The organism is Treponema sp. Marseille-Q4130 (genome assembly GCF_014334325.1).
Lineage (GTDB): Bacteria > Spirochaetota > Spirochaetia > Treponematales > Treponemataceae > Treponema_D.
In genome coordinates, this window is sequence record NZ_JACSET010000006.1 from 1 (window position 1) to 54,247 (window position 54,247).

The following is a 54,247-nucleotide window of genomic DNA, read 5'->3' on the forward strand; positions in this document are numbered from 1 at the left end:
CTATACCAGTTAACCATAGTAATTCATCTTGGGAAAAATCCTTTATTTTTGATAAATCATCTGGAACAGAAAAATAATAGCTAACTATAGTTTTTTCACCTAAAATATTTTTTTCTTTTATATATGTCTTATCATTATCCCCATTAATTATAGAATTTAAAAACAAAGATTTTATTACAATATTTTTTGGGGAATACCATTCTGTACCCGTATATCCTGTTTCTGCAAATATGACGAAATTAAAAATTAATAAAGCAACAACAAAAATCTTTTTCATAACAAAGCTCCTTTATCTTGTTCCCGGCATTAATTGTATCCTGCGGTTTCCTTCCGTTATTGCCTGCAATAAACCGTCTCTTGCTCCGTTAAACGCTTGTTGCTTTATCGTCTGCGGCATCCAGTCTGTCGGTGATGTAATATTGATGGTTTGATTTATCGTAATATACTGCGAGGCATTCGCGTATGATACTGCGTTCGGCAAAAATGCACGCCCCAAATCCTGAATATCGCGGACTGCAAAAACCCAATCATCCGGCGCTACCTGTGTAACTTGTCCGTTGGGACGAATAACGCCGTCTTTGATTGCCCACTTCGGTTTTATATAAGACCCGAATTTACCTGGACCGCCGGCAGCATTTACCATTTCTTGTGTTTCGGGTAAAAATTCAGAAAACTCCTTTCGTATTATCGTTGTAAATCCTAAACCACTGATCCAGTAAGGCGCCTTCGTATTTTTTGTTTCTGCTTGTAACATCTTTATTGCTTCTACGCTTGCATCAATTATTCTATTTCCTTCTTCGATTGTTTTTGCGCCGACAGCATGTGCGGCGACAGCCTCACCGCTGATACGTGTCTTTTCTACAACACCTTGACCTCGTGTTATTTCACCTGATTGCACTCTTTTATCTACTTCAGCAAATTTTCCTTTTGTCTCATTCTTGAGACCTTTGCCGAAAATCATTTCGGATAAGCCATCCCCCACATTGCCGAAAAACTTCTTGAGATTTTCACCGACTTTTTCCCAATCCCCTTCCGAAATGGATGCAAGTGTCTCAGCGAGATCGCCGAACAGGGCAATAGCCGTTTTTATCGCAGTACCGGCAATGGGCTCGAGTGCAGTTGTTATTTTGGTAATAGAGTTCGCAATCCCCGTTATCTTTTGAGCGATCTCCGGCCCGTGATCACTTAAATATTTATTCATCCGCTCGAGTATCGGGGTAAGTCCGCCGCCGAGCTCGCTGCCGAAAAGCGATAAATTTGATTTTATTTGTTCACCAAACTCTGACAGATGTGTTGAAAAGCCGAATGCCTTTCGCATACTTTCATCGTCAACAAGACTTATTGTTCCCGCTCGTTCCCAAAGGCTCTCAATACTTTTGCCCGCTTCGTTGGCACGATTTAAAAAATCCGATCCTGTATTTCCGAGTAAACCGTTTACATACGTAGCTGCGGTCAACGGGTTCTTTACCGCTTGCCCCATACGTAAAATCATCAGGGCGCGATCGGCTGGATCCATTGTCAAGAAATCTTGAAATGATATTTTTTCAAACTCTATATTAGTTTGCTTCGCTTCCTCGCGGAGTTTTGCGAATTGATCGCTTACAACAGTAAGATTTTCACCGTTATCTTTTAATAATTGAATTTTCGTCGCAAGTGCGCCGACTGCACTGACAAACGCTTTTCCGTCAGATCCGACAATCTGCGCACTTATTCGCAACTTGTCAACGTTTTTTGCAGTAGTACCGATAGCTTTTGCAGTCAGTAGCTGCTGCGATTCAAACTTCCCCGACGCAACTGTAAGCGTACCGATCCCCGCGCCGACGATCGCCGAAGCGTTTCGAACAGTGCCGATAAAACGAGATAAACTGTTCGTCAGTGCTTCGACCGAGTGCTTTCCCTTACTAAAGGAATCGCGGTCGGCTTTTAATCCGAGATCGACATAAAACCCGCCTATGCTGTTAGCGCTCAATGCTCATCTCCTGTATTTCATCCCGTGCACGTTTACACGCGATACCTATGAGCATCTCGTCAAAACTCATAGGTATGCGTGCGTACTCTTTGCAAAAATCGTAGTAGAGCCATAAAAAAACATTATCACAATGTTTTTTCATAATCCGCTGCGCTCGTGCCTCTTTCAGTTCGTCGCGGCTTGCTCCGTTGGCTGGGAGAGCCGCAAATATTTTTTTAATATGTACCCGTACACGCAATCGGAAATCGCGATGAGCGCGAGCGGGTCTTCGCGGAAAAGAGGAAAGCCGTCGAGTAAATCATCGGGGCCTGAAAGACAAAAACTTTCCTCCTCTCCGTTCGGACACGTTACGTTTACGATTTTACCCGCAATGCACAATCTCATCAAGCGCACTTTCGCTTCAAACGACGCATCCTGCAATGCGCGACAAATTTCGAAACTGTTCGCGGTGTTCAGTCCGTCGGGAAACGATACGATAAACCCGTCCAGATAAGACGTATCATCTCCGAACGCTTCCTGTACGTGTGCGAGCCCGTCGTAATAATCCTTTCGCTTGAGCGTGATAGTTTCTTTCATCGTTTACCTCGTTAATTGTCGTCGGTCTCGCCGTAGTTCCAAACGACCTGATAATCCGGCGCGTCGTTTCCCTGTACGGTGATCGGCGGGCAGCTTTTGACGGTACAAGCGTAAAATGTCGTACCTTCCGTTACACCGTTTATATCCTGTGTAATGCGGATTGTTCCGCCGACACTGTCTCCAGCTTTTTGGAGAGAACGTGCAATTTTCACCATATCGCCGTCGGTACTGGTTTTAACGACGTTGAACGTCAGCGTACCCGCACCGTTATTGTTGGTAATCGTGATCGTGTTCCCGTTTGCAAGCGCAATGACTTTTGACGAATCCATCGCCTGCTGTGCCTGTACCATCTGCCCTTCGAGTTTAAATCCGTCGATCGTCGTCGGAGCACCTCCGTTGATAAGAGGATGTGTAATCGTTGCGGTAAACTGTCCGGCTGCAATTATTGTATGTTTTCCCATTGTCTATCTCCTTATCGTGTCGGCTTTGTGATGTAGAGTGTACCGTATACCGTTACGATACGTACGCCGTCAAGGTAATCGGCCTGCCAAGCGTTCGGCACGGTAATCGTGTCGCCGCCCTTCGGCAAGTCTTTAAACACGGGCGCAGTGATAACAAAGTTATCAAGCCGCTCCATATCGATAAACCCTTTGACGATATTTTGTAAAATAAGCAAAATCGCCTGATACGTCGAGTTGTTTCGGAAACTGTTCATCCGGCTGATAAGGTTTGCCGTCTGGACTTTGCACATATACGTGATGTATGCTTTAATCCATTCCGCCCCGACGCTCAATCCGTCGGAGTACAATGAACCTTCAGTAACGACGTTTTCCGTACCGTCTCCGACGTAGGTGTTATATCCGATTTTTTGTTTGTCGAGTGCGGCTTTTTCCGTCGGCGTGAGATTTTCCGCGTTACCCTCGCCATCGTCTTTGCCGGACGCTTTAATCGTCGAAAACGCTACCATATCGATACTGTTGCCGACAGGTGTACCAGTTTTGTTCGCCGTACTCAACGTGCGCCCGAGTTGTGCAAGCGCGGCATTGATTTTTTTATCGGGATTGTAAATCATCCGATACGTGCCGGCCGTATTTTTGAGTGCCGTAACGAGCGCCGCTTGTTCGGTGAGTACTGCACTATCACTTATGCCGATCCAGAGACGCGAATATAACACATCCGCTGCACACAAATCACAAAGCGATTTTTGCAGCGCCGAATATGCGTCCGCCTCCGCAATACCGAATTTAAAATACGCGAAAAACTTAAACCGCTCGTACAATATAGCGAGCGTGTTTTCCGATGCGCCGGAGCTGTCGTCGTAGATCGCCACACCGACAACCGCCGCTTGTGCCGATGTAAAAAACGGAACGAGCCACGTTTTAAGCAGCGCGCCGGTTACCGTCCCGTAATTCGCCGAGTTTACCTGTATAAGGCTTCCTGCCTGTGCCGAGCTTATACCGGGTAAATATTCTGTCGCCTTTGATACGGGCGCAAAAATAATAACGCGACTGTAATTTTCTCCTGCGATCGGCTCAATGACGGTTTCAATCGGAAACTGTACATTCGTCTGCGCAACGGAGTTTTTAAAAGTATCCATGAGTTATATCCTCCTACCCTTATAGTCCTTTATTGATTTTACCGTCCATCAATACGGCTTCCATTTTTCCCTGCGTCGTATCAATAACGTGATACCAAAGCACCCGAAACGTAACATTCCACGCGAGAACAGTATTATTTCCGTCCTGATAAAAGTTCGAACTTACGGCTTCCATACTGTCGTTCATAACGGCTCCGCGTACTTCCGCAAACGCATCTTGTACGTCGCTTCGAAGCGGCCAGAGTGCGACGCTCTGCGCAAGCTCTTCCGACTGTGTACCGACAAACTGTAAATCGATCGTTGCGATTTTTTCGATTACCGCACAATTCGTTTTTTCGTCGCTGCCTGATGTATAAAACGGGACCGTTCGCGGTACGTTGCTCCGTATCACATACGCGCACCACGTCGCGGGTTTATTTGCGTTTTCCTGCGGATTCCACCAATTACCCTGTTTCGGAATTATTAATTTTTCGTCAACCGAAAGAACCTTTGCCAAGATTCCACGTAGCGTCTTCTGTGTCAGTGCCATCATTGCCGACTACCTTATCAAGTGCATAACGGACAAATCCTCCCTCGTGCGTCCAATCCTCCGCAAACGTAATTCTGTAAACATCGTCGTCGATATTTACAAAATATCCCGCAAGACCTTTTTCGTGCGTCCAAAGCTCGAAGCCGGAGCTCTTCACAAGATTTCCGTTGCTGTCTTTGAGCGTACGTCCCTTCGTGTGCTGGAACAAACAACGGATGCGTTTGTCGCTTCCTGCGATTTTTGTAAATCCGCCGTTCACCTGCGCGTCCATCCGATACACGGTAATATGCCGAAACTGTTCGGGAAACGCGATAAGGATGTCGCCGTATACTCCGTTCATTTTTTCTCCACGATAAACGATAAATCGCCCATCAAATCCCCTCCGTCGATGAGCGGCGTATCGGAGCCTTTGCGCACGATTGTTTCGTCGCTGTTCGGTACGTGTTTTTTATAAAAATCGCTTCGCACAAACTCTTGTATTTTCCCGACAGTAAACGATGCGATTTTTTTCCAGTTCGTCTTTCCGCCCTTAACCGTTTTTTCCATTTCGGTTTTCATTACCTTAACAATTTCTTTTTTATTTTTGGTAATACCATCGAACAAAAACGGTCGAGCGGGTATGTGCGCTGTCCCGAAATGCAAATCGCTTGCCAGCACTGCAGTTTCGCGCTCGGATTGTATTGAGGCTGTGTATCTTTTGCCTTTTTTCTTTGTGTGTTTCGTCGCGACGTGCATTCTTCCCGATGGAAAACCGACCAAAACTTTTACTTCTGCTTCCCGTAATAGTTTTTGGATTTTTGAGTAGTCCACCGTATTGGTACATCGTGCCGTCAACTCCGATTTAGGCATAGATACCGAACCTCTCCGGCGCACTCTGCAAAAGCATCAATGCTTTTTGCCCGAATATATTGCTGTTGAGTTGCTTTAATCCCTCTTGTGCGTCCATGCTTTGGAACGAGAGCGAAGTACCTCCGATAGACTTTGAGTCTACGGCCATTCCGCCGTTCCCGATTACGCCGGATGCACGTGCGGGATAAAAATCGAGCAAATACCAAGCAGTCAACATATTTAGACAAAGCGTCCGTTTTGCTTTTTGCGTTTCTGCGTCAAGCACACCCCAGAGCGAATTTACACCCGAATACATGACGGAGACGGTTTCGTATGCGGCGTTTATTTCGTCGTCGCTCATATCGGGGAAATTCGCTGCATACAAAAAATCCGATCTCCGCATAATTTATTTATTTTCCCCCTTGTCGATTTTATTCAAATCGGGATCTTCTCCGCTATCGGTTGCAGACGGATCGGGATCGGGGATCTGTTCGTCGGACTTCGGATCGGGATCGACTTTCTTACCTTTACCTGCCGCTTTGAGTGCCGCAAGTTCCTGTTTCGCTTTTTCCGCTTCTTCGCGCGCTTCGTTCAAAAGCTGCGACGACGGTTTATAGCTGTCGGGGAGCTTTTTCAATACGCGGTATTTCTTTTCCGACACCAATGCATTGAACATCGGTTCCGAGCGCTCAAGCGTTTCGAGCTCCTCATCTTCAATCTCCGCAATATTTCGCAGCTCGCCGTCTGCGTCTTTTGCGGGAATCGCCTTTCCGATGCTTGAAAACAGTACCGGATATTGATAAAAACTTTGTACGTATTTCATGCGTGTTACTCCTTAATAATTAATAATTCCGTACACCGCTGCGATTTACGGAGTACGGATACATTATGCGTTGATGCCGAAGCCCGAATACACTTTTACCGCCTGCGGCACGGGAGCGAATACACCGGCATAGCGACGCAACACCGCGTGCTGCTGGTCGTAACTGTTCGGGTACACCGGATAGGTAAAGTTTTCAAGCGGAATACCCGCCAAGAGGATATCCTGCTTTTCGTCGTTCGTACCTGCACCGACTTCCGGCGCGGTGATAACAAGGCGATCGAGCGCCGTGTTGTTGAACGGCGTCTTTGCCGCAAGTAACGGATCGGAGTAAAATTCGATCTTCGGTTTGCTGCCGCTTTTCGTCACTCCCGCTTCGAAGTTTTCGGCGAAAATTGCCAAAACGCCGCGCGGGTTGTACGCATCGGAGTACGCCGTCGAAGTCAGCAAGTTGTACGCGGCCGGAGCCATCGCAACACGGATGATGTCAAACTTGTTGTAGCTCGCGTCCATAAACTCGCGGATAACCTGCGCAAGCGCTTTATACATCGTGCTGCCTTTGGTTGCGTTGCCTGAATCGTTGACGATCTGCGCAAGCGTATTTCCACTCCACGTCGTCAGCCCATTGATGTCAAACAATCCCTGCGTATTCGTATCGGCATTGCCGAAATACGTCAGATAGTCCGTTATCATGTCGAGCACATACTGCGCATAGCGCTGTTTTTCGGCCATGAGGCTGCCTGCAAACGGCGCACCGTTGTCACCTTCAGCACGCTGCATTTCTTCAACGGTAAAGTTGAAAAAGATTTTGATATTGATGATCTGCTGGACCATCAAACCCGACTGCACGTTGACGTTCTTTTTGAGGTTCGCGCCGACAGTGCCCGCACTGCCGAGCTGCGCCCAGCCGGAATATCCGGCAAGCGGGAGCGCCTGTACTTCGCCCCACGGATTCGATCCTGCCTTGCGCTTTACAAGCTCGCGCGCATGGCTGTACAACAGCGGCTGCCGGTACAGTTCGGGGAAGAACGACGCATTCCACGGCGAAATCGTCTGCATACCGATGAGATCGGCGCCGTCGCCCGTAAAGCCCGCACTCCGTGAAAATATGATGTCGTATTTTTGCGTTGCGGGATTGTACACTGGTCGAATGTCAACATTGCGCGCGTCTTTTTTATAGAGCGCTTCGAGTTCGGGTGTATTACCGCGGCTCGCTCCGATCATTGCGGCATCTCCGACGAAAAGCGGATTTGATACCGCCGATGCCGGTACTCCGTACGCAGGATCGTTCGCCGGTCCTATCGACAAGGTCGCATCACTCAAGAGTGAGGCAGCCTTTGAATTTCCGTTTACAAGCATATTCGCCGCTTTCGCAAGTCCTTTCATGCTTGCTGCGCATTTAATAATCATTCTGTTTTCCTCCCGTTGTTAATCCAGATAAATAAGCGCGCCGTTGTCGGGATCGAGTGCTCTCACGCTTGCCCCTGCGAGCTGCGTCCAGCCGGACGGTACCGCCGTCGCCGCCGGTACAAACTCGATCGTGCCGTCAGCGTTTTTGAAAATCACCTTTGATCCGATCGCGGGATCAGCTGCTCCCGTGGCGGTCTTTTTCCATCCCGTAAGCCACACAAACCCGTGGTTGAGCGCTGCGCACGGCATAGACGTAAGATACCGGTCGGGATGAGCGGGTGAGTTTTGCGCGATTGCATCGTCAAATACGCAGATGCCGCGTACGACATCCCCGCTTGTCAATCCCGCCTTAAACGAGTTTTCGTCCGTAGGCGTTGCCGAGACGACAACGCCGAATTTCAAGCCCTTGTCTGCACTCACATCGACGATACCGCCGATTTTGAGGTAGCCTTCCTGTAACGGTACGGCCTGCGCGGTAAGTTCAAGATCGCCCCGAAATCCGATTTGCAATTTCATATTTTGGTTCATTTTGCTTTTCTCCCTTTTGCCATATCAAAAAGCGCACCTAAGCTGCCTTCATTCGGCTTCGTTTCGCCCCCGATTGTTACGGGTATTTTCGGCGCGTTATCCGTCGTTGCCGTTTTCTTTTCGCCTCCCGATACCCCGCCTCCTTCACCGCCGTCCTTTTTCCCCGTGTCTTCAGCCATACGCTTTTTGACGTACTCGTAGATTTCCTCAAGCGACGGCACCTTTACAGGCTCCTCGTCTTTGGTCTCTTTTCCGTTATCCGGCGCTTTGGTTTCTTCCGCCGCTTTTTTTGCAGGATCGTCAGTTCCGCCGGATGCAGGCGGCGGATCGTCTTTTTTCGGCTCCTGTGCAGGCGGAGTGTCGCCGGTTTTCGGCGTCACTTCGGGCGCGTCCTGTAACGCTTCCGTGTACAGTTTTTCAAACTGTTCGGCGACTGCGCTCGCGGCTTCCGCAGCGACATTCGCATCTTGGCTTTTGACTTCCCGAAAATCTTCGAGATAGCGCAACAGCTGTGATTTCCCATCGCTTTCGGGTAAATCGTCGGTGAGCTTTTTCAGCGCATCGATACGGGATCCGATTTCTTCCGGCGACAAGGTATCTTTTTTCGCGATTATCTCGTCGAGCGCAGTTTTAAAGGATTCCGCCCCGTTGTCGGTTGTCATAAGCCGTCTTTTTGCGGCCATAAACAAACCCGTTAATAATTTCATAATTACCTCCGCGTATATAGTCATTTTTACGGCGCGTATAAGTCAAATATCGTGCCTTGTACTCGTTCAAAAATTGTCTTGCGTTTTTTTACGGATTGTGATATATTATCTGTAGGGCTTCCTGTGGTAAGAGCTTGATAAGCTTGGAAGACATAACCGTCTTTCGTACCCTGCCACCGTAGGGAAGCCTTATTTATTTCATCAATTACCTTGCTTTTTTGCCCGTATTGTGCTATAATATCTATAGCAGGTTGTGACGAGGTCTCCGTCACGTTATTACCAGCAGAGCGTGAAACCGTGCGGTTTCCTGCTAATTCTTTTTCAAACCCAGTTACAATCCATTTTTTCGGATTTCCATTCCATGAGTTTCGTATTACAGCTTTATAATTTTCTTTCTCGATATATATTCTGCCACGTTTATCCGTCATTGTAAGTTCGCCCGTTTCAATGACATCACCTAATTTTTTAACAGCACTATCTCCGTGTTTATCAATAATATGTGCCAGTCCATATCCTGTATGTTCTGTTTTGTTGGTAACCTCTCCCCATACTACGTCTATATCTCCTACATCTTTCCTGCTGAATGCCCCCTTGACTTGTCCGCCTTTATTCTTTACTAAAAAATCAATAGCCTTTTGACCGGTACCTTTATATTCAGGATAGTTTTTTTCTGGATAGCCGCTATCATCATCTTCTTCTGTTTCGCTGTTATTCTTTCCTTGATCGGCACCGCCTCCTCCCTTGCTTACAAACCGCCCGTTGCTCGCCGAATGCTCGTTGCCGTTCACATCCTGCTCGTCCCTTGTCATGCGCACGATGTCGAATATCGTTTGCCGCTCCGGTTCTTTATCGAGTACGACGGCATCCTCGCCGCCGCGCCCTGCAGGGAGCAACGCAAGGTGATTTACGTCGATGATCTCTTTCATCACGATGTCGTACGGCTCGCCGTGCGGACTTACTCCGCGCTGCCATTCGAACGTCGCGATATATCCGGGGCTTAACTGTTTTTCCCCTCGCTCGTATGCGCCTTGTGCTTCGTCGTCGTACAAAAGTACATTGCTTCGGATGCCGACTTCGTCCTTATCGTCAAGGTAATCGACAAACGGATTTTCCCCCGTGTAGCCGATTGTGAGATCGCGAAAATTACGACTGTCGACTAAAACGGACGGATGATGATGTGTCAGCGGCAATAACTTAAACTTGCCGCACGCGGCCGCTAACACACTTGCGGGGCGATATACCTTGTATATGTCTTTTTTCTCCGCCCACTCCGGCGCGCCGTCCTGATGAGGAAACGGAAGCCTGAGTGTCGGAAGTTCGGAGTATGCGTAATCATAAATGCCGCTTACGGCAATACGGATATTTTTCAGTTCTGCCATATATGCTTATAGTCATTTTTTATCGGCGCTGTCCTGCACTATTTTCTCAACGGTATCGCCCCATAGTTCCCATTGCTGTACGAGGGTATCGTAGTACAGAATAAGCGCTGCATAGTCTTTAACGCTTTTCGGTACGTCCAGCTTTTCTCTGTTCGGCTTCGGCGGCAGTACCGGAGGCGTTACCGGTACTGTCCTGCACGCGCTCGTTATTGCGAGTAATAATATCACCGATAATATCGTCCAAATCTTCATCACTTTGCGCATTGTGTATTCTCCTCAAAAGCTCTCCGTTCTCTTTTTGTATTTCACCCAACCCCCGCGTATGCTCAAGTAAGACGCGGATATTCATCGATTGCTTTGCAACTCTCCAGCGCAGCGCCTCATTTTCTTTGCTGATTTTCTTTATTATTTTTGCGAGTATGACAATAAAAATTGCCAATATCACAATCATTGCAAGTAAGATTAAAATCGCATTCATTGTGTCGTACCTCCGAAACGGATTTCTTTTATTTTGTCCATGACAATGGATAAATACACAGGGCTAAAACAGGCGGCAATGCCAAGCCCCGAAAAAATAACATCGTTTATCTTGATACTGTAGCTATCGCTTGCAAACTTAAATGCCGACCATCCGGCAATCCAGATCGCAGCGATTATCTGGCTTTTCAGCGATATCGGTTTCGCTTTTAACCCTTGTTTTACATCTTTTCTGCTTTCAGCAGATTCGTCATTATGCAGCCCTATCATCTTCGCCTCCGTCGTACCGATAACAAATCGTATAAAAAATCCCGAGCGCTTTTATCGGCGGATCGTGCGGCTCAAATAGCGCATCACCGTTTTTATCGACACATAAAAAATGTGTCCCGCTCGGACCGCCTTGTCGTATCTTTTGTATAAACGCATCCGCACGACGCTCTTTTACGCTCGCATACCATGTGAATACGCCGTTTCTAAAAACCGCTACTTCGACAAACTTGCCGGAGCATCCGAGTGTTTGTAATGCGAGGTTCGCAATCGCAGCGGAATTTGCCACGCAGTTTTTTTCTCCGTGCAGCGTCGTAATATATTCAAGTTTTTTCGATTTTTCCCATAACGCATTGATTTCTTGCGCGGTAAGCGCACGACCTGCTTTTAATTCCGCAAGATGTAACGCGCTCCTAAAAAAACATCCGATCCGCTGTATCACTTGATAAAGCGCAGGATCATTTTGAAAAAGATAATTCATTCGTGCCTCTCCTTTTTGAGCGCATCTTTGATATCCTTTGTGTCCTCTTTTATGCCGTCGATTTTTTCGACCAATACGGCAAGCAATGATTCATGCGATGACGAACGAGAATACAAATCCGAAAACTTTTCACGCGCCTTTGCCCGTTCTTCTCTATCTCTCTCTTCGTTTGTATTTACTCTTTGCAAAATCCGCCCCAACTGGATCGATATATCCGCAATTTTAATAATGACGCCGCCTACAAAGCCCGCGATTGTTATTCCTATAGTTATGGCACCGCCGAAATTCATTTTTTTACATACCTCCCTATACATCTATAGTCATTCAGCGTATTCAACCGGCACGAGCGCGCACCTACAGTTATAGTCATCCACTTCGTCCGGCAGTGCGTTTATATCGAATATTTGCCCGTCAAGCGCCGCATGTGTTGAGCGGACACGGACATCGTGAGCCGTCACCCACTTTACCTTAGTTACTCCGGCATTTACAAACGTCGCGATTGCCGTAGCTTTATTGAGCCGTGAAAGTTGATCACGCGCAAAAAATCGCGCCATACGAGCGGACGATCCGAGCATTTGTTTTGTAAGCGCTCGTATATCGAGTACATCCGATTTTCCGACGACGTAATTGTCTATTTTTTGCAATAACTTTCGTTTTAATAAATCCTTCTCACCTGCTATCCGCCTCATCGAATTATCGATATACAACCGTCGAATTTCTGCCATATTGTCGTTATAGAGCTTTTGTTTATCGATTGAAAAACTTTTGATAATGCGCTGCATGGTATCGCCCGCATCACCGCTGAATTTTTTCGAAAAACTGCTCTGACTTTCAAAAAATATTTTTTCGAGGATTTCCAAAAGGTCTATATTCGGTATTTCGTCGGTTTGATCGTTTTTCAGATTTTCTCTTACCGACGCGAGTGATGCTTTGAGATTCGCTTTTTCAACATTTTCTTTTGCCTCTTGCTCTATCTGCTCTAAAAACGACATCGTTTCTTGAAAATCGTCGTTTCCTGCGCTGTCGGTTATAAGTCTTTTTTCGCTTATACCGGCAATTTCCGCCTGCTGTCTAAATGTATGCAAGAGTTCTCGAACAATTTTTTCATATTCTTTTTTTAATAATTTTTTTATTTTGATTTCAGCTGCCAAATTCGGGTGCGGGAAGCCCTGACGTTGAAATCGTAAAAACGCCGACTTTGATCCGTTCGGAATAAAATCACTTGCCATTTTTCAGATACTCGTATGTAGTTTCCAACACGGGCGCGAGTTTTCGCATTTCGTCATCTGACGGTGTACTCGTCGGAACACCTGTCATCCACGACGATACGGGTATGCCCGCCCGTTTTGCAATCTCGTTCCACGTCAAGCCGAGCGATTCTTTTAGTTTCAATATCCGTTTAAATTCCTGTGTCATTTTTCACCCCCTGCATATCGTTTCTTCCGGCGTCGAGCATGTGCCAAAGGTCGCCGTCGATTTTGTCATCTTCACCGCCGCTTAATTCCTGCATCGTCTTTTCATCAAGTTCAACACTCGGAACACATGTATGCGCAATGTCTATCGCCGTCGTAATCGGTATACCGATCGCCGACAGTTGCCCCGCAATCTGTGTAAACTGCACACCGAGCGCGGCTTTGTCTTTGTCGGAGAGGATAACGCCGGTATCGGGCTTTATCGTCACTTCCGTTGCGTGTTTCGCCTGTTCGGAGTTTTTCCCGAAACACGAATAGACGAGCAGCTCGATACAGTTTTTAAAACTCGGCGCGACATTATTAAATAAAATACGGATCGCCTCGCTCTGCTTGAGCGTTACGTCGTCTTCATTGTCGCTTGCAAGCCCCGTACTTTTCTGCGCAAATAAAATACTCTCGGGTATGCTCGAACTCGCACACAAGGCAAGACGCGATTCCGAAATAAGCTGCTGAAATCCCGTATACGTACGTTCGAGTATTTTTATTTCACCGATTGCGTTTATCGCTTTCGGATGCAGCATACTCCATTCGCGCATCTGCCGTTCGTTTTCCTTGAAAAATAATTTTGCATAATCCGGTCCGTTTTCGGTTATGAGCCCGTCAGCGGGCAAACTGTGATACATCAATGACATCTGCTGTGCCATAATCGGGAGGGACATTTTCATAATTTCGTAGCCTTCGTAGTCTTTGATCCAGCCCTCAAAATCCGACGTAGACCATCCCATTTGCTTTATTGCACCCCAAAACGGGAGTTTTACGGGGCGTATCATCGCCATACGCTGTGTACTCACTCGACACCCGCCGAGCGGTATAAATAGGCTGCGGGCATAAAGATAATCCTGCGCGGTGATATTTGTCTCCGGCGTAAACACGCAGTTCCAGCGATCGGCGGTAACCCAATATTTGATAAAATTTTTCTCTCCGACCTTTTTCAAAAGCTCCTGTATACCAGCCTGTGTACGAACAGGATTATCGCCGTCGAGAACAGGATATACTACCGCACCGCCGAACGTGAGTGCCTGTGTTATCCCTTGTGCGTATGCGTCGGTAAATCCGCACTTGTCCGCATACTCCTCAAGCGTTTGTATGTCATCGGGTGTAAACGCGGCGCATTGAAAACGCACCCCGTCGAGAGAAAGACAGCCTGCTTTTTTGTTGATGATTTTCGCCGGTAACCCGCCGCTTGCGTAGTAGCTCGTTGCTTCCGTCGGCGTAATTGATACGGGAATAAAACTCTGCGTACTCATACCCGGATCGATAAACGTACCGATCCCGCTTGTCGGGTTATAGTAGCCGTCCTGCGTGATACCCTTTTGCGCCTGCATCGCTTTTTGCGCATATCGCTCGCGGATAAACACGTCAATATTTTCCCGCGTTTTCAGCCTCAACGCTTCACGCATTTCCTGTACGCTCTGCACCGCACCGTCGGTTGCAATATTTGTGCGTACCTCGTCATAGAGCGTATCGCGGATCGCTGAAAGTTCGGATGCGTCGAGCGTTATTTCTCCATATCCGTCGTTTGTCGTTTCCGCGCATTCCGCTTCGTGACGAGCTATAATGTCAAATATACGTTTGTGATTTTTGTTTTTTTCAGTTTTTGCCAACGATTTGAAGGTAGCCATTTTCTTTTACATTCTCCCGTGATAAATCTTTTAAGTTTAAAAAATCCGCGTCGCTTCGAACGATGCGATAAATTACATATTCAATCGCATCACAAATGTGATCAGGTGCATCCTCACCTTTGCCTTTTTCAGGCATTCCGTTTTCCGCATACTGCCTTGTTTTAAGTGCCTCCGACACGATGTCCGTCTCGCGCGTATCAAAGATGTGCAACAGCCCCATGCGAAACAGTTTATTGACGTAAAACACGCGATCGATAATGCGCGGATTTACGCTCCCAATACGGCACTCGATACCCTGCTCGATGATCTCATCGCGGTAGCCCCGCAATATCTCTTTGCCCGAACAATCGGGGTACCAGAGTATGCGATGATGCGGATAAGTAGCACGCATTTTCACCGGAGCCGTTCCGATATCCTCGAAGCTCCATCCCCTCACTATATATAGTCTTTTATCCTTTTTGATTATTGCGGCAGCTTTGGAAAAACCGGAGTTAAGGTCCTGCCCGACCATAATCACGTACTCCGCTCCAATATCGAACGGTCTACATTTACATTTGCAATCGTCATAATCGGGATATACCCGCCCCGTACGTAAGTTTACAAATCGTCCCTCGAGATATGCCATGCGCTCGTTATCGTCATAAATCGCATAGAGGCTATCGACGTAGCTCCGCGCAAGTGTCGTATTCGCCCTCGTCTCGCCCCGTACAAGCATGTATCGCTGCTTTGCCCGTTTAAGCTCTTGTACAACATTGTACAACCCGCGATAGCCCTGCACCGTCGTAAAATACGCAATATACGGTATACGTCCATCGGGTAACACGATACGAGTACGCTCGCGAATTGCCTTATTTGCGGCAAGCACCTTTTGCTGTGAAAGCTCATCGATTTCGTCGCATAAAAAAATGCTGACGTTATAGGCATAAACATCTTCAGGTTGTTCGATTGCAATTAAAAAAAACGTTATTGTACCGATAACAAGCGTATTATCCTGTCGATTAAAACTATAAATACTGTGCGTGCGCTTGAGTATGGCAAATAAATCCTTGAGTACGGTTTTTTTAATGAGCGTTATCGTTGTACTGCCAATACCGACTGCGACATCGTGTCCGTTATAGGTTTTTACAATGTCAAGGATTGCAAGCACAATACAAAAACTTTTCCCACACCCGTAGCCGCCTGCAAGGATAAACCAGTCAAAATCCGGCAAAATATGCGGTCCTGCAACCATTTGCCGTTGATGAATAAACGGAGTAATATTGTTTTCATTCGGTACGATGCGCTTATTCGCCATCGCCTTTCCCGAGTTCTACATTGCTTGCCTTGACAAGTTCGTCTTTGTTTATGCTATTTTCGCCAGAAAAATTGATATTTAATGGATCGGTCGAATCAAGGCGTATCGTCGGTGTGTCCTCATACCCGCGCTGGCGGCCTTTTTTCGAAAGCACCCATTTAGCCGTAGAGATATCACCCTCTTTTACTGCCTTAAATACCTGTCCTTCTGCGAGATCAAGTATCTTTTCCGTTTCGGCACTGAACGCTTTTTTTGTTTCTGCCCATCGGTTTATTAAACTTCGCGCTGTATCCCACGAGCAATTAAGACGATGAGCAACAGTTAATACAATTCCGACGCTCCCGTCTATAGCTTCAAGTACCGTTTCTTTTTTTATCCCTCGATAGCTTGCCATATTTCACCCATTCTCAATTTTTACAATTTACTCTCTCGGACGTATCGGAGTTTTTTCTGTTTCTATCTTCTTTCCACGACACTCCCTGCGCGTGCCGTTCTGTCATCGTAACCCGTTCGCCCTTATACATCCCCGCGCCCAGTTCGTCTATTTTAGAAAACGGTATAATCGGCACCGTAAGGCGATCCCGTGCCCTGCGGTCTATAAAATATATATATCGCAGTTGATAACCAGTTAAAACCTTTCCCCTTGTCACCTCTACGTATTTCTTGAAATCAAACTTTCCGCCGGTAATATCATAATAAGAATTTCCGCCAAGCTCCTTTCTAGGCGCCTTAGGATTAGATTCAAGGGTCATCTTGTGTACCTTATCTCCGTTCGGGAGTTGCACAAGGTTTTCATTTTCTTTGATACCCGTTAGCACAAAATTACTCGCCCGATAAATCGTACCGTCTCCGCACGAACAGCCGTCAGCAAACGATACAATCCATTTTATTTGCGGCGCATTCTTTCTTATTAGTTTTATGCTTTGTGATATGCAATGTGACTCGGAAAAACGCGGCAAATAATCGTCAAAAGCCATGCGGTTAAGCTCTAAAAACTCGTTCCACCCAGTCCCACTAACAAGGGCGACCATTTTTGATTTATCCAGTGACGGGCCGTAAGACAGAACCCCGTGTAAACGACCATCGAGAAAAGCACCAAAATGCAAACAGGAGTTGTTTACAATTTTACCGCTGTAATGATGTGTTTTAATAAACGGATTTGCAATTTTAGACGGGATAACCCTTATCATTACCTCTTTTGCTCTGCCCACTGCCTTACCACCTCATATAACGCATTACCGTTTTTATTTGTATTGCCAAACGTCTCCTCAATATGATCCGCAACCTGATCTAACGCATACTCGATTAACGCCTTTTGCCGCTCGTGCAGTGTAAATGTTATTTGGCAAATCTCGCTTTTGTCGCCGTCGGCAAGCTGAAAATCTGTGCCAAAATCCTCAACGTTTGCCTCAAGACCTGCAAAGTCTATAAAACCACTAGGTAGCTGCAAGTCGTCAAAATCTATATCAATTTGTCCGACAAAATCCGCAACGCTCTCCTCTGTCATTTGCCCGTAAGTAGAATTCAACCGAAGCAATAGATTCTTCGCGTCCGCCGCGTCCTTTGCGTTTACGTAAACAACGGGTAAATCGGGTATGCTCTCGCCGGCAGCCGTCATACGTTGCAACGCGCCGAGCCTGCCGTGTCCGTCGAGTACGTGATTTACCCCGTCGTGCTGCCAGACAAAAAACGGAAAAGCAAAACCATATTTATTTATGCTCTTTATGATTTTACTATAATCGTCTTCCGTGCGTTTTTTTAGCCCGCCTTGAAATTCGGTCAATGCCGACAATGGCAGGGTGTCGTTTGTTTTACAGGTTATCTCCATACATATATAGTCATTTTTGTTTTATACGCTTACAGGTAATCCACATACGTTATCAATTTGTCGACTTTGCGCGTGTAGTACAATTCGTGCCGCACTCGCAAAAATAAATACGCCGTAAAACTTTTTGCAATAAAAAACGTCGGTACGCGCTTGTATCGCGCGATGATGTACGTTATCGCGTTATGCGCCTTTTCCGCCTTGTCATCGCGGCTCAATAGCTTGACTTTCCAATTTTGCTGTCCTTCTGTGGCGATATAACGCCGAGAAATTACATAGCCAAGCTCGTACATTTTTGAGAGCGCATTTTCTTTCCCCTCGACTTTGTACTGGTACTGATATTCGAGCAACTGCTCATTATCGTCTTGCGGGGCGTCATAATGCGGTATTCTCGCAACGTCAATTTTTGGCTCCTCACCGTCCGCTACACTCTCCAACTCTCGCATCCCACCGTTGATATCAAAATTTTCGTCGGATTGAGCCGGTCGATTACGGCCGAGCCGACATAGCCCGCGAAATCATCAAGCGACAAATTGCTGATGTATACCGTGCTTTTTTGCCGGCCATCCGCAATGTCGAAAATCGCGTCCTGCTCCCACTGCGTTTTTTTCCGCCCGATTTCATCGACGACAAGAAAATCCGCGAGAGTAAGCTCGTAGGAAATTCTGTCGCGGGTTTCGTGCGATCCGAACGCTTCGGCGGTTTTATACCGCGCCGAAAGCGTCGAGCCGGTAACGTAATCGCCCGACCAGTACGCAGGCAAATCATACGTGCTACCGCGCTTTTGTGTGTGTATAAGCTCGTGTATCATCCAACACGCGAGGTATGACTTCCCGATCCCCGATTCGCCGAGCATTAAAATTGACACGGGCTTCCCCGCCTTGACGAGTTCGAACGCATTTAGAGCGTCGCGGTAAAACCTCGCCCGCGCTTCGCTTCCCGCCGTATTGAGTTCGTGCGGCATATCAAAAAACTTCGGCGGCACGATTTTGTGATACGCACTTTCGGCAAGCGTCGCGTAGTATTCGCGCTCGACTTCCCGTGCCCGATTGTCCCACTCGCTCGCCACTTCGGGGTCTGCGAGTAAGTCGTCGCGGATTTTCTGGAGCCGAGCGATTTCGGTGTCGATCGCGCACCCGATTGAGCGTATTTGTGTGTGTATGTCGCTCATGCGTATACCCCCGTTTTCCAACTTTTGACGATTTCGCTCGCCTTTGATTGCTGGCTTTGATCGCCGTCCATGCCGTTTTTCGGCGGTGAGCCGCCCCTACTCGTATGCGGGTGTATCATCTGCACATAGAGCACCGGAAATTTCTCGCGGAGCTTTGCACCGCTCATGATATTCGGCAGCCAAAAATTACCGTCGGTTTTTACCCAGCGAATAACTTGCTCGATGTCGTCGTAAGAGCGCTTGTCAAGACGATTGAGCTTGTCTATGTCGGTTGCCCATGTTGTAATATGCTTTTCACTCGGCGCATAGGCACTGTCATAGTTTTTGTGTAGAGCGGCAAGCAAATGAGCAAGCTCCAGTGCTTTATCCGGCGGTGTTATGCGATTTATTTTTGTTTTTGGCGGCGCTTCAGGAGGAATGCCCGAAACCCCCGTAGGGGGTTCGGGTAAATCATTTACATTTTCCTTTACATTTGCATTTGCATTTACATTATCATTTATGGTTTGTGGAATTACACAAACGGGTTTATGTAAATGTAAAGAGTTTATGTAATTTCCCAATTCCGCATCGGAGACTTCATTTAATACTTTATAAATTAAGCTGATAGAGCATTCATACTCGTCAGCAATACGACCGACCGGCACTCCGTCATGATTTTCTAAAGCAATTTGTAATTTTTCTTCTTGCGTAAATCGTTCAGGACGTCCGCCTTTTTTACCGTTTTCTACGTCTTGTAAATAGCTGTTGCGCTTAACTATATTTGCGTCAATCTGCGGTTTGATAAGTGTAAAAATTATTTTTAAAACACCGGTTAATTTCGGCCATTTATCAAAAATAGCATACTCGTTTATCGCCCGCATAAGTTTTCCGTACTGCTCGTTGTCGAGCGTGTCCATTGCTTCAGCAAATGATGCGTAAAATACAAAACTGTCAGCCATTTTATCTTCCCCTACTTTGCAAGTATTAACGCCAGTTCAAATATCACAAGGCAAAACCCATAAAAGATTACTTTTATTTGATCGCCACTTGTATATCCCAGTGTCATATTCGTCGTGATATAAAATATATATGATGCCACGAGCATTCTCTTTACTATTCCCCAAAACTTCTTTTTGCTCTTTTGTATTTTTCTACCTGCGTTAAATGCTTCTTGTAGTTTATCTTCTGCATAATAAGCAATCATCGCCCATTGCTCTGCGTTTTCGCTTTCGCTGTAAGGTTCAACAGGTCTATCATTGTCGTAGTGGTGTGCTTTCCATTTTTTAAAAGTAAATGTCATATTATTTACTCATCCTTACCTTTAAAAAGATATTCGAGCGCCCTCTGGTGCTTCTCCCCGTCCATTTCAGCCGCTCCTTTTACTGGTCGCATCAAGCCTGTCCATTTGTTATACAAACTCCACGCCATATAATAATCACCGTTTTTGTAATAACCTTTCTTGACTTCGTAAAGTTTTATTTTATCGCTCATTTTTCCCCTCTTTTATCCACGTTTTAACCGTTTTTACCTGCATACCAAGCCGCTCGGCTATTTGCATTTCAAGCTCCATTCCCGCCGAAGCGTACTCCGGCGGGATAATCGCAACGGCATCGCATTGCATTACCAGCACTTCAATACAGCGGCGCATACACGTACTCCAGCTCCATTTGTCGTCGCAAATAGCAAGCGGCGATATTACGGTATAACCCGCGTCGGTTAAGTCTTTGTACGCCTTATCAAAATCCCGCTCGTAATTCGGGTTATTTGTTATTGCGCCGGACAGATACAGTACGCGTGATTTCATTTATTTACCCTCGTTTTTTTCTTTCGTTATCTTCGTGTTCAGACAGTTTGTTATCCGTCCAATCTAAAATCAATGTAAGCCCCTCAGCTATCAACATTGGCACCCATGCAATCATTCCAAACAAAAGAGATAAAAGATACACCGTCTTGTCTATAATCTTAATAATAATTATTTTCATTTATTTACCCCCGTATTTTAATAATTCCGTGTCGTATATGTTTTTACAGAGCGCGATACACGCTCCGTCATCGCGGCTTATATCAAGCACCGCGTTGCATTTTAGACTGCACGTCATACCGACGTTGTATCGGTGATCGATAACAAAATCGCCGTATTTCGCGCGGTTTGCTTTCGTATTTCCGATGCGGTGCGCCCCCTGCGCTCTCACCCCGAGAGGTGCGCCGCACACTTCGCATACCCCGCCGCTTATTGCGAGCGCGTATCGGCGCTGTTGCATTTGCTGTTCGGTCACCTATCGCCTCGCGTGAGTTTCATTTCAAAATAATCCCGATCGAGATTTCGCCCCGCCCATTCGACAAGCTCTCCGATCGTCGTGTTGTTGTCGCATACCTTTGTAAGCAACACGTCTTTCCAGTCGTATTCACCGGTCTGGACCGTTTCCTCAAACGAGGCAACGATTATCGGATTAGTTTTTGTCATCTCAATCCTCACGTAAAATTATTCCCAAGTCCGCCGCAAGTATGTGCGCGGCTTCGATGAGTTTCGCGCACTCGTCGGTACTGCTTTCGCTCTCCGGCTTCGGAGTTATAACTCCGTGAAAATCTGTATACGGATAACCCATCTGTTCAACTGCAATCATTTTCACAGCGTTTTTTACCGCTTCGTAATCGTTGCCTGTTTCGACGCATATCTGCATGATATGGCCATTGAGGTGATGATTTTGCGATCCGTCGCCCGTTGTGCGCGGGCGCTTCGGCGGCGCGATGGTAACAAGGACATAATCGTTATGTTTGTCGCGACACTTCGTAAGCTCGCGCTTTATCGCCTCGCGGATCACCGTGTCCGTCGGCACTGCAAACGCGATATGCCCTTTGACGTACTCTCGATGCAAAATAACCGTTACCATCGCCGCCGCTCCTAAAACGGTAAATCTTCGGGAAAATCATCGCTCCCGCCGAATTGCTGTTGCGCGGTAGGCGTTTGATACACCTGCTGTTGCGGTTGCATATAGTTCCCCTGCATTCGCGGCGGCACCTGCGACGGGTTGTCGCGATACGCTTCCTGTACGCGTCCGTAATTTTGCGGCGCGGGCGTACTCTCGGGCGCGGATGTCCCGCCGCCGAGTAACTGTACTGAATTCGCAACGATGTTCACTTTGCTGAAGTTCTGCCCGTCCTTTTGCCAGCGGTCCTGCTTCAGATAGCCGTCAACGGCAATCTGCTTCCCTTTGACTAGATACGGTTTCAAGTTTTCCGCCGTCTTTCCCCAGATCGTAACGTCAAAAAAACTCACCTCGTCCGTCCATTGCCCGTCCGATTGTTTTACGCTGCGATTTACGGCAATGCTCACCTTTGCGCACGCCGTCCCGCCCGTCGTATAAAAAAACGTTCGCGGGTCAGCGCCGAAGTCTCTTGTTAATCTCCCGATTACAAGCACGTGATTGATGTCCGTCATAATTTACCCCCGTTTTTGGTACAAACTTTTGTGCCGATTTACGACAAAAAAACTCCCGCGTCGTTTTAACCGCGCGCACCGAAGCACCGTATCGACGTAGCAATTTACGCAGTCGGGATATATTCGCGCGACCGCGTTTTTTAAGTCGTAGCCGGAAAACTGTTTCCCTGCCGGCATACGATCGATCACAACGCCGACCGCTTCGCAGATACTTGTAATATCTTTTTTTGCAAGTTCACCTGTCATTTCTACCCCCTTGCTTTTCGATCGCCACGTCGAAAAAATACCCCGCGTATTCTTTGCCGTTTTTGATATGCGTTTTAATCCTGCCGGACGTCGTCGAAAACCATTCGGCGCATTTAAGCACGGACGGAAAGATTTTCGATTTCGCCGCCGCCGTCTCGTACGCGGGGATTGCGATAACCGCCGTCATACCTGCCTCGCTCAAAAATCCAACCTCTCAAAACTCACGTACTCGATACCGTTCGATGTAAGGAGCGATTTTACCTCGTTGACTTCCGACGGCTTTATGTGGATTGTTACAACGTATTCGACCGCTTTTTCTTCCGCCGGTTTTTCGATGCCGAGTGCCGCTTGCGCGAGCCTGTCGATCGGCGCATCTTGTATTTTCCGCGCGTTTTCTTCGCGCACTTCCGCGCGTTGCTTTTCGATCTGCTCGTCGTGCTCTCGCGCTTCGCGTTCAGCTTTTTCCTTTGCAACCGCTTCCCGCTGTTTCGCGAGTTCTTCGCCGTAGTCCATCGTGTCGGAGATGTTCAAGCACATAAGATAATGCGCCTTGAGTGTCTCCGCGTCATCGCCGTACTTTTCGATGATTTTGAGGTCGGAATAAATCCGTTTAATAATCGCGTCCATCTCGGCGCTGATGTCGCTCTCTTTTGTCGTTTTATTTAGCCACTTCGGATTAAAAACTTTTTCAAGCGGTACGACATCAAATTTTTTCGAGAGCCAAAGTTCATTGACGCGTGCTTCTTTCGCACGTTTTTCTTCCGCCTCTTTCGCCTTGACGATTTCGTCGAGCTTCCCGCTTGCTTCGCCGATTTTCTTTTCAAGTGTTTTGCACCGTGCTTCAAAATCGGCATAAGGTTTCATAAGCTCTTTCATGAGCTGTATTCGCGATTGCGACAAGAGTTTTTGCGCGTTGTTCAATTCCGCCCTGTCTTTTTTCGCCGCGTCAGCGTCTCCGAGATACGTTTCGGGCGTATAGCTTTTGAGCTTCTCATCGACATACAGTTCAAGCCCCGCAATATTTGTTTCGAGTACGCCCGTGATATTTTTTGTGACGACCAACTGCAATGCGTTTGCCTGTTCAAGTGCGTTTTCCGTTTGTTTTTTTTCTGCCATATTATTTACCTACCTGTATTCCTTTTCGTTTGAGATACGAGACGACGCGGTCATACATCGCAATGACTTCCGCGTCGCTTCCCGTGCGGAGCGCTTCTTCGGCGAGTTCGTACGGCTTTCCGCTTAATTGATTGCCGTATTTTGTCAAAAGCATTTCAAGTTGTATTACCACGTCCGCAGCCGGTGTGTCGTTTTTCGCTTCCGTATTCGGTGTTTCGGCAGCGTCATCGGGAACTATCGTTGCCGACGCTTCGTGAGTGATGTCGCGTTCTTTCGGCGCGTCTACGCCCATTTCGTCATTGGTGTACGGCATACCGCCGAACTCGTCCGAAAAGCACAAACGAAACGCCTGCGCGATTGCAACCTTCCGCGTCATAAAGCTCGGCATTTTACGCCAGATCGCATTCGGCTCGCCCGTCTTTTTACTCGTCTGCACGCACTCGGTATAAAACGCCGTATGTGTAAACGGATGCGTCCAGTCTTTCCGCCAGATCGTAACCGTCGCGGCGAGCGTCCCGTCTTGCAAATTGCCCGTGATTTGCGCCTGCCAACCGTCGAGCTTTCCGATACGTTCCGCCCGTTTTAAGTACACCTCATAACCCGTTACGATCGAGCACTGCCGATATTGCCCTTCGCCGTATACCGTGCAGTAAATCTCGCGCTTGAACGGATTTAATCCGTACAGCCGCGCCATATTCACAAACATCGCCTTTTCTTTCGACAAGAGCGATTTTGTCAATCCGGTCGTGTCGAGATATTCCATGATTGTTTTTTCGTCTACGGGGGTGATTATCTCCGTAGGCTCTTTTTTAATAATTTCATTCATTCTTGCACCTCTTGAAAATTATTAAACGCGCGCGGCCGCTTGCGTTATTCGAGCGCGCGGGGCTTGCACCCGCCGTGTATCTTCGTTGCGCCCGACCTGTGTCTTATGCGATGATTTTTACATCGGGACACGCTTTTGCGATGTACTCGGCGATACGACGCATCGCCGTAATTCTCCACGCGCCGCCGTCCGCTTCAAAAAGCGCAACACGCGGTATGTTCTTGTCGTCAAGGCAAGTGCGGAGCAAAAACTCGCTTTCCGGCTGTTCGATTTCACGGAACGTTCGATAGGGCGCGAGCTTGACAATCGGCTTCAACGTCGCTTTTTCCGTCATTTTGCCGGACACGCCGCGTGATACGCCGACCTGTTGCGTGATGCCGTCGTCTTCTGTCGTGATTGCCGTTCCGCCGTGCAATTTGGAGACGAACGACAGAACGTAGTTCGTGTCGTTCTTTTCACTCGGCACAAAAAGGCTTCGGAATTTGATCGCGAATTCTTCCTGCGTCATAAATTGCCCGAACGGGAATTCTTCGACATCGCAAAGCGTGGCGTCAATAACACTTTCGCGCTGTTTGTCTTTGCCGAACAACTTGCTGACGAGAGCCACGTAATCGGTATCATAGACAACGACCATCACGTCATCTTTTGCCAGCCCGTCAAAGCCGTTATTGATATACGTGCAAAATCCCAAAAGGCTATGCACGGTGATCGATTCCGCGCGCGGTGTAAAATACACCGGCTGGAGCTTGTGCTCCGAAAACACCTGTCCGTCGACTTCGACGGTTCGATTTTGCATTGCAAGCTCTTCGATTTTGTCGATCGTTGCTTTATCCATTTTTATTGTCCCCCTGCGGCTTCCGCCATTCTGTAGATAGTCGGCTTATCCATGCCGAGCTCCTGCTGATTGTAGTTGTCTTCGTAGGCAACCACTTCGTTGTCTTCCGTGCCGATAAACATCATGCCGTCCGACGATTTGACAGGCGCGAGCTTGCTCGTTACGTCGATCTTCGTCGCCGCCGTCTGTCGTGTCTTGTCGGGCTTTATCTGTATCTTGATACAGATTTCCCGCGTTGCATCCGGCTTGACGTTGTCGTCGGCGATGTTCTTTAACACCTTGCCGAATTCTTCGTCGAACATATCAATCACGACACCGTGCTGTAAGTTCGACAATTTCACCTTTTCCATTTCCATATGCACCCCCTATATACACTTGTTAATTTTTAATAATTCCATCGCTTCCGCGCCGCTTGTTACCACAAACGCAACGCCGCCCTTGCCGTTTATGTCCGCAATCCGCGCCGCCTGTGCGTCCGACAACCTGCCGCCGACAGGGCGTTTGCACTCGATGCCCACGTGCCGGCCGTAATTGTCGTAGCCCTCGTAGTCGAGCGTTCCCTTTTTGGCGGTTCTAACAAACCGCTTCGTGCGCCCCTCGCCGACAGCAAAGCAGCCCACGTTTACCCGCTGGATTTCCAAGCCGGTGATGTCGATCACCTCTTTTACCTCGCGGATAACCTCGCTCTCCGGCACATCGCGCAACGCGTTCATCCGACAAGCTCCGCCGCTTCGTCGAGCGAGAGCGAGCGCAGGCGCCTTTGAAATCCTTTCGCCGCGTTGCGGTGAAAGCGTTCCATATTCTCATCGCCGCATTTTTTTGCCGCTTCCGCTTTCGCCGTCTCGTCGGCGATCGTTGCAACAAGCCGTTCGTATCGTGTCATCTCCGAACCCCCAAAAATAAAAGCCGGACTGTGGGACATTTCACAATCCGGCTCATATTCCTTTCGGAACCATCACCAAAGCGATGGGAAAAAATGTCCCGTTTTCTCATCGCTCTATTTTTATCACATCAAAATGATGTACTATTTATTTAATTTATACATCATAAATCTGTAATTGTCAAGTAAAAAATACACCTTTTTGATGTATTTTTCACCGATAATATGAGTATGGACGCGGTTAGTTTTTGGAACCGAGTAAAACAACTCATAAAATCGAATAACACAACACAACGCGGGCTGTCCGAAACAATCGGGCTAAGCGCAAGAACGCTGGAAATTAAAATCGGCAGAAAAAGCGCTCCCGATGTTTTCGAAGCCTACAAAATCGCCCAAGCGCTCGGCGTATCTGTCGAATACCTTGTTACAGGCTCCGACACAAACCCCGCTGAACGGGAATTAAAAGAACTCAAAGAAAGATTAAAAAACCTCGTGGAGTAACTATGCGCATTTGTGAAGTAGAACCCGGATCGGAATACAGCGAACTTGCCCGCATCGTCTCCGAGGTAGCTCCAAGAAATCCCGTAGCCATAGAAGAACTTTCTTTTACCGACATGATGTATCTCGGTGCCGTGCTTCGCGCCGGAGGAGGTACAGGTTTCTTTTGCATTACCCCGTATGATAACTGGAGCTGTCCGCTTACATATTGCCATGAAGTCGACATGGAAATATTACGATACTTGCATTCACAAAATGTTCTAACAGTCTCAACTTCTAGCGACGTTCGCTCTATAAAAAGCGTTAATACGGAAAAAGAAGATTTTTCGTATTACATGAACCTTGTCGTTTACGATATAAATGTTGACCCCGGTGAAAACAAATACTTTAATGATGTTATCACCCAAATGCTGGATCCGTCCTTTTCAAAAGCTCCCACGTCCGAAGTTTTGAAACTATGGCAGGATATAGCATACACCGAATGTATGCAGCTGTTTGACTTTCGAATGAAAAACTTTCACTTACCGCATACAGTCGGAAAAGAAATAAAAGCTTTTTTTAATTCGATTATTCCCGATTTTTCCCTTGCAACTATTTACACCTTTATATATCAAGCTACAAAAGCAGCCGCCGCATATTTTCAAGAAGGAAATGTGTCGAAATGGCAGGCGGCGAATTCCGCTTTATCGCGTATGCGGACAATCGCCGAGCGAGTGTATAACGGAACGTATAATCGTTGGGAATACGACCGCCCGAAAGAATGCCCGCAATTCGTTTTAAGCGATTACTTTTTCAATTCGGTGTTACAGTTGCGAGATCGCTATTGGCGCACGACGCCACACAATCCGCTTCCGTAACCGTTTTCCCTTTCAAATACTCCCAGTGTTTTGTATGCGGTCTAAGGTCGAAATCGACTAAAACCGTATCATCAAAATCCCGTTTGTATCGGATTATCTCCACGTCCCATTTTTTCACAAACTTTCGCAAATCGGTAAAGAACGCTTCAAAACGTGCTTCGTTTTTGGCGTCCTCTTGTTTCCATAAATCTTTCATATAATGCCCCCTATGATAGATTTTTCAATCATTTTATTTTGGCACGTCGGGTGATTAGTCCGACGTGTCAGTAGACGAACCTACGATGTCAAAGAACTTGTATTCCGCATCGGCATTGCCTTAGCCGAACATATAAAAAATAGGCTTTAAGAACCTATACTCAATCCGTAAATCGTGCGGGGTTACTGTGGTATATACCCCGCACCCGTCACGCCCGTAATTCCGCCCTCCTTTGTTCCACAAGATTTAACAGGTACTCAAGCACCGTATCGTTTTGTTCGTTCGTCATATCCTCGCCGACCAAAGCCATAAGCTCGCGGCGGTTGAAAAATACGCGCTCCCCGATTTTGTGATACGGCACCGTATGCCGCCCGATCCATCCGTTCACCGCCGTTTCCGTTACCCCGAAAAGCTCCGCGACATCCGCCTTGCTTAAAATCTCTTTTTGCATACAAAGCCCACAAAAAAACCGCCAAGAGGTCTACTTCTTGACGGTCGCCGTTTCGGTACCAAAAGCGACTAAACAAGTAGACCTGTTGTTTAGTAGCTCTTTTTAATTGGTAAAATTACCAATCTTTAAGCCGATTATACGTTTATTTACTTATTATGTCAAGTTGAATATGTTATTTTTTCTCATTTTTATATTATTTTTATGCAATTTTACCTATTTTTTAAGTTATTGAGGTATAAATCCGATAAATATATTGTATGATTGACAATTTTTTTGAACGGGTAAAGAATTTATTAAAAGATAAAAACACAACGATAAAAGATTTTCTGGAGACAATCGAAGTAAATTATGATACCTACAACGGCTTGCGCCGGTATAATAATTTACCCCGTGCAGATGAGGCGATGAAAATTGCCGAAGCACTCGGCGTTTCGGTTGAATATCTCGTTACGGGCAACGAAGCGCATCGGATAAATGGGCTTGATAAAATCCCTATGAACGGGAGCAACGACATCGCCTTAATCGAAATGTATCGCGTGGAAGCCGCCGCAGGAACGGGACGCGAAGTTGCCGAATATTATGACGTTACGCAAATCCCCATACTCGATCGATTTATTTACCCCTACAAAGCGAGCCAAGTCAAAGGCGTCGTCGTCAAAGGCGACAGCATGAGCGGTATACAAATCTGCCATAATGATATAGTCTTATTTGTGCCGGAAGAACGCGAGGGAGACGGGGTATTCGTCATATCGATAAATAATAAAGTGCTGGTAAAACGCCTTGAATTCAACCCCGCCGAACACTGCGTGCGGGTTTTAAGCGAGAATGAAAAATATGCGCCGATCGTCATAAAAGAAACCGACGGTGACGTGCTGTCCGTAAACGGGCGGGTTATCGTGGTGCTGCATCGGGCGGTGTAACGCCGCGTGATGTAGTGATATTGACGTTTTAGTCGACGTCGGACAAAAAATATTATTTTTTTGAAATATAAAATTTATGATACAAGTCTAAAAAGACGATATAAAATACGTTAGGATGCAATCCGAATGCTTCAGCATCTTTTTTATCAATGACAAATCCGATTAATCGCTGATCGCCCTCCAATCTGAAACGAGCCCATTTTACTCCGGCGGGAACATGTTTCGGATGGAAAAACTCCGATTTCGAGGGAAAATTTTCATAAACAGCTAATACTTTACCGTCTGTATGCCCTATAGATTCCGCTTCCCAATGCGCCCTATTCTCGTTTGAATACCATCTAAGTTTTTCTATTATTTTAGAAAATTGTTCGCCCGACAAATCTGAAAATTTTTGTCCCTGCGTGTAATCTAAAAATTTGAAATTAAAAGACAACAGCCCTTTTATCGTTTTATAAGCGGTTTCTACACTGTCTTTCGGAAAATTTGCTAATTTATTTTTCTTTCTTAGATTATCATGCTTCAATTTTTGGGTATCCTCCCAATAAATGCCTTCGGTAAGGGGCGGATACCTTTCTGTCGTTTCTCAAAATATTCGTATCCGGTTCGTCAAGCCTATAACCGAAACTCTCTCCATTTTCTTTTTCAAATATATAAGCTCTATATTTCCCTAAAATATCAAGAATATCCGCATTCAAACTTGTAAAAATCATTTGTGCATTATTAGGATTTGATTTTGGATCCGTAAAAAGATTTATTAAATGCGGCAAAATATCGGGATGTAAATTAATATCGAATTCATCGAGAATTAACACCCCGCCTAACTTCAAATTTTGATAATAAAAAAGCAACTTAATATAAAGAACCTCTGTTCCTCTCGACTCCGAATCTATCCCTAGCCTATATTTAACTTGTTCGTTTTCATGAAAGAAAATCGGGAAATATATTCTATTGTTTTTCTCATCCTCTCGATACGAAATTGTAATATCTACGATCCCCGTGTCGAATTTTTGAATAAGATTTTTGGTGAAATTTAAAGCTTCTTTATCTTGAAAATACATTTGGGAAATTATAGGTACGTGTTTACTTATTTCATCATCTAAACCTCTGTATGTCACATTGATTATATTTTTATCAAAAAAATTATAAACAGTTTCTATTTCCTTTATTCCGTATTGATGAAGCGTACTGATAAAAGACGCATTGTTTCTGAAAATAATTTTATTTTCGTTATTATAGAGTTTATTTTCGACAATATCGTTATTATTGCGTTCAAACAGAATTTCCTCCGTTGTACTTTTAATTAAAACGAGAGTCTCTTTTTCAACATAATCCTCATACAAAATAGCTTCATAACGATATTCAACTTCGTTCGCATCCGTAAATTCAACATAGAATTCGGATGAATTACCATTATTAAAAAACGAATCGAATAAAATCGGTGAGTCGGTAGGATACGAAAAACTATTTTTAGCAAAATCCGTGATAAATGCAAAAACTTTTAAAGCATTTGTTTTGCCGGAAGCATTGGCCCCTTCATACCCCAGTACCAATGAATACTCTTTGCCTAAGGAAATTTCTTCAGGAACATATCCGCTTAATCGCAAATTTATATCCAGCCAATCCTTAAAGCACCAGCAGTTTTTCGCTCCGTATCCCAATAACATAAATTACCTCATTTACATTATCGTCAATAATAGCAGAGGCTTTAAACATTTGTCAATATTTGACAAATGTTTCAACAAGAATTTTTTTGCCTCTTGGTAAAAATAGTGATCATCAACTTTTTCAGATAAAACCGCCGATGAAATAACAAATGAAATAGCTCGCAAGGGCGTGAATTGAAACAGATTATTGACGTTTTATTCAATGAGAAATATCATTCGTGAATAGGGGTAAACATTATGACCGATTTTCTGTTTGCGACACCGAAGACAATCGACGGAGTTGCAAGTATTATCGACTTATTCGGTGTATATGATATGTATAATGATTCCGCGTCCGGAGAGGAAGCGGATAGACGCGCATTTACTGCCGATATGCAAGCACTACAAAGCGATATGGACGTAGCTATGAAAATCATTAATTTTTGAAAAATTAATAAAATATTTTACCAAAAAACAAATTCATTTTGTATACAGCAGTTTTTGTATACAAAAATGTAGACACAATGGCGTTTTGTAGCGTTTATTGGCGTGCAATGAAAAAGGACAATTCATTGTATTACATAACGTTACATATCTATACTAAACGGGCTTTTTGTCTTCAATTCCCCCCATCTCCAAAATGCATTTCGTAATTTTAATAAAATGGGAATTGAACCCCGCGAAGCGAGCGCCGAGCAGGGCGAGGAAGAGGGGGCACGGATGCCGCCGGAAGCGAGCGGAGACGGCTTGAAGAAGCATACAGGATGTATGCGACTGAAAGCGGTTCAATTCCCCCCATCTCCAAAACATCATATCCTCAATCGATATAATAAGGCTCCTTGAATTTTTCTAGTTTTACGCTAACGTTTGAAACGAGGTGCGCAATGATCGCTTTACTTATTCTTGCCGTGATAATCGGCGCCGTTTTAGGCTTTTACTACCTCGTCTGGCTTCTCGTCAAATTCGTTCATAGCCGTCTCGACGATAAACTCCCGTCCGTTGTCCTCGAAAAACTCGATTTACTCGTCGCGCTCGGACTATTGTTCCGAAAGAATTAGCGCTCAAGTAATTTATTAAACCGCTCGCGCGCCTTTCTGTTTTCCGCGCTTTCCTTTACGGGCAGCGCCCAAATACGTTTCAGCTTTGTCATCGTTTTATCTTTGCCGGGCTTTGAGCAACGGTAGTGCATAATTTTGTTTACGACGATGACGATACCGGAAAAGCCTACGATGCCTAAAAATATCTGTGTCCCCATCATAATCCCTCATGTATATAGTCATCTTTGTTTTCTGATTTTTGATAAAATTTCGCACTTGACAGATAATAAATAAGGCCGTATATTGTACTTGCTCGAATGCGTATAGCGATTATACGCCTCTTGGGGCGCCGGCCGCTCGAAAGGGCGGTTTTATTTATTACTTGACAAAAAACAAATACATCATATATTGTAATTGTCCGAATGCGTATAGCGATTATACGCCTCTTGGGGCAACCTCCGCTCGAAAGGGCGGTTTTTTATTTTAATGCTGCAAGAAAAGTCCCTCAATTACGCAGGGCTATTATTTTCTCAAGTATTGTTATAAAACCGCACGCCGACAATCCTCGAGGCGCTAAGCGGGTGTTTTAATCGTCGGCGCTCGGTATATCTGTTTCCATAATAGCTATTGTCTCTTCGATAGTTGAAAGCCTGATTGTTTTTCCGTTGTCAATGGCATATTGCGGATAGCCGACAGGGAGCGTGAATTGAAACACCGTAAACGGGCGGGTTATCGTGGTGCTGCATCGGGTGATGCAACGCCGCGTTTATTGTCGTTGTTTCCCATTGAATGGTGTAGCTATATTGACGTTTTATTCAACGGAAAGTATCATTGATAAACGGGGGTAAACATGGATAAACTAAAGGATTTATATTCATGGTTCGACGACAATCGTGATAACATAATCGAAGGACACAAAAATGAATTTGTCCTGCTTGCAAACGACAAAGTAATTGATTATTACCCCAATATTGTTTTTTATATCCGCTTTTATTTTCACCTCGTGTGATTCGCTTATCTCTACGGTACGTGATAGGGATATTATTAATAATTCTTCACATACTGCACAATTCACACTTATATCTCACGGTAATACAGTTTTTACGCTTCAACCGGCGGAGCGTATGACGCTGAAGCTGCCGAGTTTTCCGGCGGGAAAAATTATTTCCGACAAGCCGATTGTATTTAAAACATATGCGGAAAACGCCATTATTGAAGATATGCCCACGTATGAATTAAATGTAGTTAATACGTTCACACACCAAATAATGGTAAAAGTACAGAACGATAGATTTGCTTCGCCGCAATCGATAACAATTCCGCCGGCTGCAACGGGAGTTGTTCATACTCGACTTAATCCTAACGACATACGATTTGATTTTACTTGCGATGTCGGCGGTTATCGTTATGAGAATTATTTTGATAAAAGCGATAAAAAATATTACTTGAAGATTTATTAAACTTCTTCGATAATAATAACCTTACCGTCTCTTTTAATCGTAAAAGAAATATTTGTCGGTGTTACAACTGATAAAAGAGGTTGCTCAGTATAGATATTGACATTCTGTTCTTCCGTATGAGCCGCCAACGTAAGTGTTCCGCCGTATGTGTCGGTTAATAAATTATTCGCTTCTTTAAGCGTTATATTAGAATTTGAATTGTTTTTTATCGTAAATTTATAGACAGGCATATCGCCGAAATCTATTTTTAATGTATCGCCGTTTGAATAATTATAATATTTATTAGTTAAAACTCTCGGATTATTCAACAATTCAACAGCATCAGTCCATCTTGTTTGTATCGTAATACTGCTGTCTGCGGCATTAGATACACTGTAAGTAATTCCGTCAATCTTAAAATTGATCGGTGTTATCGAAGATTTATTCGTTACCGTCGCATTTTCCATTCTGTTCGGCTCGGTAATATTGCAAGCGCTTAAAAAAATCGATATAAAAACGGAAGTAATAAATATATTTCTTCTCATAACTATTGATACCTCTATTGAATACTATACCCTATTTTTTTCAATACGCCAACCGCATCTTTCCGTACGCTTTGATTCTGCCGTCATTTTTTTCATAATTCCGTGCGGTAACTCCGTTTATTTCGTAAACGCCGTCATTGTTATCATCTTTTTGCGTACTGTCGATAAAATAAACTTTTTCATTTTCTGTTTTATCAAAAATTGCAATATGGGTAACGCTCGGCGTACCGGCTTTGCCCATGAAAATCAAATCGCCCCGTCTGGGAAATTTCGTCGGCGTACTGTAGTTCGTATAAATGGCATTCACGGACGCATCGCCGAAAAGAAGACGATATTTCGTATCGACAAGGGCATATTTGTAACACATGACGACAAGACCGGAACAATCGATCCCCGCCGAACGCAGAGGCGATTGTCCGCCGAGTTCATATTGCATCCCTGTTTCTTTATACAGCTCCGCAAATTTAAATGCACGCGCGCATATTTCATCGGGGCATTCGATCTCCGTAAAGTTGTTTTCACGGTCATTGCATGATGCAAATAGTATTGTTAATAATAAAAAAAATGTAATACGCTGCATTGTTAAATTTTTATTCTACATTCTCCGCAGGGAGAATCGTATATCGATTTCCCGATCCTTTATCAACAGCAGATACGTTTGCACCGCATCTGCAAGCGGGTACGCTTTGACGCACCCGCTCATGCATATTTCGATCCGCACTGCGCCCGCCCCGCTCAAGCGTTTACGTCGCACGCATGAGGACGAGTCCTGCACGCACTTTCCTACTGCAGCGCCGCACGCACGGCGTCGATCTCTTCTCGCGTAAGGCCGACCTTTGTACGAAGATAATTTTCAACGACTTTTCCGACATTCCGATCGGTAACGCCCCGTCCGCCGTTGATCGATACGAGTGTACCGATGATAACGCCTCCGATCATATCGTACTGCTCCGTGCCTTTTTTGACGCCGAAATAATTTTCGAAGCTCGTCATATAATCGGCTTTGATTTCATCGAGCGTCGCGCCGCACAGCGCTTCGAGCAACGCGCACACATAGCCCGCACGGTCTTTTCCTTCATTGCAATGGACGACATAAGAAGCGCTTTTCTTTTCACCGATAAAGACGAGGGCGTCGTGCAGTTTTTTAATAAAATCTTCGTCGGTAAACGCAACGCCCATATTAAGGAAGACGACATTGCCTCTTTCCGCAAGCCCTTTGTAATACGGCGCTTCATCGATGTGTTTCCATGCGCTCTCGCGGCTGTCGGCAAGGTTTACCGCAGCTCTAATGCCGTTCGCCTGTATGAGCTTTTCGGCATAAGGGGCCCGCGCATCGCCGTAAACGGGATTGCACGATCGGTACAAGCGGCCGGACGCAATGCCGCCCGCTTTTACTTCGCGGAAATTGGCAAAGACTTCGTCTGATGCATAGTCGCTCCGATTTTCGCTTTTTTTAAGCTGGCGGATTTTATAGTCGGCAAGATATGCACCCTTCCCTTTCATCGCGACGGCGACGGGAGTGCCGGCTGCAGCTCCGCTCGTTTTGGCAAAATTGCCCATATTGATTGCAAAAGATACCGTTCCCTTGCTCAAACGGATGAGGTATTTTCCGTTATCGACGTCGCTGTAATTCGTACACACGGGAGCATCGAAGGCGAAAGTGCCCGCCTTTACCGACACGATGTCGCCCGGCTCGAAACCCGCTGCGGTAAATTCATCCTGCGTAATGTTAAGCGCGCAGTTTCCGTATTTGTCGACCGATGAAACCGTCGTTTCGACACCCGCACGCTTACTTTCGGCGGGAACGTTTTTTACCGTCGCGCAGCTTGCCGCAAAGAGCGAGGCGATGCAAAGCAGCGCATACGCCGTTACATGAATTCGTTTTTTCATCACTATGCCTCCGTATATCGATACGCTTTTATTATTTAATACGGTATCGAAAAATAGCGTATACGATTATATCACAAAAAGTCGCATTCGGGCGCAGAATATTAAAATGTCGATGCGCGACGGATCAATGTAACGGGAAAAACGGTTCGGGGAGGCACCGTTTCACCTTTCATTTTTTTAATAATAATTTCGACTGCACACCTGCACATATCTTCAATCGGTTGATGAACGGTTGTAAGCGGAGGATTTGTAAGACATGCGATATCGATATCGTCGAAGCCGATTATCTTCATATCTTTCGGAACCGATATATTTCTCGCCGTACACGCTTGAAGCAATTGAGCTGCAATGATATCGCTCGTCGCAAAGATTCCGTCAAATAAACTGTCGGCATCAAACATTTTGTTTATCGCTTTGTGATAATCAAAATCGTTAAACTGTTCTTCACTCGTAGCAATAACGACAGGCACGACTCCCGATTTTCGACAAGTATCTTCAAACGCTTTTGCCCGCCGATCGGCAGGCAGCTTTATGCGAGGAATGCCGCTGAAAATTGCGGGACGCTTGCAACCCTGCTCGAGCAGCAGTTCGGCGGCATAAACACCTCCTCGATAATTATCGCATAAAACGGCAGGGATCGAATCGGAAATCGAGCGCTCTATCGTAACGACGGGAAATTGATCGAGACGGCTTGCAATTTTACCGCTCCTCGTACACAGAATGATGCCCGACACTTTATTCGATTTCAACATGTCGATATAGTCGCTTTCTTTTTCGCTGTTTTGTTGCGAATTGCACACAAGTAATTTAAATCCGTTTGAAAACGCGTATTTTTCAAGATAATTGATACACGCTGAAAAAAACGGATGCAGCAATGACGGCACGATCGCGCCGATGAGTTTCGTCTGCTTTTGTACGAGTGCGCGCGCTATTTCATTCGGTCGATAATCGAGCTCGCTCATAACTCTATATACCTTTTCGCGAGTTTGCACGCTGATATAACCTCGATTATTGAGAACGCGCGATACTGTCGTCACCGTTATGCCCGCTCTTTCCGCGACGTCTTTTATCGTAGCCAAAATGCGACTCCGCTCTTATACGGTGACGACCATACCGTCATGCGTTAAATACATATCGTCTTTTTCGGCAAGCGACGCGAATTCGTCCGGAGCTAAACCGCACATATGCGAAAAATGATTGAGATATATTTTTGTCGCCCCGTCGATAAGTCCGCATGAACGAAGCCGTTCGCAAACCGTCTTGTCTTCGGCCAGCCCCATATGTGCATCTCCGGGCAGCGTACCGCGCGCACAATCGAGACTGATCGCAGCAAATACTTTTCCATAGCGATTCAGTGCATCGAATGTCCTTTCAGGCGGAAGCCCCGTATCGTTACCGTAAAGAAAAGAATGTGTGCCGTCCGAAAGCGCGAATATACAACATTCTTCGCCTTTTATATGATCCGCTTCAAACGCGGTAAATTCGATGTCGCCGACGGAAAACGGAACTCCGTATGCTATCTTTGAAAAATGCAATTTGGAAGGGTCTGCGTGTTTTTCTTCGGAAAATTTTTTATTAATTTTTTCCCGAACGGCATCATTACACCATATCGAAATATAATTTTCGTCTCTTTTGATTTTCGGCAAAACGGTCGCACCGTCTTTGCACCTGAGCATGAGCGACATAAGATCGAGATGGTCGTCATGCGAATGCGTAAAGACGATCGTATCGACGGCGGAAAGATGCAAGCTGTTTTCCCAGCTTTGCATAAAAATATCGGGCGACAAATCGATGAGTATGTGTTCGTTTATGAGTGCGCAGCTGCGTGTTTTTCTGTTTTTACCGCCGAGTCGCCGCACCCTTTCGCAGGCAGCGCATTCGCAAAACGGCGCGGGAAATCCTTCCGCTGCGCCCGTTCCAAGATAGCGGATCCGAATCATAACGCAGCTACCCCTTGATACCGGTCATCGCAAGCGATTCGATAAACTGCTTTTGGAATATGATAAAGATAATGAGGACGGGCAGCGTCATGAGAGCTGCAAATGCGAATATCTGTCCCCAGAAAATATGGACGTCGGTAGAAAGTGCACGAAGTGCGAGCGGCAGCGTCCGATACGTTTCATCTCGCGTTACAAGTGTCGGCCAAAGCAGATCGCCCCACGATCGTACAAAACTCATAATCGCAACCGTCGCCATAATAGGTTTTGACAGCGGCAGCATTATTTTCCAGAAAATTCCGTTATAGGATTCTCCGTCGACGATCGCCGCATCGATGAGTTCCTGCGGCATACCTTTAAAATGATTGTAATACAAAAATATGTGCATCGGATAACCGGCCGTCGGGAGCGCAAGTCCGATATAGCTGTTAAGCAAATGCATTTTATTAACAATCATAAATCGATTGATGATGACGGATTCGGTCGGAATAATGGCAAGAGCTATGACAAGCGCCAGCAGAAAATTCTTTTCCTTAAACGAAAGCATTCCCAAAACATAGCCTGCCATCGCATTGATAATCGTTACAAGGGCGACATTCATAACGGCAACGACAACGGAGTTTTTGAAAAATGTAAAAAATCTTACTTTGCCGATGATCTCCGCATAATGCTCCCATGAAGGACGCAGCGTGGGAACGAACGCTTTGATCGTAGACATATCCGCCACAATCTGCATATCGTCTTTTACCGACGAAATGAACATATAAAAAACCGGCAAAATAAAAACCAGCGCAATGAGTATATATAAAATATAATATACGATTTCCGTTGTCGTTTTTTTTACGAGCGATCTCATAAATCACTTCTCCTTCGTCAAATGATTTTGAATGAGCGAAACGGCAAAAACGATCAAAAAGAATACCACGGCGATTGCGGAAGAGTATCCGACTTGATTGTTGATAAATCCCGCTCTGTAAAGAAGGTAGATAACCGATACCGTAGCATTTTTCGGTCCGCCGTTCGTGAGCACATACACTTGCGTAAAAAGTTTCAAAGACCCGATCGTTACCGATATAAGCACGTACACGAGCGTATTGCGCAGCATCGGAATCGTGATATAAAAAAATCTCTGCGGTACGGAACATCCGTCGAGATAGCTCGCTTCGTACAATTCATGCGGGATGTACTGCAATCCGCCGAGTATGATCACCATTTCAAGACCGAGCGTTTGCCATATATACATAAATGCAAGGCACGGCAGCGCCTGATTTCCGTTTTGCAGCCATGTCTGCGACGGAATGCCGAACAGACCTAAAAACGAATTTAAAAGACCGGCTTGGCCCGGAGAAAAGATATACGACCACACGACGGCGACAACGGTCATCGTTACGACTTGCGGACTGAAATATATGGCTCGAAACACTTTTACGCCGGTGAGCTGTTTATTTACAAAGACGGCAAGGATCGTCCCGAGCAAAATAACCGCGGGTACGACCATGAGCGCATATAAAGCGGTATTACGAAACGCAACCGCCGCCGTTTCATTCGTAAACAGGCGCAGATAATTTTGCAAGCCGACAAAATCGGTCGGCTTTCCCATCCGCGGCACAAGCATTTTATTTGTAAATGAATAAAAAACCGCAAGAATAAAAGGGAAAAAATAAAAAATAAAAATACACAAAAATGCGGGAATGCAGTACAGCCGCGCGGTACGAGCCTGGCTTTTTTGCAATCCGCTTAATTTTCCGGAATAAGATTTCATGCTTCTTCCTCCGTAAAAACGGCAAAACGGGGAAGGGATCTCTATCCGTTCCCCGCCGCAGTATGCTTATTTATCCCAGCCGTTTTCTTTGATGACGGCGTCGATTTCTTTTGCAGCTGCGGTAAGCGTTGTTTTCGCATCCGCCCCGTGAATGATATCTCCGGTCGCCGCCTGCATGGCGGTGTAAATGGTCATGTGCGCGGGTGTAAGCGGTCTGAGTACGGAAATACCCGCTTCAAGCTGTTCGCGGTACAAATATAAGCGCCCGCCTTTTTGCAAAGCTGCAACTTGATCCATAACCGATTTTCGAGACGGAATAGCCCCGTTGAAATCGGTAACGATTCGGATATTCGCCGGCTCAAGGCTCATCTGTAAAATCCGCCACACGTCATCCGCGATTCCGTTTTGCTTTGCAGCGGTCGTCATAGCCCATACGGTCGACCCCGAGCATGTGAATACGCCTTTTCCGAAATTCGGGGGAGGAATGATTATCGCATCGTCGCCGAGATTTTTTACGTGATCGGTATATTTCCAGTGACCGATGAGCGCAAGCGCGCTTTCTTTTTTTCCGTAAAACGCATCTTCGTAATCGCATCTGCCGTTGAGATATCCCTGTTTTAAAAGCCACGTAAGATAATCGTACGCCGCAACCGTATTCGGACCGTCAAGCACTCCTTTGGCATGAAGCGTTTTTCTGTCGATATAGTCGCCGCCGAAACTTGCAAGGATGGGCATATACGTAAAATACAGCGTCGACGGTTTATTTTGACGTATATAAATCGGATACGGAACTCCGCTCGCTTTGAGTTTTTTGAGCGCATCTTCAAATTCCGCTTTCGACCACGCTTCTTTATAGCTTACGGGAATACGTACGCCCGCCTTTTGGAGCATCGCTTTATTTGCCCACAGTCCCATACCCGCATCGAACTGAGCGGTCGAAATAAGTTTTCCCTGATACGTTGATTCGGCAACGACGGATGGGATCAAATCGCTTTTTAAAGACGCGGGCATATATTTATCGAGCGCTTCAATGAGTCCCGCTTCATAATATGCGGGCATCTGCAGGTAATCGACGATAATCATATCCGGAGCATCTCCCACAACGGGAGCCACTTGCAGTTTTCCGTCAAGTTCGTCTTTCGGATAATATTCGTCGCGAATCGTAATGCCCGAAGCGGTTCTGATGGTATCGAAAAGTTTTCGATACACGCCGTCTTCGGCGCCGCTGGACACCCATACTTTGACAAAATCCTGTTTGCGTTGAACGCCTTCCGTTTGTCCCAATGCCGAGGCGGCAGATACGATCACACTGCCGGCAAGCAAAGCCGCTAACCATCTTTTCATAAAGCTGTCCTCCAAAAGCAATTATTAAGAACAAAGAACCTACGGTTCCCTTTGCAAAAATCGATTCATCATTGGATTGCGATCAACTCATAACAAATTTTTTGTATATTTTTTTGCGCACCGTATCCGTTACACCTATCGCATCGAGATACTGCATAACCCCTCCGTATGTTTTGTGCAAAAAATCGAGGAGCTTTTCCATATTCGTATAGCGTGAACCCGAAACATCGGCCATAAAGCCTTTGATATAGGTGTGGCTCACTTCGTAGTCCGCGACGATATCTTTTTCATCAACACCCGCGATCGTATATAAAAACATCGCGGTAAGTCCCGTGCGATCCTTTCCCGCAACGCAATGAAACAGCGCCGGCGCTTCGGCATCCGCTAAAAAAAACAGCACTTTGCGGAATTCATCGCCGCTTACGGTAAGAAGCTGCCGATACATACGGCACAGCGTATGCGTCATATAGACGTTGCCGTTTACTTTGAGCTCGCCCGGAGCGATCGACCCCTGCACCGATATGTTTTTATACACGCAGGATTTCGGATAAGGGTCGGGACGAGCAGTTATTTCTTGAGGATGCCGCAAATCGAGGATCGTCCGTATGCCCAAATCTTCAATGCGCTGTAAGTCCGCTTTCGTCGCTTTGGCAAGTTCGGTCGATCGATAAAATATGCCGTATTTTGTCATCCCTCCGCCATTGCATTCCCAGCCGCCGAGATCGCGAAAATTTTCGATACCGTCGAATCGGAGTCTTCTGTAAGCTTTCATGTATCTCCTTCCGGAAGCGGATCCCTCGTCGTTTTTGCATTTCCGAAAAAGAAATAAAAATCCTGTAATTCCGTTTCCATCATCGCTTTGTTTTCTTTATATCTTTTCGCCGCTGTGAATTGTACACTGCGATCATAAGGTATTCGTTTGAAAACGAGTGCTCCGTTTTCTATCACCGCATACTGCGCGCTCTTATCGTTTTCGTCGGGACGGCGGTACGATATGCTTCCCGGATTTATCCATATTCGGTTTCCGTAAAGGCAGTGGGCGCACTGACGATGTGTATGCCCGACAATAATACGACGTTCGGACGCAGTATGATACGATGTCGGCGTATGTGCATTCCAAAAAATATCGAACTCTTCAACGCTGTTTATATCGCGATACGGAACGGTTTTATCGAATCGGTGCGTCATAAGATAATATTTGCCGTCCGCTTCAAATGCCATACTGTCCGGCAGCGAATCCAAAAAAGACACATGATACTCGTTAAGCTGAAGACAATTTTGATGAACCCATTTGAATTGCGTCGAAGAAATATTTTCGAACTCTCCCGTGCGCCATACGTTCACCAAATGCTCGTCGTGATTGCCTTTGACAAGACGGCTCTCTGCCGTGTGAGTGCAAAACCATTCGATAATCGGCTTCGGCGAAATACCGTAGTCGACCAGATCTCCCGCGCACCACAGGCAATCAAATCCCTTTTCCTCAGATAACACTGCGGAAAACGCTTCGAAATTGCTGTGAATGTCGGACATCAAAAGTACGCGCATATTATAAACAAGTATACCACAAAATCCGCATATGTCAATCGTTTAATATATTATCGTGATCGATTTCGGTATTGAATAAAGCTTTGTAATCGGTTATATTTATCCCTTACTGTAAGGTGGAATTTTTTTTATAAAGAGGTAATTAATATGGACTTTGATATTTCCAAACTACGAAATATCGGTATCAGCGCTCACATCGACTCGGGAAAAACGACTTTGTCGGAACGCATTTTGTTTTACTGCAACAGAATTCATCAAATTCACGAAGTTCACGGTAAAGACGGCGTCGGCGCGACAATGGACAGCATGGAATTGGAACGCGAGCGCGGCATTACGATCCAATCCGCAGCAACGCAGGTTCAATGGAAAGATTACACAATCAACCTGATCGATACGCCCGGACACGTCGACTTTACGATCGAAGTCGAACGGAGTTTGCGCGTTCTCGACGGCGCCATCCTCGTTTTGTGCGCGGTCGCGGGCGTTCAGTCTCAGTCGATCACCGTCGACCGTCAGCTCAAGCGCTACCATGTACCCCGCATCGCATTCGTCAACAAATGCGACCGACAGGGCGCGAATCCCATCCGCGTATGCAAACAGCTGCGCGATAAACTCGGACTCAACGCCCACATGATGGCGCTCCCGATCGGGCTTGAAGACAAACTCGAAGGCGTTGTCGACCTTGTTGCAATGAAGGCGCTCTATTTCGAAGGTCCCGACGGTCAGGAAGTTCGCGTCGCAGAAATTCCCGCGCACATGGTCGATGAGGCAAAAAAATATCGCGCGGATTTGGTCGATGCGGTATCGATGTTCGACGATCAGCTCATGGAAGACGCCCTCGAAGGCAAAGAAACGGAAGAAGAGATCATCGCGGCCGTCCGTAAAGCGACGCTCGCGGAGCAATTCGTCGGCGTATTCTGCGGTTCGGCTCACATGAACAAGGGCGTGCAGCTCGTACTCGACGGCGTTACGCGCTATCTTCCCGACCCGACCGAGGTTCACAATTATGCTTTCGACCTCGACAATAACGAAGCGCAGGTCGAGCTCTTCAATGTCGCGGACAAGCCGACCGTCGCGATCGCATTCAAACTCGACGACGGACAGTACGGACAACTCACCTACGTCCGCGTGTATCAGGGTACGATTCCGAAAGGATGCGAGCTGTACAATACGCGCGCGCGCAAAAAGTTCAAAGTCGGTCGTCTCGTGCGCATGAACGCGGACAAGATGGAAGATATCAACGAAGCGACTCCCGGTGACATCGTAGCGCTCTTCGGTATCGACTGCGCATCCGGCGATACGTTCTGCGGCGGCGGACTCAATTATTCCATGGCGTCGATGTACGTTCCGAATCCCGTCATCTCCGAATCGATTACGCCGAAAGAAAAAAAAGACGCCGCTCAGATGGCGAAAGCGCTCAACCGCTTTACGAAAGAAGATCCGACTTTCCAAACCTACGTCGATCCCGAATCGAACGAAACGATCATCAAAGGCATGGGCGAATTGCATCTCGCCGTCTACGTCGAACGCATGAAGCGTGAATACAAGTGCGAAGTCGTCGTCGGTCAGCCGCAAGTCGCTTACCGCGAATCGATCACACAGAGCGCGCCGTTCAACTATACGCACAAAAAGCAAACCGGCGGTTCCGGTCAATACGGACGCGTCGCCGGTATTATGGAACCGCTCGCCGACAAAGATTACGAGTTCGTCGATGCGATCAAGGGAGGCGCCATCCCGAACGAATACATTCCGTCCTGCGATAAAGGCTTCCGCAAAGCGATGGAAAAAGGCACGCTCATCGGCTTCCCCATCGTCGGCGTAAAGATGACGATCAACGACGGTCAGTACCACCCGGTCGACTCGTCCGATATCGCGTTCCAACAGGCTGCGATCGGAGCTTTCCGTGAAGGCTACGAAAAAGCGAAGCCGGTCATTCTCGAGCCGATTATGAAAGTGTCCATTTCGGGACCGACCGAATTCCAGGGCAATATGTTCGGTCTCATCAACCAGAGACGCGGCGTCATCATCGATACGACGGATGAAAACAATACCTCGACCGTGAACGCGGAAGTGCCGCTTTCGGAGATGTTCGGTTTTTCGACAATCCTCCGCTCTTCGACGCAGGGCAAAGCGGAGTTTACGATGGAATTCCTCAAATACGGACGCGTACCGAACGCCGTAGGCGAAGAACTGATGAAAAAATATCAGGAAGAGCGCAAAGCAGCGCAAAAATAACGAGATGCGATAAAAGCGGTGCCGGCGTTTCGACATCGCTTTTTTGCAATCTCAATACTTTCTGCAAAAGTTTTATAGGAGGCAGCTATGGATAAAAAAGATCTTATCAACTACAGCCCTGTGCGCAGCTTTGACAATATTGCCGACGGAGGACTGAAAGCGGGCGAGATCGGACTCGTCACCGCAAAAAAAGGCGTCGGCAAAACCGCGATCCTCGTGCAGTTCGGTCTCGATGCGCTGCTCAAAGACGAACAGCTCGTTCATGTTTCGTTCGACCAGCACTCTTCGAACGTCATTTCGTGGTATGACAGCATCTTTACGGAGATATCGAAGAAAAAAAATATAGCGGACAATCCCGAATTGAAAGACAGCATTATGCGCGACCGCATGATTTTGAATTTCAGCCAGGAAACCTTTTCGCTTACGAAAGTCATCAACACGCTGAAAGCGCTGAAAGCCGGAGGCATCTCCGTTTCCGCGCTCGTCATCGACGGTATGAACATGGACAAAGTGAGTAAAGAAGACATCGAAGCCGTCTCCGCCTTTGTCAAAGAAGAAAAGATAATCGCATGGTTCAGCGACACAAAGGCAAGCACGGATTTGGAAGGCTCCTGCCGTCCGGAATTGCTTCCCTTTTTCGATGCGGTATGCCACCTTGCCGCTTCGCAAAACGGAGTTGCGCTCAGTGTATTGAAGCTCCGCGATAAAAGGGCCGTTGCGGGTACGGTAAACCTCGATCCCAAAACGCTGCTCATGTCGGCAAAGTAAGATACGTTTTTATATCAGAATTATCCGATCGGAAAAGTCCGCGGGGGATCGCTCTCGCGCCCGGAAGCCGATCGGATTTTTTTTAGTACGTCACGTATGTATGCTGTTTTCCCTGCGCGCACGCTACACACGCTACACACGCTGCATCACCGTATTGACAAAGCCACGCTAAACGCGTATAGTAGTCAAACAGCATATTCCCCGATTGTGTAATGGTAGCACCGCAGATTCTGGTTCTGCTTGTGGGGGTTCGAATCCTCCTTGGGGAACACAAAAGAACTTTCCAAAAATTTCGATTTTTGAAAAGTTTCCTTGATTTATTATGCGATGTTTAAAATTAAGCCATTGACAATATAAAGACTTAATTTTAAACTCGACAGGCTGTCGAAAAAGTAACCGACTTTTGAGACAGCCCTTTTTTTTCCGTATCGGGTCCCTTCGTCTATCGGTTAGGACGAAAGATTCTCAATCTTTAAAGACGAGTTCGACTCTCGTAGGGACCGAAAACCGCTTTTTAATTTGTTGTAATACCCCTGAACTACGCCGACAGGCGCCGTAAAGAACTCGAAGCATACGCACTGCCCTTTTTCGAAAATACCGGAATCGATAAAATAAATAAATGGGAACTTCTAAAAACTGTAATGTTCAGAGGTAACTTTAAAAATGCGTTTGCCATAATCGATTTCGCCTTCCGTAAATCACACCCGCACGGCGCCTTGACGCAGTACGCGGAGAGTACCGGAACTTATATCGACGATCGTGGACGGGAGCGCGCCTTTGGTATCGCCCGATGAAATTATTAAATCGACAGCGTTTTCGAACGTTTCGATAATGTCGCTTATTTTTTCGAGCACGGGCTTTCCACTTTTGTTGACGCTCGTCGAATAGACGGGACCGCTTTCGGAGATGATATTTCTCAGCCACGCGTCTCCGGGACAGCGGTATGCGGCAGTCCCCCCCGCTCTGTCGTTGACGATGATCGTGAGCGCGCCCGGCCACTTTGCGATAAGCGATTCGGGAAGCGCATCTTTCGTGTGCAGTATAATATCATCGGGATGCGCGATGAGGCGGATAAACGGCTTTCCCTCGTCCCTGCCCTTTATCGCGCGGAGCTTTTGTTCGGTACGAAATATCGGCTCGCGGCTTTCGACGACGGCGGAAAATCCGTAGACGGTATCGGTCGGTAAAATAACGATTTTTCCGCGCTTTAAAAAATCGATACAGAGAGGAGATGCCTTTTCGTCGGTTTTTTGTATCGTCACGGAGTACCGCCGCCGAAGGAGACGGAACGCATGCCTGCCTTCGATCCCGCACTCTGCATTCCTGCGCGCCCCGCTTCGTTTTCACCCCGCGATTCGGTCAGCGTTTGTGATTTTTTTCTTCGCGCCATAGCTTCGCCTCTTTCTCCGACAAGCGACAAAAGTGCAAAGGTAAGTGCAAAAAACGCGATGCCGCACGCTTTGCACGTGCGCTCGCTCACGAAGGCTATCGGCACTCGCCTGATGACGGTTCCGGTATCGTAGAGCGCCGCTTCGTACGGCCGTAAGCCCGTTATTTTAACAAGTTTTTCGCCTTCGCTCACGTAATCGAGTTTTCGCGCGTAGGCGGCGATAACGTCTTTATCCTTTTCGAGCGCCGTGCGTTCGAGGGAAAGTTCGTCGTGTATCTTTTGAATGAGAGCCGTTTGTCTGCTTATCGCACGTTTTTGTCTTTGCAGCTGATCGTATGCGATAATGCCGTCTCGCCCCGCAAACAGTGAAAGCAGCACGTATACGAGGGTACCGGCAAAAAAAGCCGAAAGCGTTTTTATCCGCATCATATTATTTTTATCGGTGTAATCACCTATTTTCTGAAACGAAAATATGTGGTATAATCTTCCAATAGTACCGGCGGAATTCTCCAAGCGGCGCACTATTTTTTTACAGCGTTTATGCCGATACTATAACGGATAGACTATGTATCGCTGAACATAGAGGGGAATGATATGGCAAATACCATTGATAACAAAAACGAACTCGATAATTACGGTGTCTGGGTAAAGCGGGCTCCAGAATCCGAAGCCCAAAGATCCGGAAGCGATGACGATTTTAATTTCGACATCGATCTGCCCGATTTTTCCGATATAGACCCGTCCGCGACCGAAAAAGCGCACAACGATACGTCTGCGCTCGAAGACGTCGCTATCGAAGATTTTCTCGACAACGGTTTTTCAGAGCCCCCCGTCCCCGACGATACTATAGAAACGCTCGCGCCGAACGAAGAAGCCATGCCCGATTTTTTCGGCACGGACGATATGAAAATCGATCCCGTACAGGATTCCGTGTCGGCAGCAAGCGAACAAACAATCCTCCCCGAACTTCCCGAATCGCCAGATACCGCTTTTGCTCATGACGATACAGTCGTATCTCCCGAAGCCGCAGTCACCGAAGACGTCGACTTGTCGGATTTCGGGGTCGATTTCAGCGCCGACGAAGCTCCGTCCGATACGCCGTCAACGGGAAGTACGGCACCCGCTCAAGCGCAAGCGCCTCGTGTCGATTACGATCTTACCGTTTCCGCCGACGACGGCGCCGTCCCTTCGGTGCAGACAAACGGCGTCCCCGACAGTTTCGACGAAGAAGCGAAATCGCTCATGGACAATGCGCCGTCTCCGCGAACGGAAAGCAATGACCTTTTGCGGCAAATCGTCGAAGACCTTTCGGGATTAAAAAACGAAATCTCGACGCTGAAAACGGAATTGGCCGAATTAAAATCACGGGGGGGAACTCCGACGACGGAAACGCAGGCCGGCGGTTTTTTCAGCGATTTGGACGAAGACGAAACGATTTCGCTTTCGGGCGACGAGCTCGACAATATCATGAGCAGCGCCGATTTTTTGAACAACGAAAGCAAGGTCGATGCGCTCGCAGAAGAGATAAAAGCTCCCGCAGAAAGTGCGGCGGCGGTCGATCTCCCTGTCGTCCCCGACATCCCCGTCACGGAAAAATCTGCGGAAGAATTTTCGACGGACGATTTTTTTATTCCGGAATCCGATGTACTTCCCGAACTTCCGGCGGAACTCGACAGCGTTTCCGAAGAAGCGTCGCTTGAAGAGATTCCCGAAGAAGCCGAACTTGAAGAACTTCCCGGTGAAGATGTCGATATTCCTGAAGAGACGGCAATTCCGAAAGTCGACGACATCTTAGCCGAAACCGTACCGAGCGAGCCTGTCGCGGACGTGCAGAATGAGGTTGGAAAAACGGAAATCATCGACGCTGTATCTGAAGACTTTTTCCAAACGGATACGACAACGGTCGATACGACAACAACGGATGATTTTTTCAAAACGAATTCGGAGGCGGCAGCGACGCCGGACGATTTTTTCAAAGCCGATTCCGTTGCGGCCGAAGCTGCTCCTGCAGAAGTTGCGTTTACCGACGCCGAAGAACCCGCGTCAAAAGCGCCTCCCTCTTCCGGATCAGCAGCTTCAAGTCTGCCTGCGAATTTGACCGAAGAAATCAAATCGGTTCTCCTCTATATGGATCAACTGCTCGAAGATTTGCCTGAAGAAAAGATTGTCGAATTCGCGCGTTCCGAACAATTCGCGACGTATAAAAAGCTGTTTACGGATTTGGGATTGGCATAATATGGGCTTGCTCAGCCTCGTTTCGGGTGGAGAGGCAAAAAAAACTTCCGGGCTTTTAGCCGCAGCCGCTCCGCTTGCACAAAGAACGTCGTACGCTTCGTTTCCGGATTTGTGCGGGGCTTTCGACATCGGACACGGTGCCGTTTTCGAAATCACCGACGACAGTTTTGTGATGAGCGCGTGTACGGGCTTAGATGCGGCAAGCGCAGCTCTTTCCGTTTCCTCTTCCGATTTTTGGGACGGCACGATCGGCACCAATTCGTCCGTAAAAAGTTTTTCAAAGCCGGCGGGTAACCTCACCGCGTTTTACCAGCTTTTTTCGCCGCGTATACGGGAGCGGCTTTTATGTCTTCATTTTTTCCGCCTTTCATCCGATGCGATTTTTATGAAAGCGGATTTTACCGGAGAAACCTCGGTTCCTCCCCCCGAAGCGATAAAAATCCCCCTAGAAAAATTTATTAAAAACGGAAACGCAGGTGACGAGCGAAGCGACAACGAATCGCTTGCTTCCGTCCATGCATCGCTTTTGCAGGAAAAAAATGCAACGCTCTTTTTGCTTTCGACAAAAATCGCCATAAACCGGATACTCATTTCATATGCGCCGAAAAGCGAACCGATCAAAGACCGGCTTTTCAGCGCGATCTACACGGATGCGGTCGACACGCTCGAACGCTCCTTTGGCGCTCCGAACGTCTGCCGCAGAGGTAAAAACGGAGAACTCCACATCGTACTTTTTTGCCGTGCCGACTTCGACGAAGCCGTTTTGCAATTTCACATAAGCCGCGCTCTCACTCCCCTGCTCGACAAGGCGGCCGAGTCGCTCATGCTCATCAAAGCGGGTACGGCTCACACAGCGGAAGACATCGAACGATTTACCGCCGAAGGTTGATGCCTTGGGCATACGCTTTTTTACCGCAAAAAGCGGTCTCCCGACCTGCGCAGCAAACGGTACGAATCTCCATTCATCATACGATCCCGAACGTGAAGCCGAACGCTTTGTCGCCTCAATTTCCGCTCCTTTCAATCCGCAGTACGTCGTCGTCACGGAACCCGCACTATCGTATTGCGCGCAGTTTTTTCGAAAGCGTTTCCCCTCCGCCGTTCTCGCCGCCGTGCGCTATGCGCCTCATCTTTCGGAAACGGACAGAGCGTGGGATATCGTCTTCGATGCGGCACAAAATGAAGTACGGCTTTCGGATGCGCTCTTCGATACGCTCGGCGAAGAAGGTTTGTGCTCCGCTCTTTTCGCTTCGTGGCAGCCTGCCTCTCGCGCATTTCCCGAAAAAGATGCAGCCGTTTGGCAAGAGATAAAATATGCGGTCGATAAGGGACGCGACGTCCTCTTTACGCGAAGCGGTTTTGCCTCCCGCTGGATAGCGAATGCGTTTTTTATCTGCAAGCACATAGAACGCGCAGGTCGCATCGTCAACGGCTCGTCTCCCGTCGTCGTCGCAGCTTCAGGGCCGAGCCTCAAAAGCGCACTCCCCTATCTCGCGGAGTTTCGACTGTCGTACTTTCTCATCGCCGCATCATCGGCTCTTTCGGTTTTAACTGCATACGGCATCGTCCCCGACCTCTGCATCGCAACCGACGGCGGCTTTTACGCAAAAGCACACCTGTCGCCGCTTTTGCGTTTTCCGCACATACCGCTTGCACTCGCCGAAGAAGCTTCGTGCGGCGGAGCTATTTTATCGACCTGCGCCATCATACCGCTGTCATACGGCGACGGACTTGCCGCAAACCTTTTTGCAGCCTGCGGCATTCCTTCGATGAAAATCGAACGGAACGGAACGGTCAGCGGCTCTGCGCTCGACTTTGCGCGGAGCATAACGGATGGAAGCGTTTTTTTATGCGGTCTCGATATGGCGCCCGCTTCAGGCTTCCAGCACGCCCGACCGAACGCGCTCGAAAAAGGTGGCGCAGCGTCCTGCATGAAAACATATCCGAACGAAACGAAAAACAGCGCTTCGCGATTTGCTTCCGGTTCGCTTGAACTCTACCGGAAATGGTTTCAATCGCTTCCGAAAGCGCGCGTAAAAAACGTATACCGCTTCGCCCACGATTACCGCTTTTCGAATACGCTCGGCGCGATTACCGATGTCGATGCCGCTTTTTTTGAACAATCGCTTTCGCCGCTCAGAACGCTACCGCGGATCGCAGATGAAGCGCTTCCGAAAAAAGATGCCGTACAAAAAGCCGCACGCGATTTTTTAAAGCTGCACGCAGGAAGCGACGCATGGCTTCATGAAATTTTTCCCGCGGAATACGTTTCGCGACAGAGAGAACCGAATGCGGAAAAAAAAGAGAACAAAGCGGAAATGCTCGCAAAAAAAAGCGATGCGCTGTCGAAAAAGATAGCGAGGATAATAGGATGAAGGCGCTTTTTTCATCGATCATCGCCGCAAAAAACGGAAGCCCCGTCCCTCTCTTTTACAACGGCAAAAGCATGCACTCGCGCTACGATCCCGAAAAAGAAGCGGAGCAGGCGGCTTTGCACGTAAACGAATCGAAGTTTTTTATAGTCGCAGGAGCGGGCGGCGGCTACTTTATCCGCGCGCTCAAAAAACGCTTTCCCGGCTCTATCATCCTCGCTGCGGAAAACTCGCAGGACGACATCGATTTTTTAAAGCGTATCCCCGTCTTCCGCGATCTGCTTTCGGACAAGCGCGTCCGCATCTTTCCCGTCGAAAAAACGTGTGATGCGATGCTTCGATTTTACGTACCCGCCTTTTACGGCTCGTTTTCGATCATCGAAACGCCTTCGTGGGCGAACGAAAACAAAGTCGGCATCGAAGTCTTTCGAACCGAAACGGCAAGCGCGGCGAGAGCGATTGCAGCCGATTATTCCGCCCAAACGCACTTCGGAAAAATCTGGCAGCGCAATATCATCGTAAACCTCGCTCAAATCGGTACGCAATCTGCAAGGACGGACAACACACCGACTGATGCGCAATCTGCAGGGACGGACGGCACGCAAAACAAAGCGGCGTTCACCGCGCAATCCCGTACGGAAGACGATGAATACACCGAAGCAGGCGATGCGCAAAACGATGCGTCGTTCGCCGCTCCTTTCGACAAAACGGCGCTCATCGCGGCGGCAGGCCCTTCGCTCGACAAAGCCCTTACACGCATCGAAAATCATCGAAACGATTTTTATATCATTGCAACCGATACCGCATACCGAAGTTTTTCAAAGCGCGGCATAAGATGCGACGCCGTCGTATCGATCGACGGTCAAATCCTGTCGGCGGAACATTTTTTTTCAGAAACGGAACGGTATCGAACGCTCTTCGTCTTCGACTTATGCGCGCACCCGAGCGCAGTGCGTTTTATTAAAAAAGCGGGCGGCAAAATCGCCTTCGTTCAAACAGGCCATCCGCTTGCCCGCTACGCATCGCAGTTTTCGGAGCACACAAGAGGTGCACCTTTTCCGCACATCGCGACGGGAGCGGGAACGGTGACGGTCGCCGCACTCGACTTTGCGCTTAAAGCGGGTTTTTCCGATATCGCCGTCTGCGGTGCGGATTTTTCGTATTCGGAAAAACCGTACATGAAAGGTACCTACCTCGACGCGCGCTACAACGCCGAAAGCGGACGTACCCGATCGGCGGAAACGGCGTTCAACTCGCTTATGTTCCGCACCGAACTTTTTCAAAACGCAGGCTCCCGCACGACGGAAGTGCTCGGCGCATACCGCAAAACATTCGAATCGCTCCTCTCAGAAAACTGTGAACGTATCGATTACGACGGCGCTTTCTACCGCGCGGCCGCAAAAAAAACACCCTCTCCGCTCCGCTTTTGCACTTCATTCGATACGTCATCCTTCGCCGCATTTTTTAAAACCGATTTTTTGCAATCCGCGAAAGAGCTTTCATACCCCGATTTCGCTCCCGCTGTCGCTTCGCTCTTTCCCGCCGTCGCTTCGCTTCGAAAACAAAAAAATGAAAACGCATTCGAAGTTTTTCCCGAACTCTTGAAACTTGCATACGTCGAGATTCTGAGATATACTCAATATTATGAAACGTAAAAGCATTACCGTCTATTCGATCGTCATCTCCGCCGTCTTTGCGGCGGCAATCATATTCCTGTGCTACAAACTCGGCTACGAATACGCGACCGGAAGGGAGCGCACCGGCCGCACGTTCGACGGCCTCGCCGCGACAACGCGAAGCGCGCTTTCACGTTACGGCGATTCATCTCCCGACTTCCGCGACGCATTCGTTAAAGCCTGCGGCACCTACGACGATTACGCTTTTATCACTTTAAAAAATACTGCAGGTATGCTCTTCTCCTATCCGCAAAACGAAGACCCTTCTGAGGTGCGCACGTCACGGTTTTGCGAAATGCATTCGAGCAGCTTTCAAGCGGGAGACGATACGTACATCCTCTCGGCATCGATGTATCTCATCCGTCCCGTTTCCGTCTTTTACTATGCGCGTTTTTCGTTTATCGTTATACTCACCGTTACCGTATTTACGCTTGTCTTATTACTGTATCTGCATTTTGCCGCTTCCGAAAACGCCGCCGCGGACAATATCGACCTTATCCCCGAAACGGCATATGATAAGGCACCCCTCGCGAAGGCCGAAAACGGACTTTACCCCTTCGATGACGATCTCCCGATCGACGACGGATTTCCGACAGACGATACGATCGTAGCGGGAAGCGGAAAAAAATTCGGCAGGACGAGAGACTCCGGCATCGAAGAGGATCTTTCGGACGATGAACGCTTTTCCGACGACGAAGTTTTTGGAGCCGATAAAAATTCCGCAGTCTCCGACAAAAACCAGTACGGCGACTTACTCGTAGCGGACGGCGCACTTCCCGATAGGGACGATTTGCTCGAAGAAGAAAAAAGTATGATACAGGATGCCGCAGCGCATAAAAAAATATTCGACGGGACCGCAACTGCGGACAATGCGGAAAAGATATCCTACGGTCGATTCGAAAACGATGCGGCAGGCGGCGAAACGGTATACATTCCGCCTGAAACGCCGTTTTTGGAAGAAGCGAACGAATCGCAAAACGATTCGGCAGACCGCTTTTCGCCCCTCACCGGATTCGGCAGGGCGCACAACCTTGAAGCGCGGCTCGACGGCGAATTGATACGGGCGGCATCTTCGGAACGGGATCTGTCGCTGTTTATGATACGGATCCCGAACCTCTCGTTCGCTTCAAACGCGTCAAAGCGAATATGTGCATATCTTTTCGAACGCTTTCAATCGAACGATCTGCTCTTCGAATATATGACCGACGGCTTTTCGATAATCAAACTCGATACG

The 54,247-nt window shown here is 47.1% G+C and carries 73 protein-coding genes and 2 tRNA genes (1 of these 75 cut by a window edge); 15 read left to right on the top strand and 60 right to left on the bottom strand.

The features are described from left to right. From H9I36_RS07290 to H9I36_RS07505, 44 genes are all read right to left on the bottom strand, one after another. On the bottom strand, positions 1–277 hold a 277-nt coding region (locus tag H9I36_RS07290), incomplete at its 3' end, for a hypothetical protein (RefSeq protein WP_187384716.1). Positions 278–289: 12 nt separating this feature from the next. Then, positions 290–1,969, bottom strand: coding sequence for a hypothetical protein (locus tag H9I36_RS07295; protein WP_187384717.1), 1,680 nt, complete (start codon positions 1,967–1,969; stop codon positions 290–292). Further along, positions 1,959–2,111 carry a hypothetical protein gene (locus H9I36_RS07300; RefSeq protein ID WP_187384718.1) on the bottom strand — a complete coding sequence of 51 codons (153 nt, stop codon included), beginning with the start codon at positions 2,109–2,111 and terminating at the stop codon, positions 1,959–1,961. The genes H9I36_RS07295 and H9I36_RS07300 overlap by 11 nt, the downstream gene beginning before the upstream one ends. Before the next feature lie 23 nt (positions 2,112–2,134). Further along, a complete protein-coding gene (locus H9I36_RS07305; RefSeq protein WP_187384719.1) occupies positions 2,135–2,545 on the bottom strand; it encodes a hypothetical protein in 411 nt (136 codons plus the stop codon). A gap of 11 nt (positions 2,546–2,556) precedes the next feature. Next, positions 2,557–3,006 carry a hypothetical protein gene (locus H9I36_RS07310; protein WP_187384720.1) on the bottom strand — a complete coding sequence of 150 codons (450 nt, stop codon included), beginning with the start codon at positions 3,004–3,006 and terminating at the stop codon, positions 2,557–2,559. Between the two features lie 11 nt (positions 3,007–3,017). After that, a complete protein-coding gene (locus H9I36_RS07315) occupies positions 3,018–4,142 on the bottom strand; it encodes a hypothetical protein (RefSeq protein WP_187384721.1) in 1,125 nt (374 codons plus the stop codon). A 19-nt stretch (positions 4,143–4,161) separates the two neighbouring features. Next, entirely contained in the window at positions 4,162–4,638 is a 477-nt protein-coding gene (locus H9I36_RS07320) for a phage neck terminator protein (RefSeq protein ID WP_187384722.1), read from the bottom strand. Beyond that, complete coding sequence (locus H9I36_RS07325; protein WP_187384723.1) at positions 4,616–5,011, bottom strand: hypothetical protein; 396 nt, start codon at positions 5,009–5,011, stop codon at positions 4,616–4,618. The genes H9I36_RS07320 and H9I36_RS07325 overlap by 23 nt, the downstream gene beginning before the upstream one ends. Further along, positions 5,008–5,520: an HK97-gp10 family putative phage morphogenesis protein gene (locus H9I36_RS07330; protein ID WP_187384724.1), complete on the bottom strand. Its 513-nt coding sequence runs from the start codon at positions 5,518–5,520 to the stop codon at positions 5,008–5,010. Before H9I36_RS07330 ends, H9I36_RS07325 begins: the two co-directional genes overlap by 4 nt. Continuing rightward, a complete protein-coding gene (locus H9I36_RS07335) occupies positions 5,513–5,902 on the bottom strand; it encodes a DUF4054 domain-containing protein (protein ID WP_187384725.1) in 390 nt (129 codons plus the stop codon). The genes H9I36_RS07330 and H9I36_RS07335 overlap by 8 nt, the downstream gene beginning before the upstream one ends. 3 nt (positions 5,903–5,905) lie before the next feature. Further along, positions 5,906–6,322, bottom strand: a complete 417-nt coding sequence (locus tag H9I36_RS07340; protein WP_187384726.1) for a hypothetical protein — start codon at positions 6,320–6,322, stop codon at positions 5,906–5,908. Between the two features lie 63 nt (positions 6,323–6,385). Continuing rightward, a complete protein-coding gene (locus tag H9I36_RS07345) occupies positions 6,386–7,729 on the bottom strand; it encodes a major capsid family protein (RefSeq protein WP_187384727.1) in 1,344 nt (447 codons plus the stop codon). 18 nt (positions 7,730–7,747) lie between these two features. After that, positions 7,748–8,257 (bottom strand): structural cement protein Gp24, encoded by a 510-nt coding sequence (locus H9I36_RS07350; RefSeq protein WP_187384728.1) that lies wholly within the window; start codon positions 8,255–8,257, stop codon positions 7,748–7,750. Then, the gene (locus tag H9I36_RS07355; RefSeq protein ID WP_187384729.1) at positions 8,254–8,964 is read right to left on the bottom strand and encodes a hypothetical protein; all 711 of its coding nucleotides are present in this window, start codon (positions 8,962–8,964) and stop codon (positions 8,254–8,256) included. Before H9I36_RS07355 ends, H9I36_RS07350 begins: the two co-directional genes overlap by 4 nt. Before the next feature lie 26 nt (positions 8,965–8,990). After that, entirely contained in the window at positions 8,991–10,343 is a 1,353-nt protein-coding gene (locus tag H9I36_RS07360) for a DUF2213 domain-containing protein (RefSeq protein ID WP_187384730.1), read from the bottom strand. A gap of 118 nt (positions 10,344–10,461) precedes the next feature. Next, entirely contained in the window at positions 10,462–10,821 is a 360-nt protein-coding gene (locus H9I36_RS07365; protein ID WP_187384731.1) for a hypothetical protein, read from the bottom strand. Next, positions 10,818–11,090: a hypothetical protein gene (locus H9I36_RS07370; protein ID WP_187384732.1), complete on the bottom strand. Its 273-nt coding sequence runs from the start codon at positions 11,088–11,090 to the stop codon at positions 10,818–10,820. The genes H9I36_RS07365 and H9I36_RS07370 overlap by 4 nt, the downstream gene beginning before the upstream one ends. After that, entirely contained in the window at positions 11,074–11,568 is a 495-nt protein-coding gene (locus H9I36_RS07375; protein WP_187384733.1) for a hypothetical protein, read from the bottom strand. The genes H9I36_RS07370 and H9I36_RS07375 overlap by 17 nt, the downstream gene beginning before the upstream one ends. Continuing rightward, positions 11,565–11,858, bottom strand: coding sequence for a hypothetical protein (locus H9I36_RS07380; RefSeq protein WP_187384734.1), 294 nt, complete (start codon positions 11,856–11,858; stop codon positions 11,565–11,567). Before H9I36_RS07380 ends, H9I36_RS07375 begins: the two co-directional genes overlap by 4 nt. A gap of 30 nt (positions 11,859–11,888) precedes the next feature. Next, positions 11,889–12,797, bottom strand: a complete 909-nt coding sequence (locus H9I36_RS07385) for a phage minor head protein (protein WP_187384735.1) — start codon at positions 12,795–12,797, stop codon at positions 11,889–11,891. Next, a complete protein-coding gene (locus H9I36_RS07390) occupies positions 12,787–12,984 on the bottom strand; it encodes a helix-turn-helix domain-containing protein (protein WP_187384736.1) in 198 nt (65 codons plus the stop codon). Before H9I36_RS07390 ends, H9I36_RS07385 begins: the two co-directional genes overlap by 11 nt. Next, a complete protein-coding gene (locus H9I36_RS07395; RefSeq protein ID WP_187384737.1) occupies positions 12,968–14,662 on the bottom strand; it encodes a DUF1073 domain-containing protein in 1,695 nt (564 codons plus the stop codon). Before H9I36_RS07395 ends, H9I36_RS07390 begins: the two co-directional genes overlap by 17 nt. Continuing rightward, positions 14,631–15,173: a hypothetical protein gene (locus H9I36_RS07400; RefSeq protein WP_187384738.1), complete on the bottom strand. Its 543-nt coding sequence runs from the start codon at positions 15,171–15,173 to the stop codon at positions 14,631–14,633. The genes H9I36_RS07395 and H9I36_RS07400 overlap by 32 nt, the downstream gene beginning before the upstream one ends. 772 nt (positions 15,174–15,945) lie before the next feature. After that, positions 15,946–16,350: a hypothetical protein gene (locus tag H9I36_RS07405; RefSeq protein ID WP_187384739.1), complete on the bottom strand. Its 405-nt coding sequence runs from the start codon at positions 16,348–16,350 to the stop codon at positions 15,946–15,948. 13 nt (positions 16,351–16,363) lie between these two features. Then, positions 16,364–17,167, bottom strand: a complete 804-nt coding sequence (locus tag H9I36_RS07410; RefSeq protein WP_222864664.1) for a Mom family adenine methylcarbamoylation protein — start codon at positions 17,165–17,167, stop codon at positions 16,364–16,366. Continuing rightward, positions 17,146–17,784 (bottom strand): ParB N-terminal domain-containing protein, encoded by a 639-nt coding sequence (locus H9I36_RS07415; protein ID WP_187384740.1) that lies wholly within the window; start codon positions 17,782–17,784, stop codon positions 17,146–17,148. Before H9I36_RS07415 ends, H9I36_RS07410 begins: the two co-directional genes overlap by 22 nt. Positions 17,785–17,813: 29 nt before the next feature. Next, a complete protein-coding gene (locus tag H9I36_RS07420) occupies positions 17,814–18,131 on the bottom strand; it encodes a hypothetical protein (RefSeq protein ID WP_255422701.1) in 318 nt (105 codons plus the stop codon). Between the two features lie 74 nt (positions 18,132–18,205). Then, entirely contained in the window at positions 18,206–18,952 is a 747-nt protein-coding gene (locus tag H9I36_RS07425; RefSeq protein ID WP_187384742.1) for an ATP-binding protein, read from the bottom strand. Continuing rightward, entirely contained in the window at positions 18,949–19,890 is a 942-nt protein-coding gene (locus H9I36_RS07430; protein WP_187384743.1) for a DUF6291 domain-containing protein, read from the bottom strand. Before H9I36_RS07430 ends, H9I36_RS07425 begins: the two co-directional genes overlap by 4 nt. Before the next feature lie 11 nt (positions 19,891–19,901). After that, positions 19,902–20,231, bottom strand: coding sequence for a hypothetical protein (locus tag H9I36_RS07435; protein ID WP_187384744.1), 330 nt, complete (start codon positions 20,229–20,231; stop codon positions 19,902–19,904). Positions 20,232–20,236: 5 nt separating this feature from the next. Continuing rightward, positions 20,237–20,422, bottom strand: a complete 186-nt coding sequence (locus tag H9I36_RS07440; protein WP_187384745.1) for a hypothetical protein — start codon at positions 20,420–20,422, stop codon at positions 20,237–20,239. Beyond that, on the bottom strand, positions 20,412–20,735 hold the full coding sequence (locus H9I36_RS07445) for a DUF4406 domain-containing protein (RefSeq protein ID WP_187384746.1): 324 nt from the start codon (positions 20,733–20,735) through the stop codon (positions 20,412–20,414). Before H9I36_RS07445 ends, H9I36_RS07440 begins: the two co-directional genes overlap by 11 nt. Positions 20,736–20,739: 4 nt before the next feature. Further along, positions 20,740–20,913, bottom strand: a complete 174-nt coding sequence (locus H9I36_RS07450) for a hypothetical protein (protein WP_187384747.1) — start codon at positions 20,911–20,913, stop codon at positions 20,740–20,742. Beyond that, on the bottom strand, positions 20,914–21,207 hold the full coding sequence (locus H9I36_RS07455) for a hypothetical protein (protein WP_370586959.1): 294 nt from the start codon (positions 21,205–21,207) through the stop codon (positions 20,914–20,916). Further along, positions 21,204–21,395, bottom strand: coding sequence for a hypothetical protein (locus H9I36_RS07460; RefSeq protein WP_187384748.1), 192 nt, complete (start codon positions 21,393–21,395; stop codon positions 21,204–21,206). The genes H9I36_RS07455 and H9I36_RS07460 overlap by 4 nt, the downstream gene beginning before the upstream one ends. A 1-nt stretch (position 21,396) precedes the next feature. Next, a complete protein-coding gene (locus H9I36_RS07465) occupies positions 21,397–21,822 on the bottom strand; it encodes a hypothetical protein (protein ID WP_187384749.1) in 426 nt (141 codons plus the stop codon). A gap of 11 nt (positions 21,823–21,833) precedes the next feature. Next, positions 21,834–22,370, bottom strand: a complete 537-nt coding sequence (locus H9I36_RS07470) for a single-stranded DNA-binding protein (protein ID WP_187384750.1) — start codon at positions 22,368–22,370, stop codon at positions 21,834–21,836. 235 nt (positions 22,371–22,605) lie between these two features. Beyond that, positions 22,606–22,803 (bottom strand): hypothetical protein, encoded by a 198-nt coding sequence (locus tag H9I36_RS07475; protein ID WP_187384751.1) that lies wholly within the window; start codon positions 22,801–22,803, stop codon positions 22,606–22,608. An 11-nt stretch (positions 22,804–22,814) separates the two neighbouring features. Then, positions 22,815–23,732 carry a DUF1351 domain-containing protein gene (locus tag H9I36_RS07480; RefSeq protein WP_187384752.1) on the bottom strand — a complete coding sequence of 306 codons (918 nt, stop codon included), beginning with the start codon at positions 23,730–23,732 and terminating at the stop codon, positions 22,815–22,817. 1 nt (position 23,733) lies between these two features. After that, on the bottom strand, positions 23,734–24,558 hold the full coding sequence (gene bet / locus H9I36_RS07485; RefSeq protein ID WP_187384753.1) for a phage recombination protein Bet: 825 nt from the start codon (positions 24,556–24,558) through the stop codon (positions 23,734–23,736). A 103-nt stretch (positions 24,559–24,661) separates the two neighbouring features. Continuing rightward, entirely contained in the window at positions 24,662–25,393 is a 732-nt protein-coding gene (locus H9I36_RS07490; RefSeq protein ID WP_187384754.1) for a hypothetical protein, read from the bottom strand. A gap of 2 nt (positions 25,394–25,395) precedes the next feature. Next, complete coding sequence (locus tag H9I36_RS07495) at positions 25,396–25,743, bottom strand: hypothetical protein (protein WP_187384755.1); 348 nt, start codon at positions 25,741–25,743, stop codon at positions 25,396–25,398. A gap of 15 nt (positions 25,744–25,758) precedes the next feature. After that, on the bottom strand, positions 25,759–26,106 hold the full coding sequence (locus H9I36_RS07500; RefSeq protein ID WP_187384756.1) for a VRR-NUC domain-containing protein: 348 nt from the start codon (positions 26,104–26,106) through the stop codon (positions 25,759–25,761). Continuing rightward, entirely contained in the window at positions 26,103–26,276 is a 174-nt protein-coding gene (locus H9I36_RS07505) for a hypothetical protein (RefSeq protein ID WP_187384757.1), read from the bottom strand. The genes H9I36_RS07500 and H9I36_RS07505 overlap by 4 nt, the downstream gene beginning before the upstream one ends. Positions 26,277–26,504: 228 nt before the next feature. Here H9I36_RS07505 and H9I36_RS07510 point away from each other — a divergent pair, with 228 nt between their 5' ends. Next, complete coding sequence (locus tag H9I36_RS07510) at positions 26,505–26,774, top strand: helix-turn-helix domain-containing protein (RefSeq protein WP_187384758.1); 270 nt, start codon at positions 26,505–26,507, stop codon at positions 26,772–26,774. Between the two features lie 2 nt (positions 26,775–26,776). Continuing rightward, on the top strand, positions 26,777–27,628 hold the full coding sequence (locus H9I36_RS07515) for a hypothetical protein (protein WP_187384759.1): 852 nt from the start codon (positions 26,777–26,779) through the stop codon (positions 27,626–27,628). Between the two features lie 404 nt (positions 27,629–28,032). On the opposite strand, the gene H9I36_RS07520 is transcribed toward H9I36_RS07515, so the two are convergent. Next, positions 28,033–28,275: a helix-turn-helix domain-containing protein gene (locus tag H9I36_RS07520; RefSeq protein WP_187384760.1), complete on the bottom strand. Its 243-nt coding sequence runs from the start codon at positions 28,273–28,275 to the stop codon at positions 28,033–28,035. A gap of 257 nt (positions 28,276–28,532) precedes the next feature. Here H9I36_RS07520 and H9I36_RS07525 point away from each other — a divergent pair, with 257 nt between their 5' ends. Beyond that, the gene (locus H9I36_RS07525) at positions 28,533–29,195 is read left to right on the top strand and encodes an XRE family transcriptional regulator (protein ID WP_187384761.1); all 663 of its coding nucleotides are present in this window, start codon (positions 28,533–28,535) and stop codon (positions 29,193–29,195) included. A gap of 52 nt (positions 29,196–29,247) precedes the next feature. On the opposite strand, the gene H9I36_RS07530 is transcribed toward H9I36_RS07525, so the two are convergent. Both H9I36_RS07530 and H9I36_RS07535 read right to left on the bottom strand, forming a co-directional pair. Next, positions 29,248–29,718, bottom strand: coding sequence for a hypothetical protein (locus H9I36_RS07530; protein WP_187384762.1), 471 nt, complete (start codon positions 29,716–29,718; stop codon positions 29,248–29,250). After that, positions 29,708–30,859 (bottom strand): AAA family ATPase, encoded by a 1,152-nt coding sequence (locus H9I36_RS07535; RefSeq protein WP_187384763.1) that lies wholly within the window; start codon positions 30,857–30,859, stop codon positions 29,708–29,710. The genes H9I36_RS07530 and H9I36_RS07535 overlap by 11 nt, the downstream gene beginning before the upstream one ends. 237 nt (positions 30,860–31,096) lie before the next feature. Between H9I36_RS07535 and H9I36_RS07540 the strand changes: the two genes are divergently transcribed. Both H9I36_RS07540 and H9I36_RS07545 read left to right on the top strand, forming a co-directional pair. Next, positions 31,097–31,285: a hypothetical protein gene (locus tag H9I36_RS07540; protein WP_187384764.1), complete on the top strand. Its 189-nt coding sequence runs from the start codon at positions 31,097–31,099 to the stop codon at positions 31,283–31,285. Positions 31,286–31,722: 437 nt separating this feature from the next. Further along, a complete protein-coding gene (locus H9I36_RS07545) occupies positions 31,723–31,896 on the top strand; it encodes a hypothetical protein (RefSeq protein ID WP_187384765.1) in 174 nt (57 codons plus the stop codon). Here the strand turns inward: H9I36_RS07545 and H9I36_RS07550 are convergent. Continuing rightward, a complete protein-coding gene (locus H9I36_RS07550) occupies positions 31,893–32,096 on the bottom strand; it encodes a hypothetical protein (RefSeq protein WP_187384766.1) in 204 nt (67 codons plus the stop codon). The genes H9I36_RS07545 and H9I36_RS07550 overlap by 4 nt on opposite strands. Positions 32,097–32,999: 903 nt before the next feature. On the opposite strand from H9I36_RS07550, the gene H9I36_RS07555 reads away from it, so the two are divergent. Continuing rightward, positions 33,000–33,335 carry a hypothetical protein gene (locus H9I36_RS07555; RefSeq protein ID WP_187384767.1) on the top strand — a complete coding sequence of 112 codons (336 nt, stop codon included), beginning with the start codon at positions 33,000–33,002 and terminating at the stop codon, positions 33,333–33,335. Here the strand turns inward: H9I36_RS07555 and H9I36_RS07560 are convergent. The 10 genes from H9I36_RS07560 to H9I36_RS07605 all read right to left on the bottom strand — a co-directional run bounded on the left by H9I36_RS07560 (position 33,332) and on the right by H9I36_RS07605 (position 42,337). After that, the gene (locus H9I36_RS07560) at positions 33,332–33,781 is read right to left on the bottom strand and encodes a hypothetical protein (RefSeq protein ID WP_187384768.1); all 450 of its coding nucleotides are present in this window, start codon (positions 33,779–33,781) and stop codon (positions 33,332–33,334) included. The two genes, H9I36_RS07555 and H9I36_RS07560, sit on opposite strands and share 4 nt — an antisense overlap. Before the next feature lie 118 nt (positions 33,782–33,899). After that, a complete protein-coding gene (locus H9I36_RS07565; protein WP_255422702.1) occupies positions 33,900–34,295 on the bottom strand; it encodes an NlpC/P60 family protein in 396 nt (131 codons plus the stop codon). A gap of 347 nt (positions 34,296–34,642) precedes the next feature. Continuing rightward, positions 34,643–35,749, bottom strand: a complete 1,107-nt coding sequence (locus H9I36_RS07570) for a tyrosine-protein phosphatase (RefSeq protein WP_187384770.1) — start codon at positions 35,747–35,749, stop codon at positions 34,643–34,645. A 101-nt stretch (positions 35,750–35,850) separates the two neighbouring features. Beyond that, positions 35,851–36,828, bottom strand: a complete 978-nt coding sequence (locus H9I36_RS07575; RefSeq protein ID WP_187384771.1) for a LacI family DNA-binding transcriptional regulator — start codon at positions 36,826–36,828, stop codon at positions 35,851–35,853. Positions 36,829–36,843: 15 nt separating this feature from the next. Then, on the bottom strand, positions 36,844–37,689 hold the full coding sequence (locus H9I36_RS07580) for an MBL fold metallo-hydrolase (protein ID WP_187384772.1): 846 nt from the start codon (positions 37,687–37,689) through the stop codon (positions 36,844–36,846). A 7-nt stretch (positions 37,690–37,696) separates the two neighbouring features. Further along, on the bottom strand, positions 37,697–38,542 hold the full coding sequence (locus H9I36_RS07585) for a carbohydrate ABC transporter permease (RefSeq protein ID WP_016521702.1): 846 nt from the start codon (positions 38,540–38,542) through the stop codon (positions 37,697–37,699). A gap of 3 nt (positions 38,543–38,545) precedes the next feature. Next, positions 38,546–39,286, bottom strand: a complete 741-nt coding sequence (locus H9I36_RS07590; protein WP_255422703.1) for a carbohydrate ABC transporter permease — start codon at positions 39,284–39,286, stop codon at positions 38,546–38,548. A 228-nt stretch (positions 39,287–39,514) separates the two neighbouring features. Beyond that, positions 39,515–40,792 (bottom strand): sugar ABC transporter substrate-binding protein, encoded by a 1,278-nt coding sequence (locus H9I36_RS07595; protein WP_187384773.1) that lies wholly within the window; start codon positions 40,790–40,792, stop codon positions 39,515–39,517. Between the two features lie 82 nt (positions 40,793–40,874). Then, positions 40,875–41,564, bottom strand: coding sequence for a tyrosine-protein phosphatase (locus H9I36_RS07600; RefSeq protein ID WP_187384774.1), 690 nt, complete (start codon positions 41,562–41,564; stop codon positions 40,875–40,877). Next, positions 41,561–42,337: a metallophosphoesterase family protein gene (locus tag H9I36_RS07605; RefSeq protein ID WP_187384775.1), complete on the bottom strand. Its 777-nt coding sequence runs from the start codon at positions 42,335–42,337 to the stop codon at positions 41,561–41,563. Before H9I36_RS07605 ends, H9I36_RS07600 begins: the two co-directional genes overlap by 4 nt. Before the next feature lie 147 nt (positions 42,338–42,484). On the opposite strand from H9I36_RS07605, the gene fusA reads away from it, so the two are divergent. From fusA to H9I36_RS07625, 4 genes are all read left to right on the top strand, one after another. Further along, a complete protein-coding gene (fusA, locus tag H9I36_RS07610; RefSeq protein WP_187384776.1) occupies positions 42,485–44,572 on the top strand; it encodes an elongation factor G in 2,088 nt (695 codons plus the stop codon). Between the two features lie 87 nt (positions 44,573–44,659). Next, the gene (locus H9I36_RS07615) at positions 44,660–45,340 is read left to right on the top strand and encodes an ATPase domain-containing protein (protein WP_187384777.1); all 681 of its coding nucleotides are present in this window, start codon (positions 44,660–44,662) and stop codon (positions 45,338–45,340) included. Between the two features lie 198 nt (positions 45,341–45,538). Continuing rightward, positions 45,539–45,609 (top strand) — tRNA-Gln (locus H9I36_RS07620). Positions 45,610–45,771: 162 nt separating this feature from the next. Continuing rightward, positions 45,772–45,843 (top strand) — tRNA-Glu (locus H9I36_RS07625). Between the two features lie 195 nt (positions 45,844–46,038). Here the strand turns inward: H9I36_RS07625 and H9I36_RS07630 are convergent. After that, on the bottom strand, positions 46,039–46,602 hold the full coding sequence (locus H9I36_RS07630) for an L-threonylcarbamoyladenylate synthase (protein ID WP_187384778.1): 564 nt from the start codon (positions 46,600–46,602) through the stop codon (positions 46,039–46,041). Next, entirely contained in the window at positions 46,599–47,159 is a 561-nt protein-coding gene (locus H9I36_RS07635) for an FtsB family cell division protein (protein ID WP_187384779.1), read from the bottom strand. The genes H9I36_RS07630 and H9I36_RS07635 overlap by 4 nt, the downstream gene beginning before the upstream one ends. 165 nt (positions 47,160–47,324) lie before the next feature. On the opposite strand from H9I36_RS07635, the gene H9I36_RS07640 reads away from it, so the two are divergent. The 5 genes in view from H9I36_RS07640 to H9I36_RS07660 are tightly spaced (at most 4 nt apart) and all read left to right on the top strand, a layout consistent with a single transcriptional unit that may run on beyond the window. Continuing rightward, positions 47,325–48,965: a hypothetical protein gene (locus H9I36_RS07640; protein WP_187384780.1), complete on the top strand. Its 1,641-nt coding sequence runs from the start codon at positions 47,325–47,327 to the stop codon at positions 48,963–48,965. A 1-nt stretch (position 48,966) separates the two neighbouring features. Next, positions 48,967–49,854 carry a hypothetical protein gene (locus tag H9I36_RS07645; RefSeq protein ID WP_187384781.1) on the top strand — a complete coding sequence of 296 codons (888 nt, stop codon included), beginning with the start codon at positions 48,967–48,969 and terminating at the stop codon, positions 49,852–49,854. A gap of 4 nt (positions 49,855–49,858) precedes the next feature. Next, the gene (locus H9I36_RS07650) at positions 49,859–51,340 is read left to right on the top strand and encodes a 6-hydroxymethylpterin diphosphokinase MptE-like protein (protein WP_187384782.1); all 1,482 of its coding nucleotides are present in this window, start codon (positions 49,859–49,861) and stop codon (positions 51,338–51,340) included. Further along, on the top strand, positions 51,337–52,992 hold the full coding sequence (locus H9I36_RS07655) for a motility associated factor glycosyltransferase family protein (RefSeq protein ID WP_187384783.1): 1,656 nt from the start codon (positions 51,337–51,339) through the stop codon (positions 52,990–52,992). The genes H9I36_RS07650 and H9I36_RS07655 overlap by 4 nt, the downstream gene beginning before the upstream one ends. Next, positions 52,982–54,247, top strand: the 5' portion of a protein-coding gene (locus tag H9I36_RS07660) for a GGDEF domain-containing protein (protein ID WP_187384784.1). 255 nt of this gene lie beyond the right edge of the window; the window shows 1,266 of its 1,521 coding nt (coding positions 1–1,266); the start codon lies at positions 52,982–52,984; its stop codon lies beyond the right edge, outside the window. Before H9I36_RS07655 ends, H9I36_RS07660 begins: the two co-directional genes overlap by 11 nt.

Bases quoted from the DNA above. Each gene is read 5' to 3' on its own strand.
- H9I36_RS07500 (WP_187384756.1), bottom strand. From the start codon at position 26,106: ATGAACGCGTTGCGCGATGTGCCGGAGAGCGAGGTTATCCGCGAGGTA.
- H9I36_RS07430 (WP_187384743.1), bottom strand. From the start codon at position 19,890: ATGGCTGACAGTTTTGTATTTTACGCATCATTTGCTGAAGCAATGGAC.
- H9I36_RS07450 (WP_187384747.1), bottom strand. From the start codon at position 20,913: ATGAAAATAATTATTATTAAGATTATAGACAAGACGGTGTATCTTTTA.
- H9I36_RS07365 (WP_187384731.1), bottom strand. From the start codon at position 10,821: ATGAATGCGATTTTAATCTTACTTGCAATGATTGTGATATTGGCAATT.
- H9I36_RS07640 (WP_187384780.1), top strand. From the start codon at position 47,325: ATGGCAAATACCATTGATAACAAAAACGAACTCGATAATTACGGTGTC.
- H9I36_RS07350 (WP_187384728.1), bottom strand. From the start codon at position 8,257: ATGAACCAAAATATGAAATTGCAAATCGGATTTCGGGGCGATCTTGAA.
- H9I36_RS07425 (WP_187384742.1), bottom strand. From the start codon at position 18,952: ATGAGCGACATACACACACAAATACGCTCAATCGGGTGCGCGATCGAC.
- H9I36_RS07470 (WP_187384750.1), bottom strand. From the start codon at position 22,370: ATGACGGACATCAATCACGTGCTTGTAATCGGGAGATTAACAAGAGAC.
- H9I36_RS07380 (WP_187384734.1), bottom strand. From the start codon at position 11,858: ATGAATTTCGGCGGTGCCATAACTATAGGAATAACAATCGCGGGCTTT.
- H9I36_RS07405 (WP_187384739.1), bottom strand. From the start codon at position 16,350: ATGGCAAGCTATCGAGGGATAAAAAAAGAAACGGTACTTGAAGCTATA.
- H9I36_RS07335 (WP_187384725.1), bottom strand. From the start codon at position 5,902: ATGCGGAGATCGGATTTTTTGTATGCAGCGAATTTCCCCGATATGAGC.
- H9I36_RS07570 (WP_187384770.1), bottom strand. From the start codon at position 35,749: ATGAAAAAACGAATTCATGTAACGGCGTATGCGCTGCTTTGCATCGCC.
- H9I36_RS07525 (WP_187384761.1), top strand. From the start codon at position 28,533: ATGATTGACAATTTTTTTGAACGGGTAAAGAATTTATTAAAAGATAAA.
- H9I36_RS07535 (WP_187384763.1), bottom strand. From the start codon at position 30,859: ATGTTATTGGGATACGGAGCGAAAAACTGCTGGTGCTTTAAGGATTGG.
- H9I36_RS07585 (WP_016521702.1), bottom strand. From the start codon at position 38,542: ATGAGATCGCTCGTAAAAAAAACGACAACGGAAATCGTATATTATATT.
- H9I36_RS07325 (WP_187384723.1), bottom strand. From the start codon at position 5,011: ATGAACGGAGTATACGGCGACATCCTTATCGCGTTTCCCGAACAGTTT.
- H9I36_RS07595 (WP_187384773.1), bottom strand. From the start codon at position 40,792: ATGAAAAGATGGTTAGCGGCTTTGCTTGCCGGCAGTGTGATCGTATCT.
- H9I36_RS07645 (WP_187384781.1), top strand. From the start codon at position 48,967: ATGGGCTTGCTCAGCCTCGTTTCGGGTGGAGAGGCAAAAAAAACTTCC.
- H9I36_RS07415 (WP_187384740.1), bottom strand. From the start codon at position 17,784: ATGGAGATAACCTGTAAAACAAACGACACCCTGCCATTGTCGGCATTG.
- H9I36_RS07400 (WP_187384738.1), bottom strand. From the start codon at position 15,173: ATGGTCGGGCAGGACCTTAACTCCGGTTTTTCCAAAGCTGCCGCAATA.
- H9I36_RS07615 (WP_187384777.1), top strand. From the start codon at position 44,660: ATGGATAAAAAAGATCTTATCAACTACAGCCCTGTGCGCAGCTTTGAC.
- H9I36_RS07440 (WP_187384745.1), bottom strand. From the start codon at position 20,422: ATGAGCGATAAAATAAAACTTTACGAAGTCAAGAAAGGTTATTACAAA.
- H9I36_RS07340 (WP_187384726.1), bottom strand. From the start codon at position 6,322: ATGAAATACGTACAAAGTTTTTATCAATATCCGGTACTGTTTTCAAGC.
- H9I36_RS07490 (WP_187384754.1), bottom strand. From the start codon at position 25,393: ATGGATAAAGCAACGATCGACAAAATCGAAGAGCTTGCAATGCAAAAT.
- H9I36_RS07605 (WP_187384775.1), bottom strand. From the start codon at position 42,337: ATGCGCGTACTTTTGATGTCCGACATTCACAGCAATTTCGAAGCGTTT.
- H9I36_RS07395 (WP_187384737.1), bottom strand. From the start codon at position 14,662: ATGGCTACCTTCAAATCGTTGGCAAAAACTGAAAAAAACAAAAATCAC.
- H9I36_RS07495 (WP_187384755.1), bottom strand. From the start codon at position 25,743: ATGGAAAAGGTGAAATTGTCGAACTTACAGCACGGTGTCGTGATTGAT.
- H9I36_RS07590 (WP_255422703.1), bottom strand. From the start codon at position 39,286: ATGGGAAAGCCGACCGATTTTGTCGGCTTGCAAAATTATCTGCGCCTG.
- H9I36_RS07545 (WP_187384765.1), top strand. From the start codon at position 31,723: ATGATCGCTTTACTTATTCTTGCCGTGATAATCGGCGCCGTTTTAGGC.
- H9I36_RS07550 (WP_187384766.1), bottom strand. From the start codon at position 32,096: ATGATGGGGACACAGATATTTTTAGGCATCGTAGGCTTTTCCGGTATC.
- H9I36_RS07385 (WP_187384735.1), bottom strand. From the start codon at position 12,797: ATGGCAAGTGATTTTATTCCGAACGGATCAAAGTCGGCGTTTTTACGA.
- bet (WP_187384753.1), bottom strand. From the start codon at position 24,558: ATGAATGAAATTATTAAAAAAGAGCCTACGGAGATAATCACCCCCGTA.
- H9I36_RS07435 (WP_187384744.1), bottom strand. From the start codon at position 20,231: ATGACATTTACTTTTAAAAAATGGAAAGCACACCACTACGACAATGAT.
- H9I36_RS07580 (WP_187384772.1), bottom strand. From the start codon at position 37,689: ATGATTCGGATCCGCTATCTTGGAACGGGCGCAGCGGAAGGATTTCCC.
- H9I36_RS07505 (WP_187384757.1), bottom strand. From the start codon at position 26,276: ATGACACGATACGAACGGCTTGTTGCAACGATCGCCGACGAGACGGCG.
- H9I36_RS07565 (WP_255422702.1), bottom strand. From the start codon at position 34,295: ATGCAATATGAACTCGGCGGACAATCGCCTCTGCGTTCGGCGGGGATC.
- H9I36_RS07480 (WP_187384752.1), bottom strand. From the start codon at position 23,732: ATGGCAGAAAAAAAACAAACGGAAAACGCACTTGAACAGGCAAACGCA.
- H9I36_RS07560 (WP_187384768.1), bottom strand. From the start codon at position 33,781: ATGGAAAATGCGACGGTAACGAATAAATCTTCGATAACACCGATCAAT.
- H9I36_RS07460 (WP_187384748.1), bottom strand. From the start codon at position 21,395: ATGACAAAAACTAATCCGATAATCGTTGCCTCGTTTGAGGAAACGGTC.
- H9I36_RS07360 (WP_187384730.1), bottom strand. From the start codon at position 10,343: ATGGCAGAACTGAAAAATATCCGTATTGCCGTAAGCGGCATTTATGAT.
- H9I36_RS07315 (WP_187384721.1), bottom strand. From the start codon at position 4,142: ATGGATACTTTTAAAAACTCCGTTGCGCAGACGAATGTACAGTTTCCG.
- H9I36_RS07510 (WP_187384758.1), top strand. From the start codon at position 26,505: ATGGACGCGGTTAGTTTTTGGAACCGAGTAAAACAACTCATAAAATCG.
- H9I36_RS07600 (WP_187384774.1), bottom strand. From the start codon at position 41,564: ATGAAAGCTTACAGAAGACTCCGATTCGACGGTATCGAAAATTTTCGC.
- fusA (WP_187384776.1), top strand. From the start codon at position 42,485: ATGGACTTTGATATTTCCAAACTACGAAATATCGGTATCAGCGCTCAC.
- H9I36_RS07355 (WP_187384729.1), bottom strand. From the start codon at position 8,964: ATGAAATTATTAACGGGTTTGTTTATGGCCGCAAAAAGACGGCTTATG.
- H9I36_RS07305 (WP_187384719.1), bottom strand. From the start codon at position 2,545: ATGAAAGAAACTATCACGCTCAAGCGAAAGGATTATTACGACGGGCTC.
- H9I36_RS07390 (WP_187384736.1), bottom strand. From the start codon at position 12,984: ATGACACAGGAATTTAAACGGATATTGAAACTAAAAGAATCGCTCGGC.
- H9I36_RS07370 (WP_187384732.1), bottom strand. From the start codon at position 11,090: ATGATAGGGCTGCATAATGACGAATCTGCTGAAAGCAGAAAAGATGTA.
- H9I36_RS07330 (WP_187384724.1), bottom strand. From the start codon at position 5,520: ATGCCTAAATCGGAGTTGACGGCACGATGTACCAATACGGTGGACTAC.
- H9I36_RS07635 (WP_187384779.1), bottom strand. From the start codon at position 47,159: ATGATGCGGATAAAAACGCTTTCGGCTTTTTTTGCCGGTACCCTCGTA.
- H9I36_RS07310 (WP_187384720.1), bottom strand. From the start codon at position 3,006: ATGGGAAAACATACAATAATTGCAGCCGGACAGTTTACCGCAACGATT.
- H9I36_RS07465 (WP_187384749.1), bottom strand. From the start codon at position 21,822: ATGGTAACGGTTATTTTGCATCGAGAGTACGTCAAAGGGCATATCGCG.
- H9I36_RS07345 (WP_187384727.1), bottom strand. From the start codon at position 7,729: ATGATTATTAAATGCGCAGCAAGCATGAAAGGACTTGCGAAAGCGGCG.
- H9I36_RS07375 (WP_187384733.1), bottom strand. From the start codon at position 11,568: ATGAATTATCTTTTTCAAAATGATCCTGCGCTTTATCAAGTGATACAG.
- H9I36_RS07475 (WP_187384751.1), bottom strand. From the start codon at position 22,803: ATGACGGCGGTTATCGCAATCCCCGCGTACGAGACGGCGGCGGCGAAA.
- H9I36_RS07655 (WP_187384783.1), top strand. From the start codon at position 51,337: ATGAAGGCGCTTTTTTCATCGATCATCGCCGCAAAAAACGGAAGCCCC.
- H9I36_RS07540 (WP_187384764.1), top strand. From the start codon at position 31,097: ATGACCGATTTTCTGTTTGCGACACCGAAGACAATCGACGGAGTTGCA.
- H9I36_RS07520 (WP_187384760.1), bottom strand. From the start codon at position 28,275: ATGCAAAAAGAGATTTTAAGCAAGGCGGATGTCGCGGAGCTTTTCGGG.
- H9I36_RS07445 (WP_187384746.1), bottom strand. From the start codon at position 20,735: ATGAAATCACGCGTACTGTATCTGTCCGGCGCAATAACAAATAACCCG.
- H9I36_RS07515 (WP_187384759.1), top strand. From the start codon at position 26,777: ATGCGCATTTGTGAAGTAGAACCCGGATCGGAATACAGCGAACTTGCC.
- H9I36_RS07300 (WP_187384718.1), bottom strand. From the start codon at position 2,111: ATGAAAAAACATTGTGATAATGTTTTTTTATGGCTCTACTACGATTTT.
- H9I36_RS07555 (WP_187384767.1), top strand. From the start codon at position 33,000: ATGACGCTGAAGCTGCCGAGTTTTCCGGCGGGAAAAATTATTTCCGAC.